Source organism: Brucella sp. NBRC 12953, assembly GCF_040369775.1.
Lineage (GTDB): Bacteria > Pseudomonadota > Alphaproteobacteria > Rhizobiales > Rhizobiaceae > Brucella > Brucella pseudogrignonensis.
This window is the reverse complement of sequence record NZ_BAABSV010000003.1, coordinates 57,672-113,624: the sequence shown is the minus strand read 5'-3', so window position 1 is coordinate 113,624 and position 55,953 is coordinate 57,672. Positions and strand designations below refer to the sequence as shown.

The window sequence follows — 55,953 nt, the reverse complement described above, 5'->3', positions numbered from 1 at the left end:
ATATGGCTGTCGGTGTGCTTGAAGCGATCAAGCAGGCCAACCGTGAAGACATCCAGTATGTCATCGGCGGTGCTGGCTCCAAGGACATGATCAAGAAGGTCATGGATGGCGATAAGCTTATGCCGGTCGATGTGCTTTATCCGCCTGCAATGGTTTCCACCGCTATGCAGTTGGCTGCTGGTCATTTCTACGACCAGATTCCGGTGAGCGGTAACTACATCCTCGACGCTACTTTGGTGACCAAGGATAATGCCGAACAGTTCTACTTCCCGGATTCTCCTTTCTAATATCCTTCTACGCGCCCGCTTTGTCGGGCGCGTATTTGAGTTACCTCAATACAATTTTGAATTTCATTCGGAGGACTTTTGATGAAGACGATCAAGGGGCCTGGGATCTTTCTCGGGCAGTTTGCAGGAGATGAAGCGCCGTTCAATACCTGGGATGGCATCACGAAATGGGCTGCAGAAAAAGGCTATGCCGGTGTGCAGGTTCCCACATGGGCAAGCCAGCTGATCGATCTGAAGAAGGCTTCTGAATCGAAAGATTATTGCGACGAATTTGCAGGCGTTGCGCGCGAAAATGGCGTTGAAGTGACCGAGCTTTCAACCCATTTGCAGGGCCAGCTTGTTGCCGTGCATCCAGCTTATGATGAAGCCTTTGATGGTTTTGCAGCACCGGAAGTGCGTGGCAATCCGAAAGCGCGTCAGGCATGGGCTGTTGAACAGGTGAAGATGGCAATCCGTGCCTCGCGCAATCTTGGTATCGGCGCTCATGCAACGTTCTCTGGCGCTTTGGCCTGGCCGTTTATCTATCCATGGCCGCAGCGTCCTGCCGGTCTTGTCGAAACGGCATTTGATGAACTAGCGCGCCGCTGGCTGCCAATCCTCGATCATGCGGAAGAGCATGGCGTGGATATCTGCTATGAAATCCATCCGGGTGAAGATCTGCATGACGGCGTGACGTTCGAGATGTTCCTTGAACGCGTCAAGAACCACCCGCGTGCGAATATGCTTTATGATCCATCGCATTACGTGCTGCAATGCCTCGATTATCTCGACAATATCGACATCTACAAAGACCGCATCAAGATGTTCCACGTCAAGGATGCCGAGTTTAACCCGACGGGTCGTCAGGGTGTTTATGGCGGCTATCAGGGCTGGGTGAACCGCGCTGGCCGCTTCCGGTCACTGGGCGATGGTCAGGTCGATTTTGGCGCAGTGTTTGCAAAAATGGCGGCCAATGATTTTGATGGCTGGGCTGTGGTTGAATGGGAATGCGCGTTGAAACATCCGGAAGACGGCGCGCGTGAAGGGGCCGAGTTCGTCAAGCACCATATTATCCGCGTGACCGACAAAGCCTTCGATGACTTCGCTGCTGGCGGCACCGATGATGCTGCCAATCGCCGTATGCTGGGATTGTAAGGTAGTCCAATGACCATTGAAGCAAAAACCAAAGAAACAGCCAATCCACGCATTCGACTTGGCATGGTTGGCGGTGGTGCAGGGGCCTTTATCGGTGGTGTGCACCGTATGGCCTCACGCCTCGATAATCGCTTTGAACTGGTGGCGGGGGCTTTGTCCTCGTCGCCAGAAAAAGCGCAAGCCTCGGGGCGCGAGCTGGGGTTGGCGGAAGACCGCATCTATTCGAGCTACAAGGACATGGCGATCCGTGAAGCGCGTCTCAAGAATGGTATCGAAGCGGTCGCAATCGTTACGCCAAATCATGTGCATTATGATGCCGCAAAGGAGTTTCTGCGCCGCGGCATTCATGTGATCTGTGACAAGCCGCTGACCTCGACCTTGGCTGATGCAAAGAAGCTCAAGAAAGTAGCCGACGAAAGCGGTGCGCTGTTTGTGCTGACGCATAATTATACCGGCTACCCGATGGTGCGGCAGGCGCGCGAAATGATTGCCAATGGCACGTTGGGCGATCTGCGCGTGGTGCAGGTTGAATATGCGCAAGACTGGCTCACGGAAGCGGTTGAAGAAACGGGCGCCAAGGGTGCCGTGTGGCGTACCGATCCCGCGCAATCCGGTCTTGGTGGTGCAACGGGTGACATCGGTACTCACGCCTTTAACTTGGCATCCTTTGTCACCGGCCTGACACTGGACAGTCTGGCGGCTGATCTTGATAGCTTCGTTCCGGGTCGTCGTCTGGATGACAATGCGCATGTGATGCTGCGTTTTGCAGGCGGAGCCAAGGGGATGCTGTGGTGCAGTCAGGTGGCACCGGGCAATGAAAATGCGCTGCGTTTGCGTGTTTTTGGCACCAAAGGCGGCATTGAATGGGCGCAGGAAGATCCAAACCGCCTGTGGTTCACACCGTTTGGTGAGCAGAAGCGTTTGATCACCCGTGGTGGAGCAGGTGTTGGGGATGCTGCAACCCGTGTGACCCGTGTGCCGGGCGGCCATCCGGAGGGCTATCTCGAAGCCTTTGCAACGATCTACACTGAAGCCGCAAACGCTATTCAGGCCAAACGCGACAACACCACCCCTGACAGTGCAATCATCTATCCAACAGTCGACGATGGCGTCAAAGGCGTTGCATTCATCGATGCCTGTGTCCGATCGTCAAACAAAAATGGCGGATGGGTAAGTCTCTGAAGCAATAAAATTGGAAAGCGCCGCCATTCTGGGCGGCGTTTTCGTTTGGGCAATCCGGCATCTATAATGCTTCTTTTGTGCCGCCGTAGAAAAGCCATCTTGATTTTATGTTTGAATGAAACGTGCCTGATAAAGCGATCACATAATTGAACGTTTCTATGGGTACGAATTCAAAGCTTTTCGAAAGCGTGTTCCATGCAGAAGTTCCGCCCTGTGATTGCCAGCGGGCCACTGTGCCTTCTAACGGCACTTTACGTTCTTATATTCACAAACACGTCGTTCTGGCGTGCAATCGGCGCCTATTATGCTGATGCTCCATTAAGGCTGGCTGGCATAGCCGTGGCGCTATTGCTTCTGTACGTCGCGCTATTTGTGCTGTTTTCGGCGAAATATATTATCAAGCCGATGCTGATCCTGTTTGTGCTAATCGCGGCGGGCGGCTCTTATTTCACAGATACGTTCGGAACGATCATAGACAAGTATGTCGTTGAAGCCGCACTTACCACTACACAGGCTGAATCGGGTGCGCTCCTGACGCCAAGCTTTCTCTGGCATATGCTAATTTTTGGTGTTGTTCCGTCATTATTGATTGTCTGGGTGCGTATCAAACATCGACCTATTCTCGGCAAGCTGATGGTAAACACAGGCATTATTTTCACCTGTCTGATTGCTTCAGTCGCCATACTTGGTGCGAATTATGCTGCGTATTCATCGATGTTTCGTGAGCATGGTGCCGATATCATGCAGAAGCTGATGCCAAGCACGCCCATTGCCAGTACAATCCAATATGTCTCACATGTTTATAAGAACCGCGCTATTGTTATGGAGCCGCTTGGGCTTGATGCTAAACAGACACTGACGCAATTGCCGGCAGGCAAAAAGCTGGTAACAGTCGTTGTCGTGGGTGAAACCGCGCGTGCGCAAAATTTCAGTCTCAACGGGTATGCGCGTGAAACCAATCCTGAATTGAAAAAACGCGATGTTGTTGCCTTCACCGATACAACGAGTTGCGGAACAGAAACTTCCGTTTCAGTGCCTTGCATGTTTTCGCCTTTCACCCGTGAAGACTATTCCAATACGAAGTTCCGCGGTTCTGAAAACCTGATGGACGTGCTCAAACATGCAGGCGTGCAGACGAGTTGGTATGAGAATAATACCGGCAGCAAGGGTGTTGCCGAACGCATCAAGTTGATCGATTTGCAGGGTGCGCAGGACAAGCGCTATTGCGAAGGCGGCGAGTGTCTCGATCAGATATTAGTGGATAGCCTGTCCAAAGAACTCAGTGAAGTTTCCGGCAATGCAACCATCGTTCTGCACATGACGGGTAGCCATGGTCCGGCCTATTATCGCCGATATCCGGCTGAATTTGCGGGATTTAAACCTGACTGTCGTTCAAATGATTTCGCTAAATGCTCGCAAGAAGAGATCGTCAACGCCTATGACAACTCGATCCTCTACACGGACCATATTCTGTCAGAGGTTGTCGACCTTCTCAAAGCGCATGAGGATAAGTTTGCATCTGCGATGATTTATATGTCCGATCATGGCGAGTCGCTTGGCGAGGACGGTCTTTACCTTCACGCAGCTCCCTATTTCATTGCCCCATCTCAACAGACACACATACCGTTTATCACATGGTTTGCACCGGAATATGCGGCCGATACCGGTCTTGATCTTGATTGCTTGCGCAAGACGACAGCGGAGCCGTCATCGCATGATAATCTGTTTCATACTGTGCTCGGCATGATGGCGGTCAAGACATCTGCTTACGACCAGAAGTTAGACCGTTTTGCCGCCTGTCGAACACCACATAACGTGGCGCTGAACTAAAACAAAAACCCCGCTCGATGAGCGGGGTTTTTGTTTTGCGTAAGATTAAACGTAGCGGTTGACCACGTTTTCCAGATATTCCTGACGACCGGATCGCGGCTGCGGATTGATGTCTTTTGCTTCAACTTCTGATGCAATCTGCTCCAGCGACATGCCGGTTGCAAGCGTCTTGCCGAAATCGCCAGACCAGCCAGCATAACGCTCATCGAGCGGCTTGCTCAGCGCGCCGTCCTGCAACATACCGGCTGCAGCCTTGAGTCCGCGCGCGCAGCAATCCATGCCTCCGATATGGCCGATCAGCAAGTCTTGCGGATCAAGCGACTGACGACGCAGCTTGGCATCGAAATTGGTGCCGCCATTCTTCAGGCCGCCGTTGAGCAGAACCTGGTAATAAGCGAGCGCCATTTCCGGCACATTGTTCGGGAATTGATCTGTATCCCAGCCCGACTGATAGTCATTGCGGTTCATGTCGATGGAACCGAGGATGCCAAGGCTGCGGGCCAATGCCAGCTCATGCTCAAATGAATGGCCTGCGAGAATTGCATGGCCCTGTTCGATATTGACCTTCACCTCGTTTTCGAGGCCATAGCGCTTGAGGAAGCCATAAACCGTTGCGACATCGTAATCATACTGATGCTTGGTTGGTTCCTGTGGCTTTGGCTCAATCAGAATTGTACCCTTAAAGCCGATCTTGTGCTTGTACTCGACCACCAGATTGAGGAAGCGGCCCATATTGTCGAGCTCGCGCGTCAGATCGGTGTTGAGCAGGGTTTCGTAACCCTCACGGCCACCCCAAAGCACATAATTGTCACCGCCAAGACGCTTGGTTGCATCAAGGCATGTTTTCACGGTCGCCGCTGCAAAAGCAAAGACTTCCGGATCGGGATTGGTGGCAGCGCCTGACATATAGCGGCGATGTGAGAAAAGATTGGCTGTGCCCCACAAAAGCTTAATGCCGGTTTCGGCTTGCTTGCGCTCGAAAATATCGACAATGGCTTCGAGGTTCTTCGTGTTTTCAGCAAAATTATTGCCTTCCGGGCGCACGTCGGCGTCGTGGAAGCAATAGAAAGGTGCGCCGAGAAGCGAGAAGAATTCAAAGGCTACATCAGCTTTCAGTTTGGCAGCTTCAAGACCATCCTTATACCAGGGGCGGTCAAACGTGCGTCCGCCGAAAGGGTCGCCACCTTCCCATGCGAAGGTGTGCCAATAGGCGACTGCAAAACGTAGGTGGTCTTCCAGACGCTTGCCGAGGACGATTTCGTCCGGATTATAGTGGCGAAACGCCAGCGGATTATCGCTGTCGGGACCTTCATAACGTATTTTCTGGATGTCGCCGAAAAATCCGGTGCTCATCATGCTCCTCCAATGTTGATGCGGATGACGCTGCGTCTGGGCTTACTGAGCCAGAGGTCGCAGCGCGGGATAAAGTGCGTGGTACCGCTGATAGGCTTCGTCATATGAAGCGGTCAGCGTGTGTTCGGGTTCAATCGTGCGGGCTGTGCGCGGCGGCGTGCAGATTGCAAAAGGATCGGCGCCACTGGCGGCGATCAGACCAAGACGTGCTGCGCCAAATGCGGCACCGAAATCGCCTTCTTCGGGAAGAGAAATTGGAACATTCAATGCTGTGGCAATAGATTTGAGCCAATAGGCAGAGCGCGAACCACCACCAACTGCGATGAGCGATTTGATCTCCGTGCCTGCCGATTGCAGTGCCACAAGGTTATCGCGGATAGCAAAAGCCACACCTTCAAGGACTGCCTGCGTCATCGCTTTGCGGTCTGTTTCGTGCTCAAGGCCGTTGAAGCTGCCACGAATTTTGGCGTCATTGTATGGGGTGCGTTCGCCGGAAAGATATGGCAGGAATGTTGTGCTGCCGGGTGCGTTGAGCGTGTCGCCAAGCTCGGCGTCCAGTGCGTGCGGGCTGGTGCCTGTAATGCGCGAGAACCAATCGAGAGCGCTCGCAGCCGACAGGATAACACCCATCTGGTGCCATGTGCCGGGAAGCGCATGACAGAAAGCGTGGACAGCACTTTCTGGCTTTGGCTGATAAGCGCCATTGGCGGCAAACAGAACACCTGATGTGCCAAGCGAAACGAAGGCATGACCGGGCTGAACGGTTCCCATGCCGCAGGCCGAGGCAGCGTTGTCACCCGCACCACCAGCAACGACAGGAGCGTTGGATATTCCCCAACGCGCGGTGAGTTCAGCACGCAAAGTTCCGGTGGCGTCGCTGCCCTCCGCAAGTTTGGGCATGTGGTTTTCGGTCAGCCCAGTCTTGGAAAGCAGATCGGATGACCATTTGCGTGCGCCGGTATCAAGCCAGCTTGTGCCAGCGGAATCCGACATGTCGGATACATACTCGCCGGTGAGCCAGAGGCGCAGATAATCTTTTGGCAACAGAACCTTGCGGGTGCGCGCGAAAATATCCGGTTCGTTGCGCGCCACCCACACGAGTTTGGGTGCGGTAAAGCCCGGGAAAACGATGTTGCCGGTTATGGCACGAAAGGCCGGATCGGCATCGAGTTCGGCAGCCTCTTTATAGCTGCGTGTGTCATTCCAGAGAATGCAGGGCCGAAGCACCTGATCGTTTTCATCGAGCAGCGTTGCACCATGCATCTGACCAGAAAGGCCAATGCCTGCAACGGCGGCAAACTCTTTTGGATGTGCTGCGCGCAGGCCATCGATGGCTGCTTCACAAGCCTTGATCCATTGTGAAGGGTCCTGTTCGCTCCAGCCTGGATGTGGGCGGGACACATCAAGTTCACCATGCGCTGAGCCAATGAGCTTCTGTTCGCCGTCGATCAGAAGCGCTTTTACGCCGGATGTTCCAAGATCAAGTCCGAGATACATAATTGCTCCAGTCGAATTATCGTGTGTTCCGCGCCTCAGTCGAGCTGCGGCAGGTTGTCTTTGAGAAAGATTTCGATGCGGATATGTTCCTGTCCTTGCACAATAGCGAGGCGGTCCGCTGTTGCTTTGAGAACGCGTATGGCACTGCGAATTTCATGTCCCGCATCCTGTGCCAATACAGCATGAACAAGACCATCTTTCAGAGCCTGCGATGTGACACCATCGCGTTCGTGGGCGATGACCAAGGGTCGACTGTCGTTTCGGGAAGCTGCGAGCGCGCGGACAAGACCGCTATTGCCTGCACCCAGGCTATAAATTCCTGCCACGTCTTTGTGCTTTTCAAGAAGCTCAAGCACGAGCTTTTCAACGCGTGCGCCTTCATCAAAACCTTCGAGAACCGGCAGAATCTCGCGCCCTGAAAAGCCAGATTCCATTGCGCTTTTAAAGCCCTCAAAGCGCGCCAGATGGTCATGCACTTTCAGCGAACCGGCGATAACTGCGATGGCGCCGCCGGTGCCGTTGGCAAACAGGCCCAGCAAATGCGCCGCTGTCCGTCCCGCCGCGCCATTATCAATGCCCACATAATGTGCCCGCGATGAGCGGTCGAGATCGGAAACCAGTGTTACGGTGTGGATGCCCAATTGGGTAAGCCGTGCGCAAGCCTCCCGCACTGGATCAGTATCGACTGCAACAAAGGCGACACCATCAGGTTTGCGCTCTGCGCTTTCATCCAAAGCCTTAACAAGTGCCGCTTCATTGAACGCTGGTACAAGCACGAGATTGATCAGAACACGCTCGGACAGACCCCGCTCTGTCGCTGCTTCAAGTTCTGCGCGCAGGCTCTGCATGAAGGTGTTTTCATTATCCGGCAAAATAAAATCGAACTGGTAGAGTCTACCCCGGGCGAGATTGGCGGCGCCCACATCACGAACATAGCCGAGCGTGTCCATTGCGGCCGTAACGCGGTCGCGAGTCTTTGCTCTGACGCCGGGACGGTCATTCAGCACACGGTCAACCGTGGCGAGACTGACGCCCGCTGTTCTGGCTATGTCATGCACTGTGGGTTTCATTCTCACTCCTTGGGGCGGAACATAGGAGCTAAAATGAGGTACGTAAATCAAAAAATGCTTGCTATTCATTTTTCTTCACGTATCAATTGCATCCGAGGATGGGATCGTGTGCCTGAGCGCGCGGTTCTGCTGGAGTGATCTTGGTGCAAAGCACCGCAGGGAGGATCAACCAGATAAAGAGTGAGCGCCTCTTTGGGGGTGGCTTTGTCGTGCCAGACTCCGGGGGCGGGTTCGTTCGGGGCGAGGTCATTTATCAACCGGCACAAAGCCGGCGGTGATTGGAGGAAACGTGCATGAAACGTCGTAATTTTCTAACAGGCGCGCTGGTGGCAGCAGCTCTCGGTATCGGTTCAATGGGTGCCGTGCCTGCTTTTGCATCGCCGGAAAATCCGGTTATCGGCTTTTCGATTGACGATCTGCGCGTAGAGCGCTGGGCGCGCGACCGCGACTATTTCATCGCGGCAGCAGAAAAGCTGGGTGCCAAGGTCAATGTTCAGTCGGCTGACGGAAACGAAGAGAAGCAGGTCAAGCAGGTCGAAAACCTTATCTCGCAGGGCGTTGATGCCATCGTGATCGTCCCGATGAATTCGAAGGTTTTTGATGCGGTCGTAGCCGACGCTAAGGCTTCGGGCATCAAGGTTCTTTCCTATGATCGCCTGATCCTGAATGCCGATATCGATGCTTACATTTCCTTCGACAATGAGCGCGTTGGTTTCATGCAGGCGGAAGCCGTGCTGAAGGCTAAGCCGGAAGGTAATTATTATCTGCTCGGCGGTTCGCCAACCGACAACAACGCGAAGCTGCTGCGTGCCGGTCAGGAAAAGGCGCTGAAGGAAGCCGTCGATTCCGGTAAGGTCAAGATCGTTGGTTCGCAGTGGGTCAAGGAATGGAGCCCGACTGAAGCGCTCTCCATCATGGAAAATGCTCTGACCGCTGCATCCAATAAGATTGATGCCGTTGTCGCTTCCAATGACGGCACCGCAGGCGGCGCAATTCAGGCGCTCGCAGCACAGGGTCTTGCAGGCAAGACTGCGGTTTCCGGTCAGGACAGCGATCTGGCAGCCGTTAAGCGTCTCGTCGACGGCACGCAGACCGTGACCGTTTACAAGCCGCTCAAGCTTATTGCTGAAGAAGCAGCAAAGCTTACCGTGCAGCTCGTCCGTGATGAAAAGCCGGAGTTCAACGGCAAGATCGACAACGGTTCGAAGGAAGTCGATACGCTTCTGCTGACGCCGACTGCCGTGACCAAGGACAATATCGACGTCTATGTGACCGACGGCTTCTACACCAAGGATCAGATTGAAGGGAAGTAAACCTTCCGTCTCGCGAACCTTAGAACGGGTTGTGGGGCCAGGTGTTGTAAGCTCTGCTTTTGCATCTGGCCTTACATAAATCTGGCAATCTTTTTCTGACAGCGCTGTCGGATGCGGATTTAAACGCCGGATATTTTGAAAAATACTGCAAGGTCGATATTGATGTCCGAATATCTTTTGGAAATGCGAAACATCGGTAAAGAGTTCAACGGCGTGAAGGCGCTGGATGGCATTTACCTGAAAGTGCGCGCGGGAGAATGTGTCGGGCTGTGCGGTGAAAACGGGGCGGGAAAATCCACCCTGATGAAAGTGCTTTCGGGTGTTTATCCCTATGGCACATGGACTGGCGAAATATTCTGGGAAGGCCGTGAACTTAGGGCGAGTGGCATTCGTGATACTGAAGCTGCGGGTATTGTCATCATCCATCAGGAGCTGATGATGGTGCCGCACCTCTCGGTCGCGGAGAATATCTTTCTCGGTTCTGAGCCGACGACTGGCGGTTTCATCGACTACGACCAGATGAATGCACGGGCGACCGAACTGCTCGCCCGTCTCAAGATAAATGATATCAATGTTGCATTGCCGGTTTATCATTACTCAGGCGGTAAGCAGCAGCTGATCGAGATCGCAAAGGCGATCAACAAGAATGCCAAGCTTCTAATCCTTGACGAGCCAACCTCGGCGCTGACTGCTTCAGAAACGCGGGTTCTGCTCGACCTGATCAAGGACTTCAAAGCGCAGGGCATGGCTTGTGTTTATATTTCTCACAAGCTTGATGAAGTGGCAGAGATCTCCGACACGGTCACAGTCATTCGCGATGGCGCGCATATCGCGACACGCCCTATGGCTGAACTCACAACGCCCGATATCATCACGATGATGGTTGGGCGGGAGATGAAAAACCTCTTCCCGCGCGAACCACACGACATTGGCGAGGTGATGTTTGAAGCCCGCAATGTAAGTTGCTGGGATGTGACCAATCCGGATCGTAAAGTAGTTGACAATGTTTCGTTCGCGCTAAGGCGCGGCGAGATACTGGGCATCGCGGGCCTTGTTGGTGCGGGGCGTACGGAACTCGTATCGAGCCTGTTTGGTGTCTGGCCGGGCGCCCATCAGGGGCAGGTTTTCCTCGAAGGCAAGGAAATCAAAATCCGAACGCCGCGCGATGCGGTGCGGCAGGGCATTTGCATGGTGCCTGAGGATCGCAAGCGCGATGGCATTCTGCCTATCATGCCAGTTGGCCATAATATGACGATTTCCGTGCTTGATCGCTTTTCGCTGCGCGGCCTTATCGATAAGGAATCTGAACTCGCGACTATCCAGCGTGAGATTTTGCGACTCAAGGTCAAGACCGCTGATCCGATGTTGGCTATTGCCTCACTATCTGGCGGCAATCAGCAGAAAGCCGTGCTTTCAAAAATGATGCTGCCTGACCCGAAAGTGCTCATTCTGGATGAGCCGACACGCGGCGTTGATGTTGGTGCGAAGTACGAAATTTACAAGCTGATTTTCGCACTCGCCAAACAGGGTGTATCGATTTTGATGGTTTCGTCAGAAATGCCGGAAGTGCTAGGCATCAGCGATCGCGTGCTCGTCATTGGCGAGGGTAAATTGCGCGGTGATTTCCCGAATGAAAACCTCACCCAGGAGAAGGTTCTTGCCGCGGCGATTGGCAAGCCAGCAACCAATGCGGCCTAGTTTTTTAACATTGATCCGCAGCTAATCTAACTGGTGCATGACATGACGTTGACAGGCAAAAGCCTCAGAAAATTTCTCGCAGAATATAAGATCGTGGCGCTGCTGATTGTCGTCGCTTTGATCTGGGCATTCTTCGCCATCATGACTTACGATCCGGAAATGGGTCGGTCGCAGTTTCTGACGGCGCGCAATTTCTCCAATCTTCTGCGCCAGATGGCAATCACCGGCATGTTGGCTTCAGCCATGGTGTTCGTCATCGTGGCGGGTGAAATCGACCTTTCGGTGGGCGCTTTGCTAGGCCTGCTAGGCGGGGTCGCGGCGGTCCTCGATGTGGTGTATGGCTGGCCGCTATGGGCCACGATCAGTACGGTTCTTTTGCTAGGGGTAGTCCTTGGCGGATTTAACGGTTGGCTGACCGCCTATCTCGGTATTCCGTCCTTCATTGTCACTCTAGGCGGACAATTGGTGTTTCGCGGTATCGTGCTGGGCATTATGGGTGGTGTTACCATCGCGCCGATTTCGCCTGGGTTTAAATATATCGGTCAGGGTTATTTGCCCGGCTGGCTCGGCAATGTCTGTGCCATGGTGCTGTTTACAGTGCTGATCCTGATCACGCTCAGAACCCGTTCCAGCAAGCGCAAGCACAATCTGCAAACACTGTCGCCAACGATGGAAACCGCGCGTCTTCTGGGTACGGGTATTCTGATCCTTGGCTTTATTCTAATCCTCAACAGCTATCAGGGTGTGCCGGTTCCGGTTCTGGTGCTGCTGGTCATTCTCGGTGTCTTTACCGTCATTTCCCGTCAGACTGTTTTCGGGCGGCATATTTATGCGGTCGGCTCTAACCTTGAAGCCACGCGTTTTTCCGGCGTGAATGTGAACTTCGTCAAGATGGCCGTATTTGCGCTGATGGGACTGATGGCGGCTGTCGCAGGCCTCACCACGACTGCACGTCTTGCGGCTGGCACACCATCGGCAGGTTTTGGCGGTGAACTCGATGCCATCGCATCGTGCTTTATCGGCGGCACATCCATGCGTGGGGGCGTTGGATCGGTGATTGGTGCGCTGGTCGGAGCACTTATCATGTCGAGCCTCGACAATGGTATGTCGATGCTGGGCGTCGATACGTTCTGGCAGCAAATTATCAAGGGCAGCATTCTGGTGCTTGCCGTCTATCTCGATATCGTATCGTCAGGCACGCGTCGCGCTTGATGAGGGCGGGGGATGTCGCGCAAAACCTTCACTGGTTTTGCGCGACACGTTTTTAGTTTTTCTCGTCACCGCTCGGACGGCCAATGCTCAACAGCTGGTAGATAATCAGAGCGGCAAAAGTGGACGTACCAATTCCACCCAGCGCGAAACTTCCAATGTTTACAGTGAAGTCACCGGCACCAAAGATGAGCGCCACACCAACCGTGAAGAGATTGCGTGGATCGGCAAAGTTTACCTTGTTGACGACCCAGATGCGCGCCATTGCTGAAGCAATAAGACCGAAGACCGATACTGCCAGACCTGCCAGCACAGGGGCGGGGATTGTCTGCAGAATCGCACCAAACTTTGGCGACATGCCGAGCGCGATTGCCACGACAGCAGCGATCACAAAAATCAGCGTCGAATAAACTTTGGTCATTGCCATGACGCCGATGTTTTCAGCATAAGTGGTGACGCCTGTACCACCACCAGAACCGGAAATCATTGTGGCGATCCCGTCACCTAGAAAGCCGCGACCGATATAGCGGTCCATGTTCTGACCAGTGATGGAGCCAAGCGCTTTGATGTGGCCCAGATTTTCAGCAACAAGCACGATGGCGACCGGCGCAATGAGTGTGATTGCAGGCCAGGTAAATACGGGTTTTGCGAAGGTTGGCAGGCCGAACCAAGGCGCCGCACTTACGGCTGCAAAGTTGATGCCCGGCACGAAACCTAGACCGTTGCCGAAAATTAGCACGAGGCAATAGCCGAACAGCAGCGCCAGCAAAACGGCAATGCGTTTGGTCGCAAGCGGACCATAGGCGGAAATCATCGCCATGCAGAGTACGGTCAGCATCGCAATGGTCATATGCGCGCCGGTGCCCTTGAGTTGACCAACGGCTACAGGGGCGAGGTTCAAACCGATTGCCACGCCAATCGCGCCGGTGACAGCCGGTGGCATGAGTTTTTCGACCCAGCCTGTACCCACTGCCATAACAATAAGCCCGATCACCGCATAAAGCGCGCCACAGGCGATGATGCCGCCAAGTGCAAGGCCGATGTTAGGATTGGGGCCGCTGCCGGAATAGCCGGTGACTGCAATCACCACCGCAATGAAAGCAAAGGACGAACCGAGATAGCTCGGCACGCGACCACCGGTCATCAGAAAGAACAGAAGCGTTCCAATGCCAGAGAAGAATACCGCAACATTCGGATCAAAGCCCATGAGCAAGGGAGCGACGATTGTGGAGCCGGACATGGCCAGCAAATGCTGGATGCCCATTGGTACGGCTGCTGGCGTTGGAAGCCGCTCATCGGGCAGCACGGTGCTGTTATTGGTTAGACGCCAATTCGGGAAATAGGACATGAACCCCTCATGATCAGATTTATCCAGAGGGACTTATCCGCAATCTGGTATGATCGCTAGCTTTTATGGGAAGAACAGTCGTTTTAACCAGTCATTTTTGACATAAGAAAAAGCCCTTGCAATTCGCAAGGGCCTTATCTTTTCAACATCAGAACTAAAACTTGTAGGCAATACCCATTCTAATTTCATTGGTGCGGAGGCGATTTGTCTCTTTCGCATTACCAAAATCAAGGCTTTCTGTTCGATTGCCAAAGCCTGTAAAGCGATACTCAACCTTCAATATGACATTGTCAGTAGCGGCATAATCGACGCCAGCACCGAGTGTATAACCTGCTCGCCAACTTTTCTGGCTATATTTGCCGTCGAAGTCTTCTTCCGGTTCTACGAATGTCGCTTTGGTACTCTGGTTGACCAATCCAAAAGCAACGCCACCCGTTACAAAAGGAAGAAAGCGATCAACTGCGTAGCCAGCACGGGCACGAACAGAGCCTGACCAATCGAGCGTTTCACTAAACTTCGCCGTACCGTAATCGTTCGTTACAGTTTGATTGCCTTTCATCCGAGTATAGACTGCGTCTGCTTCAAGACCCAGTATGGCGTTCCCTCCCATATCGAAGTTGTAGCCCCCGTATACGCCTCCCAGAAAACCCTTTGATCTGGGTGTTATCGTTGCCTGTAAGCCCGGTATGCTTTCACCATCTTCGTCCACGAATGGAGAAGAAGACACGCTGTTCTTTGGGTTTGCCCAGCCATAACCAACCTGACCGCCAAGATAACCACCTGCCCAGCTAAACGGAGCTGCAACAGGTGTTGGCTCGAACGCTGAGACGACATCGGCAGCGTAAGCAGAGGAGAATGGAACTGTCGAGAGAAGTGACAATGCAATAATAGTCTTAATTTTCATAGTTACCCCAATAAACTATTCAATGAGGCCTCAATAATGTATTGTATTATAATTAAAAATAGCAAATATTAGCTAGCTAGCTAGCTATCTATTTTATTGCGTATTTTTTAGAATAAAATAATGTATTGAATATTCAGGATGGCAAGTCATTTGCCATCCTGCAGTCGCGATTTTAGTTCACAGTTTGCAATATTGAATTGCTGTCAGATGCGATGCTTCTATTTGTATCAATCGCAGGCGAAATTTTATTGGCGAAATATATGTAGTGAAAAGCGTCAGTCCTTCCGCCGATCAAGCAAATGTCTTGCCTGCTCCAATGCCAACTTAACTTGCTGAGCTTTTTCTCAAACTCGAGCGAAGCATTGGCCGACCAGAAACTCGCGATGCCTGTTGGCGTTAATGCGCGTTTGATAACCGTCAAGCCGCAGCCGTCATAGATCGCATTGTTTTCACTTCTGACCAGAAACTCCGGTCCATTATCAGTATCCATCAAGATTAGATCATATGTGGACTCATGCTGCCGTAATGTCTCCATAACGTCGCCAATGTGAATTTTCACCCGATTATCCTGAAGTGGAAAACATGCTAGAGAACCAATCACGGAACGGTTCCAGTCGACGATTTCAGGTACAAATTCGCAAACCGTCACCTCAGTATCGTTGGGCAAATAGTTGAGGGCAGCACGAAGTGTAAAGCCCATGCCAAGCCCGCCAATGAGAACTTTTTTCGGTGTGCGGCCGAGTAGCCTCAACGACCTTTCAGCGAGTATCGTTTCTGATTGGAAATTAATGTTCGACATCAACTCGATGCCGTTATAGCGAATTTCGTAGATATCGTTTCTTCGGCGCAATAGTATTTCGTCGCCAGCATTATTGCTGGCGCGTGCCAATTCTGTCCAGATTGCCATAATAAATCCCAAACGTTGACGCTGCCGGTCACCCAGCAGGACTTTTCGCATTCATTGTGAAAGGGATTGGGGTCGCTGCGGGATTAAACGCGCAGCAACCCAATGGCATCGTCCGATCTGGCATCCATTATAAGAGGAAAGGCAGACTCATCATTCGACACACCAAGCAAAAGCAGTATTTTTCGAAAGTTGATCGTCATATCCTCAGGCAGAGTTAATTATCGCAATGGATCGGCGAGTTACTGTCTCTAGGAAATGGTGGGGCTTTTTGCAAGCTTATCATGCCGATGACATTAAAGGTTGAGCTGGCTTGCCTGCTGACGCGAGCTGCGTGAAGCTGATGTATCCCAATTTTCTCTAAGTCGTATTATGGACAATGGACGCAGCGGGAAGGCAGTGCTTCTGGACTATTCACGTTATCGGCGGTCAACTTCCTTCGAGTAATGATAAGCTCAATGCCAAAAAATTGTGGCAAGCGAACAGAACGTCAATTGTTTGCGTTCACTAGCCGAATTGGTGCTTTGGTAATGGAGAGCACTCAATAAGTGAGATAACTTCTGGAGAGAAGCTGCTAAGTTAGAGGACCGATAACCAGGGTCCCTATTTCAGCATTACACGCAGCAATGCCTCTATGATCGAATGCTTGTATCGAATGTAGAGCCTTGGTATTCCATACGGATCATCATCTGGCTTGGAGCTCCTGCTTACAGTCGCAACCGCGCTCTTATATCCGGCATCTTGTACCATTTCTCGATGGATCGGTTTGTTCCCACCATACGGATAACAAAAATTGGTTACCTCGCTACCGAGCATATCCTCTAATGCGCGTTTGGATTCTGTAATTTGACGGCGCGCTTCGATGTCAGGCGTTTCCGGTAAAAGCACATGATCGAGTGTATGAGCTCCGACTTCGTGACCTAAGTCTGCCCATTCGCGCAATTGGGATACGCTCATGCAGGCTGTGTTGGGTATGCCTTCTTTGCTGTCCCAAACGTTGCTCCCACCGATCTGATTTGAAACAAAGTAGTTCGTGGCTGTAAAGCCGCAATCGGCGAGAACCGGAGCTGCATTCTCGAGTGTGTTCAAGAATCCGTCGTCGAACGTTATTACGACCACTTTGCCTTGCTTTTCTCCTCGCAAGTAAGGCCAAGCATCGCGAACAGAAAGACCTTTATAGCCAAGAAATTTTAGCGCCAGCATTTGCTTTCGAAAACTATCGGGGTGCACAAAAAGCCCTTGATAAGGTGCTTTTCTTTCGGGCAGCGCTGCTATCTGGTGATAGAGAAGTACGGGAACCGACATAAAACCTCGATTGTACAAAATTTCTTTCCGTGGCAAATGTAGCCACACATTTAATAGGTTCAAACTTTATGAAGAGCTATATTGTCAATCTTGATCGTGCGCCAGAACGTATGACACGCATGGCGCAAATTTTAAGATCCCAAGCTATCGAATTTGAACGATTTTCAGCAATTGATGGGCGAACCTTTACCCCAACCGACATTGAGAATTATAGGAAACAGCGCCAGCAAGGTAAGCCCATGACGACTGGCGAAATTGCTTGCGCTGAGTCTCACTTGGCTATTTTCAGGATGATCGTAGAGCGCGAAGACGATTATGCTGTTGTCATGGAAGATGATTTGCATTTGTCCGCTGATGCTGGACGTTTTCTCAATTCGGCGGATTGGATTCCACATGGAGCGGAACTCATCAAGCTCGAAACTGTCGGTGAACCGACGATTATAAAAACCAAAACTATTAGTCTCGATAGTGATCGAAAACTGGTACAGCTAGCGCATAAACACTGGGGGTCCGGGGCCTATGTAATCAGTAGGGATGCCGCGCGCAGAGTCCTCAGAGATTACGTGGCCGGGCTAACACCGATCGATGACTACCTGTTTGACCCCACTGTAAATGATTTTCAGCTTTGGCAAATGTGTCCCGCAATTGCCGTACAGGATATCATTCTCATGAATGGTGCCACACCAGAGATAAGCTATTTGGCGAGCGAAATTGAAGACGGGCGCAAGGATGCGTTAACTTCCAAAAGTAAAAAAGTTGGTTTTTTTGCGGTCGTAAAACGTGAGACGCGTCGTTTCGTGCGCAAAACACGTCGTCGGATATACACCTTCTGGGGCATCCGCATATCTCGTAAAATTAAGCGCACGGTCATTATGTTCAAGGCTTAGTTTCGCACCTTTTTGGAACGAACTAATTTTAAGCACCTTCCTCCGGCTGGCTTTTTTAAAGATACGACATAACGAGCCGCGGGCACGTTGCGGGACTGGTTGGTCTTAAGGTGTTGAGGATACGATCCCGGTGCGGTACATTTTCCAAACTGTCGACGATATGCCCGGCTCTTCAGGCTTGGGTACCGCTGGCCCGTCTGTTTTCGACTTCACACATCCGCAGAGCGGACCTTCACGGTCTGATAGCTTGGCTATTTCTCTTTCTTACCTTGATCATAATGCCATTTGATGGCGAAGAACATACCCGTGCCTAACACGAGAACCTTGAATGTAACGAAGACTACAATGAACCAATCCATCCGAATATTTCCAGGCTGCTATCTATTGTGAGGGGTATTACCTCAAAATTGCTGATTCAACAGCTTCAAATTTTGTTGAACCTATAATGCAGCCGCAGTCGCGGGACTTTCTTGCCAAAAGAAAAGCCCCGGGGCAGCCGGTGGCCGTTCCGAGGCTACGCCTGATCGATTGTCACACCTCACCGACGCCCAAGCATCATCTCACATTCTGTTTCGACGGCAAGGTTCTTTCCATTCAAAGCTTTGAGATGGTAGCTTTTTGAGAAAGCGGTTATCGCACTTCAAGAACGTCGCCGCTCCGCCTGTCGATGACTACGCGCATATCGTTGTCACGGCGATCAATGCCGCGGATAACATAAACGCCTCGACGACGAGACACGCTTTCTACTTCATCCATTCCTTCGTCGCGAGCAATTCGCGTTGCGCGACGCTCACTTATTTCGTCGCGATCAGAACGGCGATCACGTTCCATTTGGCGGTTCCCATCAGGATTTACTCGGATACCATTTGGACCCAGCTCGATACTTTGCGCATTTGCTGAAACTGTGAAGGCGAAAGCCGAAATAGCCACCGCTGCGATTGCTGCAAACTTGTACATGGCACATATCCAATCTTGGTTTCGCGCCCGCCATTGAACTGAACACATTCAACTGCAGGTGGTTCCGGATATTGCGGTCAACTCAGCTAACACGCAAAATATCTCGTGAACTATGTGCCACCCGTGCCACAAACATTCAAAATGACGGTTCAATGAACTGGATATGTGTCTTTCGAATGCGATGGGTACCAAAGATTCGACCGCCCTTTGAGGTGGCCTTTTTGACGACAGGAAAATCAATGGCGCGGCATATCAAGGCACCAGTGCTTTCACTGCACCAAGCAGCGGGAATGTTTCACGAAGAATTTTTAAGAAAAGGCCATTCATGTTTGGCCATTGCTAGCTAATGCGCCAGTTGCAGGAGTTCCAAAGAATGGTGAAGCTAAATTTGTGACGGTTATGCCTAACTATAAAACCTTAAACGCTTCCTTGTTAAAGCCTTATATTAAAGATTTGCTCATTTACTGAGATCGCTGCAAATTATTGGCGATGCTTCTTATGCATATTACTGAGAGAGATGAGTGTGTTACATTCCATGTCGTATGGATTTGCCGGGTTTTTTGCAACCAGTCGTAATTACAGGGAGCAAAACGTGACATGAAAACGGCTATTCACAGAGCGTTAAATTTATCTAAATCGTTGATCTTATTAAAGAAAGTTTTGGCTGGGGAACCTGGATTCGAACCAGGACTAACGGAGTCAGAGTCCGTGGGTCTACCGTTAACCTATTCCCCAGCAGGGTCACGTATCAGTGTTGTTCCTGAGGCGTGATTTCGACGGAAGCGAGTGCTTCGTTAGTCGGTGGCCACCATCTAGCGAACTCAAACGATGAGTGCAAGCCCTTCTTTTAAAAAATGTGGCAAATTCTGCTATTTCTTTGTTGCGCCCGGAAAGTATTGGCTTTGCATCGCAAATTGCCAAGTGCGTGCATAAAAAAAGCCCGGCAGCAGAGGTGCGGCCGGGCAAGGAGCAGGCTGGCCGAGAGGGGACCCGGCCTGTGAAGGTGGCGCCTGCCAGATGTCAATCAACAGATGTGGCGGGTCGCCTCCACGCGCAAGCGTGCATCTGCCAAGGCAGCCAGAACGCGCGTCGGATCTTCCGCGCTGCGTTTGTGAATAGCCGTGTAGAGGTCTCCACTCTGAAGCCCGATATCCTTGAGCAAGTAACTATCGAGTTCATTGAGATGAAGCACATGGCGCCGGTTTCGGAATAGCGTCCAGCGACGCATAACCGACGTAAACACGGATTTTACCGCTTGCTTGAGCACGGAGGTCAGTGTGCTCGTTGCCGGTAAATGTGTCATGGTGGTCTTGCTTATCGCTGTCATTGCCGCTCTCCTTTAAGCGCGCTTCGTCAAATTGTTTCTATCGTCAGGTCATTCGCTTTCGCGTCTCCATTCTCTGCGACACCGGCTTTATCCAATAATGGAATTGATTGTTCCAACGAATGTTTTTAATGTAACAGTTCAATAATAGTGATGGATGGTTTTGATGAGTGCGCCTTTGGATCTGGACCAGTTGCAGACCTTCATTGCCATTGCCGATACAGGTAGTTTCACCAAAGCGGCGGACGCTGTTTTTAAAACACAATCTGCGGTTTCCATGCAGATGCGCCGCCTTGAGGAACGTATCGGAAAGTCACTCTTTGAACGTGATGGACGCATCAACCGCCTGACCGAAGACGGCGAAAGGCTGCTGCTTTATGCGCGCCGCATGTTGTTGCTGAATGGCGAAACCATCGCGGCCTTTGATGATACGCAACTGGAAGGCCATGTGCGTATCGGCACGCCCGACGATTATGCAGATCGGTTTCTGCCTGAAATCATGGCACGTTTTGCGCGGTCTAACCCGCGTGTCGAACTTTCGGTTGTTTGCGAGCCGACAGTTAATCTCGATGAAATGATCCGTCGTGGAACGCTCGACATCGCTCTTGTGACGCAGTGCGATGATAAGCGCCGGTCTGAAGTTGTGCGCACCGAGCCGCTTTTGTGGGTGACGTCGGCCAATCACGCGGTACATGAAGAAGCGGTGCTTCCGCTCGCTGTCGGACGACCGACTTGCATCTGGCGCCATGCAGCGATCGATGTTCTGGAACAGGTAGAACGCGATTACAGGATTATTATTACGAGCTGGTCTGCGACTGTTTTGGCAGCAGCCGTTCTTTCGGGGCTTGCGGTTTCGGTCTTGCCGGAGTGTGCGCTACGGCCTGGAATGCGTGTTTTGGGTGAAGCGGATGGTTTTGGCACCCTGCCGGAATTTGGCATTGGCATCATGCGTGGACATACCAAGCAGAACGCGATTGTTGACGCGCTGGCGCAGCATATCATTGAAAGTCTTGATAATATTTCATCGCCGGCACCGGCTGCACTTGCTTCGGCTGAAATTTCAGCCTTTCCGTCCATTCGGACGCGGCGCGTGCGCAGCAACGAATTGTTGCCTGGCTGGTGATGGTGCATAAGATACAGGGTGACGTCTTGACCAGTTGACCGGAGGGGGGCGCTGGGTGCCTATGATGGGATGAGCATGGGTTCCGATTCTATTCCAAGCGGTACCGCTTCCAATGTAGCGGAATACAGCGTTTCCGAGATTTCCGGCGCTTTGAAGCGTACGGTCGAGGATACGTTTTCGCATGTGCGCGTGCGCGGCGAAATTTCTGGTTATCGTGGTCCGCATTCGTCGGGACATGCCTATTTTGCATTGAAGGATGACCGGTCGCGGCTTGAGGCCGTGATTTGGCGTGGATCGATGGGGCGTTTACGCTTCCGCCCTGAAGAGGGGATGGAAGTCATTGCCACTGGCAAACTGACGACTTATCCGGGCTCTTCCAAATATCAAATCGTCATCGAACAGATGGAGCCTGCGGGCGCTGGCGCGCTGATGGCGCTGCTTGAAGAGCGCAAGCGCAGGCTGGCCGCCGAAGGCTTGTTTGATCCGGCGGCCAAGCAATTATTGCCTTTCATGCCGCGGGTTATTGGTGTTGTCACATCGCCAACAGGGGCGGTAATCCGCGATATTATTCACCGCATTTCGGATCGCTATCCGCTGCATGTGATTGTCTGGCCGGTGCGTGTGCAGGGCGAGACAAGCGGAGCGGAAGTGGCCGCAGCGGTGGAAGGTTTCAACGCGCTGACTGATGACGGCGCAATTACTCGTCCCGATGTGTTGATTGTGGCGCGTGGCGGGGGCAGTCTTGAAGACCTCTGGGGCTTCAATGATGAGATCGTTGTGCGCGCAGTTGCGGCTTCGCATATTCCGGTGATTTCCGCTGTCGGCCATGAAACGGACTGGACGCTGATTGATCTGGCTTCCGATGTGCGCGCGCCAACGCCGACTGGTGCGGCTGAAATGGCTGTGCCCGTCAAAGCCGATCTGGTTGCAACTGTTGCAACGCAATCGGCGCGTCTGGCGTCTGCCATGTCGCGGTTTATTGACCTGAAGCGTCAGGCGCATCGTGCGGCGAGCCGAGCGTTGCCTTCGGCCGATCAGTTACTGGCATTGCCACGGCGTCGTTTTGATGAAGCCGCTTCGCGGCTAACGCGGGCCTTGTTTGTGAATACACAAAAGAAGCGTGTTCATTTTGAGGGTCGCGCACGTCAGTTGTCGCCGCGCTTGCTGCAACGTGGGTTCGACGAACAGAAGCGTCACATGAAGCTGCTCGGACAGCGCCTGCCGCGTGCGCTTGAAGCATTTTTGCGCGAACGCCGTACGTTGTTTGCAAGACGTTCCGACAGGCTGACGCCAGAGCCTTTATTGCGGCGTACGACACTTGCGAAAAGCGCAATCGAACAGCTTGATCGGCGGCGTGATCAGGCGATTAATATCCTGTTTGAGCGCACAAAAAGGCGTGGTCAGGAATTGGAACGCCTGATGCGGACACTGTCTTATGAAAGTGTTCTTGATCGCGGCTTTGCGGTTGTTTTTGATGCCGATGGAAAGCCGGTCAAACTGGCCGCAAGCGTTTCTGAAGGCGACGCTTTATCGATCCGCTTCCGTGATGGAGATGTTTCGGCAACGGCGGGACATGGTCCCGAGACAGCATCACCGAAAGGCGCGACGCGCAAGGCGTCATCGTCTGGTCCAGGCGGGCAGGGATCGCTATTTTAGCAACACATGCCCTTTGATCGCTTCATCATCACTCAAGATAACGCGTAAGTTGCAGATTACGTTGTTTTCTTAAGGCTCACTTAAGTTTGGTCTCCTCTTTCTCGGCACACATTCGCTGACATGCATTCGTAGTGGGAAGGCATGTGGCTTCAAGTCGTGCAAATGAAAGAGTTTTTGGATGTCGCGTAAATTTTCTGAAGGCAGTGGTGTGCCGCTGCTGCCCAAGGGTGTCACAAGCCGCCGTGCATTTCTGATCGGTGCAAGTGCTGTCGCACTTTCGGGTTGCGTTTCAACGGCCCAGCAGGCCGCGCCTGCTAAAGTTGCTGCCGCGCCAGCCCCGGTGCGTGCCGTGCCGCCAATGTATGAGGCAATGCCCTATGAACAATTTCCGCTCCCCGCGGTGAATGTTGCCAAAGTCGATCCGAAATTCTGGCGGCAGGAAGTTGATTATCCGACCAGTGAGAAGGTCGGCACCGTCATAGTCGATACGCCGAACAAATATCTCTATCATGTGCGCAGCAATGGCCGCGCCATGCGTTACGGCATCGGTGTAGGGCGCGATGGTTTCTCGTGGGCAGGGCGAGCGGTTATTGCTTATAAGCGTCAGTGGCCACGCTGGACGCCGCCGGATGAAATGGTTGCCCGCCAGCCCGCTCTTCAACCGTATAGCATTGCCAATGGCGGTATGCCTCCGGGCCTGAAGAATCCGCTTGGTGCCCGCGCGCTATATATCCACAAGGATGGGCGAGACACGATCTATCGTCTTCACGGCTCGTCGGAAGAATGGAGCATCGGCAAGGCGGTATCGTCGGGCTGTATCCGACTGCTCAATCAGGATGTCATCGACCTTTACAACAACGTGCGCGATGGCAGTACGATTGTCGTTATCCCTGATCCGAGCAAGGGAACGCAGGTTTCTGCTTAATGAACAGAAGGCGCGGATTTCCGCGCCTTTTGCTTATTTGAAGGGAGGCTAGCGCATGTCGCCTATAACCGCTTCGCACTTTTCGGAATGCGCTTTAAATACCTGTTTCCTTGCAGACCACCACACGCCAGCCGTCCGGGTCCTCATAGGTGAAACTGCGGTTGAGCCAATATGGATTTTCTGGCTCCACAGGCGCATAGCCTCCATCCTGCATCCGTTTGTTCAAACGATCATAAGCCGCCTCGTCGGTTATATAAATCACCAGCAGATTATCTTCCGACGGAGCCCGGCAAGGACTGCCTGCTTCATGTTCTGTGAATTCAAGATGTACATTTTTTCCGGGCAGGCCCAGCATGATACCATTATATCCGGCGTGCGCTTCAAAGGCACCAAGTTGCGGCAGCCCAAGACCATCACGATAAAAAGCGACCACTTCATTGAATTTATCCGTCGGTCGGGCAAAGCGGATTTGCACAGGGACAGCCCCTTCGCCAAGAGTGAATGATTGTTGGGTCGATTGAGTATTCATTTTGCGTTCCTTTGGTTTTAGTGCTGTCCGGATGCGGCCAGTGCCTGCATTCCGCGCCATAGGGATGGCCCCTGCATAACGATGACGCCAATGGCGACGAGCAGGACGCCGATCATCCGGGATGGCGTGATTTCTCTTGATACAAATCCCATGATGCCGAAATAATCGATCAGCACAGAGGCGATCAGTTGTCCGGCGATAACCGCGGTCATGAAACCGGCTGCGCCAAGCTTTGGTGCAAGCAGAATGGCGGCGGTGATATAAAGCACGCCCGCAACGCCGCCGATCCATATCCATTTAGGCTGTCCCGAAAGACCGGTGAAAGTGGGTAGGGACACTTTCATGGCCAGCAAAACCGGCAGCACGCAGATAATGCTGACAATCAGCGAAACGATAGTTGCCCAAAGTGGGTGGCCGAGCGCTCGGCCAAGAGCCGCATTGGCACCGGCCTGAAATGGCACCACCGCACCGGCGATGAGGGCCGCGACGAGAAATGTAAGTGATCCCTGAGCCTGCATGGAAGGTCCTTTCGTCTATTCCTTTAGCTCCGATCTAGTTATATGTTTGATGAATGTGAAATTCAGATTGCCGAGATAACTATGCATCAGATGAATAATCTAAGAAGTGTCGATCTAAATTTGCTCGTCATTCTGGATGTGCTTCTGACGGAGCGGCACGTCTCCCGCGCAGCTATACGGCTCAATATGAGCCAGCCAGCAGTCAGCCACGCGCTGGCGCGTCTGCGTGATCTGCTTGATGATCCACTACTTGTCCGTGAAGGCACGGGTCTGGTGCCAACGCTCAAGGCAATGGAAATTGCAAAGCCGCTGACGGAGGTTCTGACGGGTGTTCGCGCGGTACTTGGGCCGCAGGGATTTGACCCGGCAACAACACAGTATCGCTTTCATCTTTCTATGTCGGATTATGGCGGCAGTATCCTGCTGCCGGGGTTGGTGCGCGAATTGCGGAAGGACGCACCGGGGATAGATCTTGCGGTCAGTCAGTTCAGTCGCGAAGGCATGATCGCGCGCATTCTGGATGGCGAGATCGATCTGGGCTTTGGTGTCTTTCCGCATCTGCCAGCGCAAATTGCAGCAGATATCATCATGCAGGACGAATATGTCTGTCTGCTTGATCGCCGAAGTCTTAAAGGTCGCGAATTTGACATTGAGACTTATTTCGCACGCCCTCATGCGTTGGTGGCGGTGCGTGGCGATGCGACAACGGAGATCGATGAAAGTTTGAGGCTTGCAGGGCATACACGGCACATTGCCGTGGTGGTTCCGCATTGGGGCGTGGCACCACAGCTGATTGTCGACACAGACCTCATCTTGACCATCGCGCGGGGCGGGCTCAAGAACCTGCCGCCGGATGATAATCTGGTTGTCCTGCCTGCGCCTGTGGCCCTGCCACCTATACCTTTTGTGCAGATATGGCATAAGCGCCGGGAAAGTGACCCGGCGCATCGCTGGTTACGATCGAAGATTAGCTCGACCGATTTGAAGGCTTAGTAAGCGTATTCAAGGAAGATCGGTTCGACCGAGCCTGCCCAAACGCTGTTATAGGCTTTGAGCATACGTTCGGCATCGGTGATACCTGCTGCGACGATTTCTTCGAGCGGTGCCAAGAAATGAGTTTCGTCAAAGCCGTCGCCATTGAGCTGCTTGCGGTTCAGAAGACCAAGACGGGAAATCTCCAGCGTCTTGCGTGCAATCTGCGCCACCGGCTTGCTGCGGAATGATGCATTCAGAGCTTTTGCAGGCACATCGTTGCGTAGCGCCAGAACCTCTTCATAGGTCCAGTCTTTGGTCAGATCTTCGGCGGCACTGAGTGCTTCGTCGTCATAAAGCAGACCAACCCAGTAAGCGGGCAGAGCGCAGATGCGACGCCATGGACCACCATCAGCACCACGCATTTCCAGGAAGCGCTTGAGACGCACTTCCGGGAATAGCGTCGAGAGATGGTTGGTCCAATCGCCCATATTTGGAACGGGATCGCTGACTTCACCCTTCAATGCGCCATTCATGAACTGGCGGAAGGTGACATGCGTGCAGTCGTGATAACGACCGTCGCGCAGGATAAAGTACATCGGAACGTCGAGCGCCCATTCGACATAATCGATGAAGCCGAAGTTTTCCGAGAAAACGAAAGGCAAAACGCCCGAGCGCTGGTTGTCGGTGTCGCGCCAGATGTTGGAGCGCCAGGACAGAAGATTGTTCGGCTTGCCTTCGGTGAAAGGCGAGCTGGCGAAGAGCGCTGTCGCAATCGACTGGAGCTTCATCGAGACCTGCATCTTGCGGCGCATATCGGTTTCGGAGCTAAAGTCGAGATTAACCTGAACGGTCGAGGTGCGGTACATCATGTCGAGACCTTCATGCCCGACTTTCGGCATGTAGTTGCTCATGATCTTGTAACGCGATTTCGGCATAACGGGCGTCTCAGCCAGCGTCCATTTAGGGCTGCCACCAAGGCCAAGGAAACGAATGCCCAGCGGTTCCGCGATCTCGCGTACCTGCGAGAGATGTGCATTCACTTCGCGGCACGTCTGGTGGATGGACGAAAGCGGCGCGCCAGACAGCTCGAACTGGCCACCCGGTTCAAGCGAAATTGCACCCTGTCCGGTTGGTTCAACGAGGCCAATAATATTGCCTTCATCGATGATCGGCTCCCAGCCAAGCTTGGCCTTCATGCCTTCGAGAATGGCCTTGATTCCGCGCGGGCCATCATAGGGGACAGGGCTGTTATCCGCTACGTAGAAAGGAAATTTCTCGTGTTCGGTGCCGATGCGCCAAGCATCTTTCGGCTTGCTACCTTCGGCAAGATAGGCTGCGAGTTCTTCAACACCGGTCAGTGCTGTTTCATCGGTCGTGTCGCGCGCCATGTATAGTGTCCCTAGTCGAATTTGTCTTTGTCAGCGTGATTGGACAAATTTGTCAAATCACGCAAGTCAATTTCATTGATGATTGGATTTTCTTAAAATCATGCTCATGCTCTCCAGTCGCCCAATATTGCTTGCACGAGGGTAAGCGCAGCAACGGCTGCCGTATCAGCGCGCAGAATGCGCGGGCCAAGCGGTATCGCTGTGACGAAAGGCAGGCTGCGCAATTGCTGGCGCTCGCCTTCCGAAAACCCGCCTTCTGGCCCGATCAGCACCGCATAAGGGCCGGGTTTAAGATTGCTTAAAATGGTCAGTGGATCATCAGTCTCATAGCCTTCATCGCAGAAGATGAGGCGTCGCGACTGATCCCACTGCTCAAGAAAGCGGTCAAAACGTATCGCATCGCGACATTCGGGGATGGCAAGCACACCGCATTGTTCGGCGGCTTCAATCGCATTGGCTTTGATGCGGTCCGTGCCAAGCTTGGGCACTTGCGTATGTTGTGTGACCACGGGCTGCAGAACGCCAGCGCCCATTTCCACGGCTTTTTGCACCATATAATCAAGGCGTCCCTGTTTCAGTGGTGCAAAGCAATAGATCAGACCACAAGGAGCTGGTTGTGCGCGGGTTTGCTCGACGGCTTCCAGAAAGAGCCGCTTCTTGCCTTCGGGGCGCAGTCTGACCTTCCATTCGCCATCCTGTCCGTTAAAGGCGAGAACTTCATCGCCTTCCTTCAAACGAAGCACATGCGTAAGATAATGGGCGGCCTGCGTCGGCGCTTCCACACTTACGCCGTCGCCAAGGTCCGTCTCGATATAAATTCGTTGCATTTTATAATTTGCGCGCATGATCGCATCGATGGCAGAGGCGCAGGCCAATGGTCAAGCTTTTTGGTTGTATTGTACAAACCGCGTATGTGCTCACACGATTTTTTGATGGGATGAAGATACAAGTTGCAATGAACTAGATTGTATCCATATAGATATGAAGCTATCTATTTGAATGGAATTTAAGTGATGAAACAGGCTTGGGTCGAATTTGCACCGCTGCTCTCCGCTAATGCGCGAGGGTGGCGTAAAGCTTTTGATGCAGCAATGGCAGAGCATAGTCTTTCTGATGCTAAAGCCATACCGCTCATGACACTCCTGCGGCACGGTGACTGCATTCCGCAGGGTGTGCTGGCGGAAAGAGTTGGCATTGAAGGCGCAACGATTGTCCGTGTCGTAGACGAGCTGGAGAAGGAAAACCTGATCCGCCGAATCGCCGATGATACGGACCGCCGGGTGAAGCTCATTCAGCTGACGGACGAAGGGCGGACGCTTGCGTCAAAAGTCGACAAGACTGCAGCTCGCCTGCGCGCTGCATTTTTGGGTGATCTCGATCCAGAAGCTGTCGATGTAGCAATCGATGTGCTGCGCCGTCTCAGCGAAAAATTCCAGAACCAGTCTTCCTGATCGGGAAGGCTTTGCATGAAATCTGATTGATATTTGTAACCTGTAACACCGATGATGAAGCCCGTTGAAACATCGCCGCGCTTTTGGGACGTGGTCTTCTCGCTGAAGACCTTTGCGGCAGCAATGCTTGCATTGTGGATCGCCCTTATGGCTAACCTGCCCAATCCTTATTGGTCGGTTGCGGCTGTCTATATTGTGGCGCATCCGCTTTCGGGTGCCACGACTTCCAAAGGCTTTTATCGGCTGATCGGCACGATCATTGGTGGCGCTGTTACGATTTTATTCGTCCCGCATCTGGTCAATTCGCCTGAGATTCTGACATTGGCCATCGGTCTGTGGATGGGCCTTTGTCTGGCGATCAGCCTGCTCGACGGTACACCGCGTAGTTATCTTTTCATGCTGGCTGGTTATACCGTAGCTATTGCGAGCTTTGCCGTGGTTTCAGTTCCTGAAACCACATTTGATTATGCGGTGGGCCGCGTCGAAGAAATTGCAATCGGCATCATCTGTGCGGCGGTGGTCAACCGACTGGTATTCCCACGCCATAGTGGTCCGGTCCTTATGGCTCGTATCGACAATTGGTTGCGCGATGGTTCCAAGCTTGCACTTGAGACATTACGCGGAGAGGGCGATAGCCCGGAATTTCGCCGTGACCGTCAGCGGCTTGCAGCTGACGCGTTGGAGCTGCGCAATCTGACGACGCATGTGGCTTATGATACGTCATCGATCCGCAATGTCGGAACACTTCTGCATGTTCTTCAGCAGCGCATGGTGGCTGTTTTGCCGATCATTTCGAGCCTGCATGACGTCTTGGTTCTCAAGCCCGGTGAAGGGCAAAAGCCATGGCATCCGGCGGTGCAGAAATTGTTGGATGAAGCCTGCGACTGGATTGAAAGCGGAGAGAACCTCACCGAGCAGCGCCGTGCAGTTTTGCTGAGCTATATCGATGAGATCGACCGGTTTGGCAAAGACGCCCACACTTGGGGCGAACTGCTTCCATTCAATGTTGCAGCACGCGTGAGAGATCTGGTGCAGATCTGGAGCGATTGTATTACGCTGCGTCAGGACATCGTTTCCGGCTCCCGTCATTCGCTTCGCTGGCGTCGTTATGATGCCCATCTGAAAAGCCGCCCGCAGCACAGAGATTATGGCATGGCCATTCTTTCGGGCTTTGGCGCATTCGTATCGACCGGTGTTGCAACTGCATTCTGGATTGCTACCGGTTGGTCGCAGGGAAGTGCAGCTGCGATGATGGCTGGTATCTTCTGCTGTATCTTTGCAGCGATGGATGATCCGGTTCCGGTCATGCGCAAGTTCGGCTGGTTGCTGTTGATCGTAATTGTTGCAGCCTTCGTCTTTGAGTTTGCACTTCTGCCGTTGGTTGATGGCTTCTTCCCGCTTGTGCTGGTCTTGGGCCTGTTTCTGGTCCCCGCAGGATTGCTTTTGGCAATCCCATCGCAATTCCTGCTTGGCATGGTGCTTTGCGTGAATTTGCCAAACATGCTGATGCTGCAAGGGCATCTCACGCATGATTTTGTAAGTTTTGCCAATGCCAATCTGGCGACTGTTCTGGGTATTGTGATTGCAGCGGTCGTAACGTCGATTGTTCGTTCGGTGGGTGCTGAATGGACAGTGCAGCGTCTGGTTAAAGCAGGCTGGAATGATCTGGCTCTTGCAACTGAACGCAAGCCGGGTCGCCATCGTCGTCAGCGCATGAACCGCTTGCTGCTCAGAATGATTGATCGCATCGGCATGATGACGCCGCGACTGGCTCTGATCCCGTCAGCGGATATCGCCAAGGTCGATCTGCTGCGTGATCTGCGCAACGGCATGAATACGATCGATCTTCAGCAATATCGGACGAAGCTGCCTGAACCTTGCCGTGAAGCGGTCGATAGGGTGCTCGACGGCATTGGTGCTCACTATCGCGCGCTTCTGCGCAACAAGAAGGCTGAAACGCGTATCGATATTGACGAGCGGCTTCTTGCGGCCATCGATCACGCTATCGCGGTGATCATTGATCATGGATCGCCAGCGATCGCCAAAAGACCACGTCTGGCGCTGGTCGCCCTGCGCTTCAACCTCTTCCCGAAGGCGCCGCCTTTCCAGTTGCCGCCACAGCCGCAACTGGAACTGCCGCAGGCTGCCTGAGACACGTTCAGATAATGGAAATTTTAGAGTCATGAGACCGGAATTCGACATCTATGGAATCTATCTGCCGAGCCTCGCGGTTCTGGCACTGGGCGCCTATTTCGCGAACTCGCTGATGCAGCGATTGCTCGCACGCGCCCGTTTTTACCGTTTTGTATGGCACAGGTCTCTTTTTGATGCCGCCATGTACTTCTGCATTCTCGGCGCAAGCGCCGTCATCGTAAATGGAATACCACTATGAAGAAGCTTTTTGCACATTCGGGCCGGGTCTTCCTAACCCTCGTCATGGTCACAATGGCAGGGCTTCTCGGCTGGCATCTCTGGGATTATTATATGAACGCGCCGTGGACACGCGACGGCAAGATCCGCGCCGATGTGGTGCGTCTTGCTCCTGATGTTTCGGGTCTGGTGAGCGAGGTTCTGGTGCACGACAATCAGGACATCAAACAGGGTGACGTGATTTTCCGCATCGATCAGGCACGCTACAAGCTTGCATTGCAGCAGGCAGAAGCAAAGCTTGCCAGCAGCAAGGCTGCACTCGATATGGCCAATCGTGATCTTACCCGCTATCGCAAGCTGAATGACACCACGGTTACGCAGCAGAAGATGGAGCAGATCGAGACCACGACGATGCAGGCCGAGGCCACCTATCGTCAGGCCGAACTCGACCATGATCTCGCATCGCTCAATCTGGAACGTTCGTCTGTCAAAGCGCCTGTAAATGGTGTCATCACCAATTTCTCGCTTCAGCCTGGCGATTATGTAACTACCGGTTCCGCAGTCACGGCGCTGGTTGATACGGACTCGTTCTACGTCTCGGGCTATTTTGAGGAAAACAAGCTTGAACGCATCAATATCGGCGATCCGGTTGTGATCGACGTGATGGGCAGCAAACTGAAGCTTAAGGGACAGGTCGAGGGCATCGCCGGCGGTATTGAAGATCGTGAACGCAGCGATTCAACAAGCCTTCTGGCCAATGTTTCACCGACATTTAACTGGGTGCGCCTGGCGCAGCGGGTTCCTGTGCGTGTGAAACTCGAAGATGTGCCGCAGGGTGTTCATCTTGTTGCAGGCCGCACCGTCAGCGTGTCTGTGGTCAATTGATCAATCGAACAAACCCAATCAAGTGAAAGCCCGGCTTGTTGTCCGGGCTTTTTTCATGTTAGCTCTTTTTACAGCGGTTCCAGTTCAGAGTGAATCGTTGGAACCGCTGTAACTGTTTGTTTTTGCGCATTATCCGACGCAAAGCCGCTTCGCACTTTTGCTGGAAATGCTATAAGCAAAAGCTTGGGGTCTGAGAAATGAGCGTGTTGGTCGTTCAGAATTATCCCGATTCAGGTCTGGGGCAGATTGAGCCGATCCTGATTGAAGCGGGGCATACAATCGATGTCAGGCACGCCTATAATGGCGATACGCTTCCCGCGGATGACAGTGAGCACGAGGCCCTGATCGTGCTGGGTGGCGAGCAGAACGCGCTTGCCGATGGCGATTATCCTTATTTCCCTGATCTGCTCAATCTTATTCGGGCCTTTGGCGATAAAGACAAGGCTGTGCTTGGCATCTGTCTTGGCAGTCAGCTCGTCGCACGCGCCTATGGTGGCGAAAATATCCTCGACCGCCCAATGGAATTTGGCTGGCATCAGGTACGGCTGACGGAGCAGGGGCAGAGCGATCCTGTCCTGTCTGCGGCAGGTTCAGCTTTCCCTATTTTCCACTGGCACCGGGATACGTTTTCCTTGCCAGAGAGTGCCATTCATATGGCGGTCAGCGACATGACTGCTCATCAGGCCTATCGCATCGGGCGTGCTACTTACGGCACGCAGTTTCATTTTGAGGCCGACACCAAACTGGTCGTTGAATGGAGTGAAACGCTCAGCGATATGATCGCCGAATTTGATTCTAAGTGGGCGATAGAGCTTCCGGTTAATCTCCGGCAATCCGGCGTTGCAGCAGACAGAGCTGGGGCTGCTTTGGCGCGCGCCTGGGCCGGTCTTATCGATAGCAATCGCTAAAAAGTTGCCTGCAAACAACACTCTGAGCTGATAAGGCGTTGCGACTTTGCCACAGGGCAAAACCATTTAGGTTTTTCCCTCGGAAAGCGACAATTGTAGTTCGTTCGTTCAGTTGCGGGTAACTTTTTTCAGGTGTAACTGAAGCCAACTTCCGGGCGGTCAATGATCAGGCAAGGTGCAAGCCTTGGCTATTAGGAAAGCTCGGTTCATCGTTTCTCCCGATAACCTCGAAAGAGTTTTCGACCATGACCGCTAAGCATGCCGCACTCCTCACCGTCCTGATGATTTCTGCGATCGTGTTCATGGCAGTTGGCATTTTCACCGTCGATGCCGGTAACAGCATGACCTCCACCGACGGCTACGGCATTTCCAGCGCGCGTTAAATTACAGATTTAGCGGCGGGACCAGTCGCTTCCAGAAAACGCTTTTCTAGGCCATCGATCACGATGGCTGACAGCTTTCCGCTTTTCCAGGCATAGGTATCGAGGTTGACCCGGTTCGGTTGAACATCGATTGCGCTCTGCGGCGTATGTCCGTGGATGATGACCTTTTCCAGCGGATCAGTCCATTTCAGAAACAGTGTCCTGATCCACATCAGATCGTCACGATCCTGCGTGCCGAGAGAAACTGCCGGGTTCACACCAGCATGGCAGAAGAAGAAATCACCAAAGCTCACTGAAGATGGCATTGAGCGTATGTAGTCGACATGCGCTTGCGGAACGTTGTCAACGAGCTGCCTGTATCCTGCTGTAGCCGACGCCGGGTCCGTATAATCGACGTCAACGCCGTATGATCGGGCGGTGTCGCTGCCGCCATGAAGCGCAAAAATGCCGTTCGTATCGCCGGTCGCCAGATAGCGCAGAAAGCCATCGTCATGATTGCCAATCAGCGAGAGAATGCGGGGATCATGTGTTGATGAGTGGATCAGAAAATCCAGTACACCTTTAGAATCCGGTCCCCGGTCGATATAGTCACCAAGGTGAATGATGCGCCAGTCATGCGTTGGGTTGCGATCAATATCTGCATGGATCAGACCATGCATATCCTGCAAGAGATCAAGGCGACCATGCACATCGCCAATGGCATAAAGCCGAATGCCTTCCGGCCCTTTCGCGTCCTTTAGTGTAACGCCACTCATAGATCACTGCCTTCTTTCACTTCTTTTCCGGCTCGCTGGCGGTAGCGCAGTCGTGATACGCGCTCGCGCTCATCGTTCAACTCACGGTCGTGGGTGGCTTGTTCGACGAAGCGGATATGCTTCTGCACCGCTTCGCGCGCTGCTTGCGGGTTGCCAGCAATAACGGCGTCGTAAATGGCGCGATGCTGTGACAGCAGCATGTCAGCGACACCGGGATAGCTGTAAATAAGACTGCGATTGTAGAAAACGCCATCTTTCAGCAGCTGATAGCAGGAACGCAAAGTGTGCAGCAGCACGATATTGTGGGCTGCTTCACCAATCGCATTGTGAAACTCGACATCGAGCTGCGCACCCTTATCAAGATCGCTAGCGCTGTTAGCGTCTTCCATAGCGGTCATGATTTCCGCGAGGAGTGCCTTGTCAGCGGAGGTTGCACGCAGCGCCGCATATTCGGCAGCCACGCTTTCAATCTCACGGCGATATTCGAGATAGTCGGTCGTCGCCTTTCGATGTTCGCCGAAAAGCTTCACAACAGGGGCGCTGAAAACCTGACCGATGACATCGGCCACAAAGGTTCCGCCGCCGTGACGGGAAGTGAGAAGGCCAGCATTTTCAAGTCGTTTGAGCGCATCGCGCAGGATCGGGCGAGATATATCGAGTTGTCGCGCAAGCTCGCGTTCGCCGGGCAGACGGTCGCCGCCGCGCAACACACCTTCAAGAATCAAACTCTCAATCTGGTGCACAACATCATCCGCCGTGCGGCTTGCATGAATGCGGGAAAAAATTGTCTCGGCCATGCCGTCTGCTGCCTCCGTCATGGCTGCAAATTATCCCTAAGCCGTCGGGCGGGCAACGGGTCTCTACAGTTGATAAATAAAAACCCCGGAAACGTTGCTTCCGGGGTTTATAAAGAGTTAGGCCTGTTATCAGGCCTTCTTGCGCTTGCGGCCAGAAACGAAAACAACAATACCAGCAACGAGGCCATACATCGCCCATTTGAAGGGCAGGACGTCTGCGGTTTCGCTGCGGATTGGAAGAACAGTGACGGTGCCGGGGCGGCTTTCAAATCCAGTTTTGCCTTCGGACTTTGCCTGTTCGATCTGCTGCGGGGAAACAACCCATTCAGCGCCGCGCGACTTGTCATAATACATGAAGCCGCAACCGACGATAACGGCCACGACGAGTGCGAAAATCAGGCGGGGTACTGTGTTCATTGTCATTCCTTAATATTGTTTGGCGAACGGCAAACGCTGTCGCGATCACGCGACGGGCGCTTTATTACGCAATCGTGCCGTCCCCGTCTATTATTTAGACATGCCTTGTGGAGAACTGCCGCTCTCCCAGTAAGGCACTGGTCCATAAAGATCTGCCAGATAGTCTATGAAAAGTCGCACTTTAGCGGGCAGGAACTGTTTGGAGGGGTAAACCGCGTGGATGGCGACATTTCGCGATGCAGCGTATTCCGGCAGAACCTGCACCAGCCTGCCTTCTGCGAGCTCAGGGCCGATGTCCCAGGTTGAACGCTGTGCAATTCCAAGACCGGCCAGCACTGCCTCGCGCACCATTTCGCTTGAATTGGTCTGGAGCGGACCGACGGGGCGGATTGTTATTGGTCCCTTTGGACCTTCAAGCCGCCATGGATCGTTGTTGTGCGGTGCGAGACAGATATGATCGGCGAGATCTTCGATCGTCTGCGGTGTGCCACGTTCTGCAATATAATGCGGGGATGCCGCGAGAATTCTGCGCACAGGTGCGAGACGGCGGGCCACAAGCGTTGAGTCGGATAATTCGCCAATCCGGATGGCGAGATCATAGCCGTCACCAACGATATCGACCATCTCGTCCGAAAGCTGCATATTGACGGTGAGGTCGGAATTGGCGCGCATGAATGGCACCAGATAAGGCGCGATATGCATACGTCCGAAAGTGGTGGGAGCGGAGATTTTCAGCGTCCCGCGCGCATCCGCTGACCGGCGAGCGACAAAGGCTTCCGCCTCTTCGATATTGCCGAGAATGCCAAGAACGCGCTCATGATAGCCTTGGCCTGCTTCGGTGAGTGCAATCTGACGCGTCGTGCGCTGGAGCAAGCGGGTGCCAAGCCGCTCTTCAAGCCGACCGAGCCGCTTGGAAACCACAGCAGGCGACAGGCCGAGATCACGCGCTGCTGCAGACATGCTGCCGGTTGCGACAACGCGTGCGAAAATCTCCATATCGGCCAGACTGCTCATCATGATAGTTTCAAATCCTCCCCGACAGCTTTATGTGCTGACCCCATCTAGCCGAGGCTTCGTCGGGATCGCAAGGCGATTATGCCGCAGTGTCAAAACTGTTTCGCCATAGGCATGATTGGTAAAATTAGTTTACCAGTTATGTGAAGTCGCTGGGAGGCGGAGGAATATATGAGCGGATTGGTCATGCCGGAGCCGGATGCAGCCGTCTTGCAAAGACGGGCCGGCATCGTTGCCGACTTGCGCAATATCGTGCCGGGTGAGGGCGTTGTCGATACTGTTAATGCGATGCGTGTGTTTGAAAGCGATGGGCTGACAGCACATCGTTCTCTGCCGCTGGTCGTTGTCCTGCCCGAAACCGTCGATCAAGTCTCAGATGTTCTGCGCTATTGTCATGACAATGGTATTCGCGTGGTGCCGCGCGGAGCTGGCACATCGCTGTCCGGCGGTTCGATGCCGCTGGCTGATGCTGTGCTGCTTGGCATGTCGCGCTTCAATCGTATTCTCGAAATCGATTATCCCAATCGCGTTGCAGTCGTACAGCCGGGGGTAACGAATCTCGGCATTACAAAAGCTGTTGAGCATGAAGGTTTTTACTATGCGCCTGATCCATCCTCGCAGATTGCCTGCTCGATAGGCGGAAATGTTGCGGAGAATGCTGGGGGCGTGCATTGCCTGAAATATGGTCTCACCGCCAACAACGTGCTTGGCATTGAAATGGTGCTGATAACTGGCGAAGTCTTGCGCCTTGGCGGCAAGCATCTTGATAGCGAAGGTTATGATCTTCTGGGGCTGATGACCGGCTCGGAAGGTCTGCTTGGGGTTGTGACGGAAATCACCGTTCGTATTCTGCAGAAGCCTGAAACCGCGCGTGCTGTCATGGTCGGCTTTCCATCAAGTGAGCAGGCGGGCCAGTGCGTGGCCGATATTATCGGCGCAGGGATCATTCCGGGTGGCATGGAAATGATGGACCGGCCTGCCATTCGCGCAGCCGAAGACTTTGTTCGTGTTGGCTATCCGCTTGATGTCGAGGCACTGCTGATCGTCGAACTCGATGGGCCGCCGATTGAAGTTGACCATTTGATCGGAGCGGTCGAGAGCATTGCGCTTAAAAATGGCTCGACCACCTGCATCCTGTCGCAGTCGGAAGAACAGCGACTGGCTTTCTGGGCGGGCCGTAAAGCTGCTTTCCCGGCGGTGGGGCGTATTTCGCCGGACTATCTCTGTATGGATGGGACCATTCCACGCAAAGAACTGCCGCGCGTTTTGTCCGGAATGCGCGAGCTATCCGAAAAATATGGGCTTCGGGTCGCCAATGTGTTTCATGCGGGTGATGGCAATCTGCATCCGCTTATCCTCTATGATGCAAATATTCCCGGCGAGCTGGAGGCTGCTGAAGATTTCGGCGCCGACATCTTACGTCTCTGCGTGAAGGTTGGCGGCGTGCTGACAGGTGAGCACGGCGTGGGGATCGAAAAGCGCGATCTCATGCCGGAGATGTTCAACGAAATAGATCTCGACCAGCAGATGCGTGTGAAATGTGCGTTTGATGCCAAGCACCTGCTCAATCCCGGTAAGGTCTTTCCGCAATTGCGCCGCTGTGCCGAGCTTGGTCGTATGCATGTGCATCGCGGCGAGCTGGCTTTCCCTGACCTTCCGCGTTTCTGATCTGTGGTTATGAAAATGACTGATGCAAATACCTTGATACCGCAGGATGAATCGGGTGTCGTCGAGGCGGTCCAGTGGGCACTCGGCACGTCAACGCCGCTGGAGATTATCGGCAACGGCTCAAAGCGTGGAATAGGTCGCCCGGTGCAGGCTGGGCATGTTCTGGATGTGTCGCAGCTTTCAGGCATAACACTTTATGAGCCGGATGAACTGGTGCTGTCAGCAAAGGCGGGCACACCCGTTTCCGAGATCGAAAAGCTGTTGGCAGTAAGCCACCAATGCTTTCATTTTGAACCGATGGATTATGGTCCGCTGCTTGGCGGTGAAGCACGTCGCGGCACAATTGGCGGTGTGCTGGCTGCCAATCTGTCGGGGCCACGTCGGCTGAAGGCGGGCGCTGCGCGCGATCATATCCTGGGCGTGCGGGTGGTTTCGGGCCGAGGTGAATTGTTTAAATCCGGCGGGCGTGTCGTCAAGAATGTCACCGGTTACGATCTTTCCAAAGGTATGGCCAACTCCTGGGGTACGCTGGGCGTGGCAACCGAAGTTACATTTAAGGTTCTGCCCAAGCCTGAGACTTCTGTGACGCTTGCTGTTCGCGGGCTGGATGACGAGCAGGCTGCTCGCGTCATGGCTATGGCGATGGGATCGCGCGAGGAAGTGGCATCAAGCGCTCATTTGCCGCCCACTGTCGCCAATCGCTTTCTCGACGGCAAGCTTGGTTGGGAAGCCGCAACCATTCTGAGGCTGGAAGGCTTTGCGCCGTCTGTCGCACATCGGAGCAGGCAATTACAGGCTCTACTTGGCCGGGCAGGGACAATCGACGTGATTGACGAGCCTCAATCGACACAGCTTTGGACAGAAGTTCGCGATGTGCTGCCCTATGCGCAGGCTGGTGATACTCGTGTGGTCTGGCGTGTTTCAATGGCACCCTTGCAAGGCTGGCGTATGATTGATGAGTTTCGCCGCCATGCAGGCGTCGATGCCTATTATGACTGGCAAGGTGGTTTGATCTGGATGCGGATGGAAGCCGAGCCGGAAGCAGGCACGCTGCGGAAGCTGATCGCCAAATATGGCGGTGGCCATGCAACGCTGATACGCGCACCGGAATTTGTGCGAGCCAATACGAACGTATTTGAGCCACAACCGGCAGCGCTTGCAGCACTTTCAAAGAGGCTGAAACATCAGTTTGATCCGGAGAACATTCTTAATCCGGGACGTATGTATCCTGAGCAGGCGGGAGCGTGAGCCATGCAGACCCATTTCAGCCCCGAACAATTGCGCGATCCAGGTGTTAACGAAGCAGATAAAATCCTGCGTAAATGCGTGCATTGCGGTTTCTGCACGGCGACCTGCCCGACCTATGTGACGCTTGGCAATGAACTCGATAGTCCGCGCGGACGCATTTATCTTATCAAGGATATGCTCGAAAACGGACGTCCGGCGGATGAAGAAGTCGTGCGCCACGTCGATCGCTGTCTATCGTGCCTTTCCTGCATGACAACCTGTCCGTCGGGCGTCAATTATATGCATTTGGTCGATCATGCGCGTGCGCATATCGAAAAGACCTATAAGCGTCCATTTATGAACCGCTTTTTGCGCGGGGTGCTGGCGCAGGTTCTGCCCTATCCGGGCCGGTTTCGGATGGCACTCAAGCTCGCCAAACTCGGGCGACCATTTGCTCCGCTTATGCGGAAAAAAGCGAGCCTGAAGCCTATCGCAGCCATGCTGGAACTCGCACCGCAAAATCTTCCCGCCAAAGCCGATCCTCTACCAATAAGCGTGGCCAAGGGCGAAAAGCGCGGGCGTGTTGCGATCCTGAATGGCTGCGCGCAACCTGTGCTTAATCCCGGCATCAATGCCGCGACACTGAGATTGCTCAATCGGTTTGGCATTGAAGTGGTGGCGCCAAAGGATGAAGGCTGCTGTGGTTCACTCGTTCACCACATGGGGCGCGAAGAGCAGGCGCTCGATCAGGCCCGGCACAATGTCGATGTCTGGATGCGGGAGATTGAGACAGGCGGTCTCGATGCGATTATCGTGACAGCTTCGGGCTGCGGAACGACGATCAAGGATTATGGTTTCATGCTGCGGCTCGACCCGGCCTATAAGGATAAAGCTGCGCTTGTATCATCGCTTGCCAAGGATATTACCGAATATCTGACGACCATCGAACTGCCGCAACCAGAAGAGCCGAAGGTGCTGACGGTTGCCTATCATTCGGCCTGCTCCATGCAGCATGGCCAGAAGATTCTACGTCAACCGAAAGACCTGCTTTCCAAAGCGGGTTTCACGGTGAAAGAGCCACTGGAAGGACATCTCTGCTGCGGTTCGGCGGGCACGTATAATATTATGCAGCCGGAGATCGCGACCAAACTTCGCGATCGCAAGGTCAGGAATATTGAAGCGACCGGAGCCGATCTGATTGCGACTGGCAATATTGGTTGTATGACGCAGATCGCAACTGGCAGTAAGCTGCCGATTGTTCACACGATTGAATTGCTGGACTGGGCCTATGGCGGGCCAAAGCCTATTGTGCTTTCAGGCTCCAGTCTTCACTGACCGTGCATGTTTGAGCGGAAAGCCCGTGAAGCTTTTCGTTTCCTTCAGCACGAAAGTCGTCTGCATTTCCTTGATGCGGGGCAGGCGGCGTAGCGTGGACATTGCAAAATCCGCATAGGTATCGAGATCGTGCGATACGACTTGCAGCAGAAAGTCGGCGTCACCGGCGATGCTGTAACAGGTGATGACTTCATCAAGGCTCATCAGTTCAGCCGCAAATTGCTCGGCTTCCGCTTCACTGTGACTATCGATTTTGATGCGAACAAATGCCAGCACGCCAAGTCCAATTGCCTTGCGATCCAGCGTGGCGCGATAACCCTGTATCACACCGTCTTCCTCAAGTTTGCGAACTTTGCGCCAGCTTGGAGAAGTGGACATGCCGACCTGATCCGCGAGAGCCTGATTTGTGAGGCGACCGTCATCCTGCAAGGCTTCGAGAATCCTGATGTCAGATGTATCGAGTGTACTCATGGAGATTTACCTCAGAATCGACTATTTCTGGTAAAGTATACCATAAATCTATCTAAGGCGGGACAGATAGGCAGGATTGACCTCGTGATGCGGTGTATTTCTCGGTGAGAGATTTCTGTTTCAGGAGCCGTCATGCACGAAGATTTACGCCTCGCCATTACTGTTAATCCAGAACTGCCGCTGGGACTGCTCGCCAACACAGTTGGCGCGATTTCGATTGGGCTGGGTGCGAAGCTGCCCTTCATTGCCGCCCGACAGCTGGTTGATAAAACGGGCGTCGTAATCGACATCAGCTCGGATCGTCCGGTGCCAATCCTTCAGGCTGATGCGGAAACTATTCGGGCCATCGCGCTAAAAGCAGCAGGTTTTGAAGAAAGGCAGGCTATTGTGGCCTTCCCTGCCTTTGCGCGTTCGCTGCATGTTTATGCAGAATATGAAGCGGCGTTTCCTGAAAAGGAACTTGCGACCGAGGTAATTGACGGGCTGGGAATTGCAGGCCCATCGAAATGGGTGCGCTCGCTGACAGGAAGCTTGAAACTGCTGCGATAGAGCATTTCGAACGTTTCAGCTTTAATGCGAAATGCTCTATCTTTTGTTTGTGCGCATGTCTTTGCCCCAAAACCGGTTCCCACTTTTGGGAGACATGCTGTAAAAAAAGCCCGGAGAAAACTCCGGGCTTTTCATTTCCACTAAACCACCGAGAACGTCGCTGGATTCGGTCCGATACGACCGTCTGTCTTGTCCAGCTTGGTAATTGCATCATGGTCAGTGCCATTGAGGCTAAAGTCGAAAACTTCGAAGTTTTCCTTGATGCGTGCTGGCGTAACCGACTTTGGAATAACGATATTGCCGGTTTCGATATGCCAGCGCAGGATAACCTGAGCGACTGACTTGCCGTGCTTTTCAGCAATCGTTTTCAGCGTCGGGTTTTCAAGAATAGTGCCCTGTCCAAGCGGGCTCCAGGCCTCGGTTGCGATGTTGTGCTTGCTGTGGAACAGGCGCAGCTCATCTTGCTGGAATTGCGGGTGCAATTCGATCTGGTTGAGAACCGGAACAACGTCGCTTTCCTTGAGAATGCGTTCAAGATCAGCGGTGCGGAAGTTCGACACGCCGATTGATTTCGCACGGCCTTCTTCCTTGATCTTGATGAAAGCGCGCCATGTTTCCATGAAAAGGTCTTTGGAAGGGAGCGGCCAATGGATCAGATAAAGATCAACATAGTCCGTGCCGAGCTTCTTGAGGCTTTCGTCAAAAGCTTTGAGAGTTGACTCATAACCCTGTTCTTTGTTCCAGAGCTTGGTCGTCAGGTAAATATCGCCACGCGCGATGCCGGACTCGTTGATTGCCTTGCCGGTGCCTTCTTCGTTGCCATAAATGGCAGCCGTATCAATGTGCCGGTAGCCCACCTTCAGCGCTTCGCTGACGGCTGAGATGGCTTCATCATTGCCCACCTGCCAGACACCATAACCGAGCTGCGGAATGTGATTGCCGTCGTTCAGTTTTACCGCCGGTACGGTCATGTTAAGTCCTTCCCTCTTACATATATTCTCGTCATTTTGCTTCCACAGCATATGGGTGTTCGCATGAAAAGTGAAAGACCTTTCGTCTGCCTTTGTGCGTTAAGGCGGACGCTTTTCCTATAAAAACGTCAAAAGTTTCAATTCGATGACAAAAAGCCGCCGTCGCTTGTTTGCAACGGCGGCCTGAACTGACCTCGAATGAAGGGTTTGCGGTGGCTCCCGTCAGCGAACGACGACGTGGGTGCCCACAGGAACGCGACCATAGAGGTCGGTCACATCTTCGTTACGCATACGGAAACAGCCGGAAGACATGGCTTTACCGATGGTCCAAGGCTGATTGGTGCCGTGAATGCGGTACAGCGTGGAACCGAGATAAAGTGCGCGAGCGCCAAGAGGATTGTTGATGCCACCCTTCATCTGCGCTGGCAGGATGCGGCCCTTTTTGCGTTCGCGCGCGATCATTTCCTTTGGCGGTGTCCAGGTCGGCCATTCCGCTTTGCGGCTCACGCGCTGTGTGCCCTTCCAGCCAAACCCCTGCTTGCCGACGCCAATGCCATAGCGGCGAGCCTGACCGTTGCCTTCAACGAGATAAAGAAAGCGCTTGTTTGTATCGATGACCAGAGTTCCCGGCTTTTCGCCGCCGGAATACGATACGACTTGCGGCAGGAACATTGGGTCGAGCTGCTGCTTCTTGCGGACCACTTTTGCCGGATTGTCAGCAGGGCGCTGCTGGCTTACGCTCTGATAACGTGCCTTCGGTGGTTGCTTTTGCCGGACAACGGCGCGCTTTTGCGGTTGCGCTGCATCAAGTGTTGGCAAGACACGAACCGCTGGTCCATTGAGCTGGGCGATCCAGCGCTGCGATGTTTGATTGTCGACGCGAACCGGTGGTTGAGTCGCGTAACGATCATTGGCAAAAGCCATGCTGGTGGTCACAATGGAAACGGCGATTGCCGCAAGTGAACCGATCAAAAGCAGATGACGTGGTTGCATAAGCCAAATCCGTCTGTTTTGCGTCCCGCATTCACGCTGACGCTGTTACCCGTCGCACTCCTGACAGCTCCTGTCAGGAGAACGGCCCCGAATTTCATGGGCCCATTGTGCCGGGCAATGGAATCATAAAGGTAAATTTTGCTGCGTGTCGGGCTCTGACTCATCGCAAATTAAAGTTGTGGTTAGCAGCAAGTTGCGCGACATGATTAAAAATCGATAAAAGTCTGGAGACCAGAAATGAGCGATACGGTGCAGGAAAAGACTGGCTTGATCGTCAATGCAGACGGCAAAATGCGCTGTTTCTGGCCGGGCGAACTCCCGGATTATATTGCCTATCACGACAATGAATGGGGCGTTCCGGTTACAAACGATGATCGCCTGTTTGAGAAAATTTGCCTTGAAGGTTTCCAGTCTGGTCTGTCCTGGCTGACGATTTTGCGCAAGCGTGAAAATTTCCGTGCGGCTTTTGACGGTTTCGATTTTCATCGTGTCGCGCTTTATGACGACAGGGATATTGAACGTCTGCTTGGCGATAAGGGCATCGTCCGTCACCGGGGCAAAATCGTTTCCACCATCAACAATGCCAAACGTGCCATCGAGCTTGTGAAAGAAAAAGGCTCTCTCGCTGCTTATTTCTGGTCTTTTGAACCGGGTGCAGAGGATCGTCCGCAGGTTGTGGATTATCCGACCCTGTCCGCTAATCCGACCACAGCGACTTCAACGCGTATTTCCAAAGATCTCAAAAAACGCGGCTGGTCTTTTGTTGGGCCAACGACTGTTTATGCCTTCATGCAGGCCATGGGGCTGGTCAACGATCATATTGAAGGCTGTCATTGCCGCCCGAACATTGAAAAACTGCGTCAGGATTTGAAGCGGCCGCAATAAACAGTGCATCCCGAAAAGTGTGAATCGGTTTTCGGATAAGATGCGCGATAAAACTAAGAATTATCGCGCTGATTGCGCCGGATTCGGTTTTCTGTCACAACCACCGGATTTCGTTCTGAGCCTTGTTTCAGGAGTGAGGAAGATGGATCTGACGTCGCTTGCAGTCTTTGCCGGAATTTTGATGGTTGCAGCTGGCACGCCGGGTCCAAACATTGGCGCGCTGGTGGCCCGTGTGATCAGCCGCGGCCATAAGGGCGTTTTTCCATTCATGCTCGGTCTCTGGATTGGCGATGCCGTCTGGTTGTCGCTCGCTGTCTGGGGGCTTTCAACGCTGGCGCAGAATTTCCACACGGTCTTTCTCGTGCTCAAATATGGTGGCCTCGTCTATCTGGCCTATCTCGCCTGGAAAATGTGGTTTGCGCCTGTCAGCGATCTTATCAATGAAGAAATCATCCCGCGCCGCAATGAGGCTGGTGGTCTTTTCCTGAGCGCGCTGGCAATCACGCTCGGCAATCCGAAGATCATGGTTTTCTATGTTGCCATCCTGCCGACCGTGATTGATCTGACCGGCGTTTCGATCCTTGGCTGGGGCGAACTGCTGCTGGTTATGTTCATGGTTCTGGCCGTTGTCTATAATGCTTGGGTGCTGCTGGCCGTGCAGGCGCGTCGTTTTTTGCGCACCCCGCGCATGGTCAAGATTGCCAATCGCACATGCGCCGGAATGATGGCTGGCGTGACCGTTGCCATCGCCACGCGCTGATCGCGCTTTTTAAAGCTCTTCCTGCACTTGCCGCACCCGGTTTGATGCGTTAGGAAACCGGCAACGGATTTGCCGGATTTTCCGGCGTAACATGAACAAAATCAGCGATCAGGCAGGAAAAATGGCCGATAAAGCGGACAAGATGAAGGCGCGGTTGCCGCGCGGATTTGTCGATCGGGTGCCGGATGATCTGCGCGCCACCGAAAAGATGACGGCGACCATCCGCGAAGTCTACGACCTCTATGGTTTTGAGCCGGTGGAGACACCACTCATCGAATATACCGATGCGCTCGGAAAGTTCCTGCCGGATCAGGATCGCCCGAATGAAGGTGTATTCTCGTTTCAGGATGACGACGAGCAGTGGCTGTCGCTTCGCTACGATCTGACTGCGCCGCTGGCGCGGTTCGTGGCTGAAAACTACGAAAGCCTGCCGAAGCCTTATCGCAGCTATCGCAACGGTTGGGTTTTCCGTAACGAAAAGCCGGGTCCGGGTCGTTTCCGCCAGTTCATGCAGTTCGATGCCGATACGGTTGGCGCACCCAACGTCTCGGCTGATGCTGAAATGTGCATGATGATGGCCGACACGGTTGAACGCCTTGGCATTGCGCGCGGCGATTATGTGATCCGCGTCAACAACCGCAAGGTTCTCGACGGCGTGCTCGAAGCCATTGGCCTTGAAGGCGATGCGAATGCTGGCAAGCGCCTCAATGTTCTGCGTGCCATCGACAAGCTCGACAAGTTTGGCGCTGACGGCGTTCGTCTTCTGCTGGGCAAAGGCCGTCTTGACGAAAGCGGCGATTTCACCAAGGGCGCTGAACTGCCCGATGCGGCCGTGGAAAAGGTTCTGGCCTTCACCGCTGCAGGTGGTGCAACCGGTGCTGAAACCATTGCCAATCTGCAGGCCGTTGTTGCTGGCAACGCCAAGGGCGAAGAAGGCGTGAAAGAGCTTGCCGATATGGAAGCTCTGTTTGACGCTGGCGGCTATGAAGGTCGCGTGAAGATCGATCCTTCGGTCGTGCGTGGTCTTGAATATTACACCGGTCCGGTATTTGAAGCCGAGCTTCTGTTTGATGTCACCAACGAAGATGGCCAGAAGGTTGTGTTCGGTTCGGTTGGCGGTGGCGGTCGTTATGACGGTCTGGTTTCGCGCTTCCGTGGCGAGCCGGTTCCGGCAACGGGCTTCTCCATCGGTGTTTCGCGCCTGATGACAGCGCTAAAAAACCTCGGCAAGCTTGATGTGTCCGATGTGGTTGGCCCGGTCGTCGTGCTGGTCATGGACAAGGATGCGCAGAGCCTTGGTGGCTATCAGAAGATGGTTTCTCAGCTGCGTCAGGCAGGCATCCGCGCTGAAATGTATGTCGGTGGTTCCGGCATGAAAGCGCAGATGAAATATGCAGACCGTCGTGATGCGCCATGCGTGATCATTCAGGGTTCGCAAGAGCGTGAAGCTGGCGAAGTTCAGATCAAGGATCTGATTGAAGGCAAGCGTATTTCTGCCGAGATCGAAGACAATGCAACCTGGCGCGAAAGCCGCCCGGCGCAGGTCACGGTCAAGGAAGAGGGTATCGTTGCGGCAGTGCGCGAAATCCTCGAAGCGCAAGCTCGCGATCGCGCACAGCAGGCGAAGTGACGGATAATATGGCAGGTCAACGCACATCTTTAGTCTTCACGACGCTTCGCGGGCAGCTTGGTGCCAGCGAGGCTGAGCTTGTCGATATTCCGCTGATCCAACCTGCCGATCCGTTTCTGGATATGGCGGGCGAAGATTTGCGCCGCCGTATCTTTCTCACAGAAAATGAAAATGGTGACAGCCTTTGCTTGCGTCCGGAATTTACCATTCCGGTCTGCCGCAATCATATTGCGCTGAATGCTGCAACGCCGAAGCGTTATGCCTATCTCGGTGAAGTGTTCCGCCAGCGTCGCGATGGCGCGGCTGAGTTTCTTCAGGCAGGCATCGAGGATTTGGGTGCAACCGACGAAGCGGCATCGGACGCGCGTTCGATTGCCGATGCGCTGGCCTGTGTTCATGCCGCGGCTCCCAATGCCAAGCTTGAAATCGTGCTGGGCGATCAGTCTGTTTTTGCAGGTATGTTGAAGGCCCTGGGTCTTCCGCAAGGATGGCGTAAGAAGCTGCTGCGTGCCTTTGGCGATGCACATACGATGGAAGCAGCTTTTGCCGAGCTGACTGGCGAGCAGCGCACTGACCCGTTGCCGGAACATCTGGCTGGATTGGTTGCCGAAGGTGACGAGGCAGGGCTGGCACGTATGCTGGAAGCAGAAATGCTCGAAGCGGGTATGTCGCCGGGCGCGGGACGCACGCCTGCGGAAATCGCCCGTCGCCTCATTGAAAAAGAAGATCTGGCTGCGGCCCGGTTCCCTTCATCTGCACTTGAGGTGTTAAAGCGTTTCCTTTCTACCCGCGTTTCGCTTGAAGCTGCCACCATTACGCTGCGCGCTTTTGCGGCTGACAATGCGCTTGATCTGAGTGCTGTCTTGCAAAAGTTTGAATCGCGCACGGATGCGATTATCGCCGCCGGTATTCATGCCGAAGATATTGTCTACGACGCGTCTTTCGGACGCCCGCTCGATTACTATACGGGCCTCGTTTATGAAATCCGGCAGGCAGGCGGCGACAAGGATATGGTGCTGGCCGGTGGCGGTCGTTACGACCGGCTGTTGACGATGCTCGGTGCTTCCGAAAACATTCCGGGCGTTGGCTTTTCAATCTGGCTCGACCGGCTTGAGGCGCTGAGCGGAGAACAATCATGACTGTAACGCTGGCACTTCCGTCCAAAGGACGGCTGAAAGAGCAGACGCTCGCCGTGCTGGAAAAGGCCGGATACAAGGTTATTCTGCCTGATGACTCACGCAATTACCGTGCGCGGGTTGAAGGCGAGAACGATCTCGACATTCTGTTTTTGTCGGCGTCCGAAATCGCGCGCGAACTTGGCTATGGCAGCGTTGATCTGGGCGTCACCGGAGAAGACCTGATCCGTGAAACGCTTGCTCATGCCGATGAGCGCGTGGCGATTGAAGCAGAGCTTGGCTTTGGCCATGCTGACGTTGTGGTTGCTGTGCCTGAAGTCTGGCGCGATGTGACGACCATGGCCGACCTTGATGATGTCGCTGCCGATTTTCGCCAGCGTCATGGTCGCCGTCTGCGCATCGCCACGAAATACTGGCGTCTGACGCAGCAGTTCTTCTCGCAGAAGCACGGCATTCAGGTCTATCGCATCGTTGAAAGTCTGGGCGCGACCGAAGGCGCGCCTGCGGCGGGTTCGGCTGATATGATTGTTGATATTACATCCACCGGTTCGACGCTCAAAGCCAATCAGCTCAAAGTGCTTGAAGATGGCGTGATCTTGCGTTCGCAGGCTTGTCTCGTTTCAGCTCGTCGCAGCGATCAGAATAACCGCGTTCAGGATGTGATTGCCCGTATCCGCGAGGGTCTGGCTGGCTAACAATATAATATTGAATTTAAAAAAGCCGGCCTGAATTTCAGACCGGCTTTTTTGTATTCAGAGCGTTTCAGTTTTGATTGAATCGAAGAAAACGCCCTAAATATTTGTTTTACGCGCATCTTGTCCCGAAAACCGCTTCGCAATTTTCGGGATGCGCTCTAGATTTTAGGCTTGCTGCCAATCAAGCCGTAATAGGCGATGTAGATGTAGCAGATGATCGGCATCAGGAATGCCAGATGAATGCCCACTTTATCTGCGAGAGCACCCTGAATAAGCGGGATGATCGCGCCACCCACAATGGCCAGACACAGAATGCCCGAACCCTGACTGGTATGCTTGCCAAGACCATGCAGAGCCAGACTGAAGATCGTCGGGAACATGATCGAGTTGAACAGGCCGATTGCCAGAACCGACCACATGGCAACATGACCTGTGGTGGCAACGGTGATGAGCAGCAGAATAATGGCCATGAGCGCATTGAAAGCCAGCGCCTTGCCGTCATCGATATAACGCATGGCAGCTGCACCGATGAAGCGCCCGAGCATGGCGCCGCCCCAGAAGTAGGAAACGTAGTGCGCGGCCTCAGATTCAGCTAAGCCTGCAACATTTGGATCGTTGAGGAAGTTGACGAGGAAGCTGCCAACACTGACCTCAGCGCCGACATAAACGAACAGGCCGATCGAGCCCAAGACCAGATGGCGATACTGCCAGGCTGAACCATCTTCCTTTGTGAGAACCGCTGTTTCTTCTTCCTGAACATCCGGGAGTTTCAGGATTGCAAAAACGATTGCGAGAACCGCGAAAGCCAGCGCCAGAAGAAGATAAGGAAACTGAACCGCATCCGCTTGCGCAGAGCTTGCAGCATCACTGGTTGCTGCGGACAGGATCAGGAGTGCACCAAATGACGGCGCGACGGTTGTGCCGAGCGAGTTGAAAGCCTGTGTCAGTGTCAAACGGCTGGCTGCTGTTTCAGGCGCACCCAGAATGGTGACATAGGGATTTGCCGCCACCTGAAGAATGGTGACGCCAGAAGCCAGCACGAAAAGTGCACCGAGAAACAGTTCGTAAACGCGATAGGATGCAGCCGGAATGAACAGCGCACAGCCGATGGCTGCAATCACCAGACCGGTTACGATGCCCCATTTATAGGAGATGCGTTTGACAAGTGCGCCAGCAGGTAGCGAGACGATGAAGTAAGCACCAAAGAAGCAGAACTGGATCAGCATCGACTGGAAGTAGTTGAGCTGAAAGACGCCTTTAAGATGCGGGATCAGGATGTCGTTGAGACAAGTGATGAAGCCCCACATGAAGAAGAGCATGGTGAGGCTGGCAAGTGCAAAGCTGTAATTGTTGCCCGTATGGGCATCAGCTCGAGGCTGACTGTTCGTTGCGGGTGAAACGGCCATTTTTTCTCTACAAGCTAAGTTATGAGACACGTCTGGGAGGACGATATGTCTTTCCAAAATTAAAATAGGCGGTTGCAATATCTTACAAGATCGTGCGGTGCAATCTTTGCGAGCTCTAAGTAACAGTTCTGTGTCTGGATAAAGCGGATAGTAAAAAAAGCCGTGCTGATAAAGCACGGCTTTTCAAAGTCAGGCATTAGAGCGGGAATTAGCCGCGCTTTGCGTCGATTGAGATCGAACCTGCACCCTGCAGGGCGAGAAGGATCAGACCGCCAGCGATAGCGAGGTTCTTCTGTGCCATCAGTGCGTTCATGCCTTCAGCAAAGTTCATGTGCGCGACAAGCGTTGCGCCGATGGTGAACAGAGCCACGATTGCAGCAGCAATACGGGTCTGGAAACCAACGAGAATGGCGAGGCCGCCGACGAACTCAACCAGACCAACCAGAACGGCGGTTACAGTTGGAACCGGAAGGCCGAGGCCTGCAAAGTAACCGGCTGTGCCGGAAATTGCAGTCAGCTTGCTGAAGCCAGCGAGAATGAACAGGATCGAAAGAAAGACGCGTGCGACGAGCGTGGCCAGGCCGTTGCTCTGAGGAGTGATAGACGACATCAGGGGAATCTCCAATTAAACTGAGCAACCCAATACCTACTCTACACTGTCAAGAAAAGATAGATATTGCTCGACAGTTTGTTCACTAATTGCGCACAATCAATCTGGAGCGATCATTTTTTCTGCACGCACAAGCCGGTCATAATCTTCCTCAGAGACATGGCCGCTCTTCAATGCTTCTTCGCGCAAGGTCGTGCCGTTCTTATGTGCGGTCTTTGCGATCTTGGCAGCATTGTCGTAGCCGATAGCGGGCGCCAAAGCGGTTACGAGCATCAGTGAGCGCTCGAGAAGATCCTTGATGCGGTCTTCGTTGGCTTCAATGCCTTCCACGCAATTGTCTGCAAATGAGACCATGGCATCGCTTAAGATGCGGATTGACTGCAGTACATTATAGGCAATGACCGGCTTGAAGACATTAAGCTCAAAATGTCCCTGGCTTGCAGCAACGGTTACCGTGGTCTGATTGCCGAAGACCTGTGTTGCCACCATGGTCAGAGCTTCAGCCTGCGTCGGATTAACCTTGCCCGGCATGATCGACGAGCCGGGTTCATTTTCCGGCAGCGACAACTCGCCAAGACCAGAACGTGGACCCGAGCCAAGGAAGCGAATGTCGTTGGCGATTTTGAAAAGATCAGCGGCGAGCGCGTTGAGGCTGCCATGGAAGTTTGCAAGCGCACCGTGACTTGCAAGCGCCTCAAACTTGTTTGGCGCGGTTTTGAAGCTGAGGCCAGTGATTTCGCTCACGGCATCGGCAAAGCCGGTATCGAAGCCTTTTGGCGCGTTGAGACCCGTACCAACCGCCGTGCCGCCCTGTGCCAGCAGGAACACGTCAGCAAGCGACTGTTCAATGCGATGGCGCGCATATTCCAGCGCTGCGCGATAGCCGGAGAATTCCTGCCCAAGCGTAACCGGCGTCGCATCCTGCGTATGCGTGCGGCCAATCTTGATAATGTGCTCGAACGCTACTTCCTTATCCTTGAGCGCTTTGGTGAGGTGTGCCAGAGCAGGATAGAGGCGTTGAACAGTTTCAACTGCCGTTGCGATATGGATTGCAGTCGGGAAAGTGTCATTCGACGACTGGGCCATATTGACGTGGTCATTCGGATGCACCGGCTTTTTCGAGCCAAGTTCGCCGCCCAGAAGCTCAATCGCGCGGTTGGAAATAACCTCATTGGCATTCATATTTGACTGCGTGCCAGAGCCCGTCTGCCAGACAACAAGCGGGAAATGATCGTCGAGCTTGCCTTCAATCACCTCGGATGCAGCAACGGCGATGACCTGTCCCAGAACCGGATCAAGCTTGCCGAGAGCAATATTGGTTTCAGCTGCTGCGCGCTTGACGACGCCCAATGCATGAACCAGAGGCAAGGGCATACGCTCCCCGCCGATCTTGAAGTTTTGCAAAGAACGCTGTGTTTGCGCGCCCCAGTAACGGTCGGCGGCAACATCAATCGGTCCGAAAGTATCTGTTTCGGTACGCGTGGCAGTCATCTTCAGTCTCCGGCTTGTTTCAGGCGGGAGAAATGCCCGCCCGTAGAATCGAGAATAACAGCATTGCTGGATTATTGGCTATGGAATGCTTGCACAGCAAAGCCCTAGCTCTCAATCATTTGATAAAATATGAATATAAAAGTCAAATTTTATCGAGCGCAATAAGCGTTCCAGGTTTAGTTATCCTCGTTGTCGTCATCGCCGTCGTCGGTTTCTGAAATCCATCCGGTCGGCTCAACCTTTTGCTGGGTTTTGCTATCGGTGAATATCCACCAGCCGGTGTCAGTTTCATCCCAATCACCACCACCGGCTTTCAGCTTATCGAGCGAACGATATTGGCCAACCGATTCATTGCGCTGATCGTCATCATCGATCCAGACCACAGTGACTTTGCGTCCGTCTTTCGGTGCAGTGGCTATCGGCAGTTCTTTGCGCATATGATTATCCATCCCATTATCAGTTCAAATAATCATAGGGCGGAAAAGCGGTGCGACAAGCCGCGGTTCCCCAGCGTTTGCGAAGTTCCGCGGCTCGTCGCGAACGATTAGCCGAGGCGTGCGGCTTTCAAGGCATGGCCCCACCATACCAGCTGGTCCAGCATGTTCTTGGCAGCTTCCGCCAGATGTGGGAAATCATCTAGCGTGTTCTCTTTCTTGACGACTGCAAGGTAGTCCGGGAACAGAATATGGACGCCAGTCTTGACCGACATGGATGACATCTCAACTGCGATCATCCGCAGCTGTTCGACAGCGCGTGCACCGCCAACGCCGCCATGGCCGACAAAGCCGATTGGCTTCTGAATCCAGTCACCATAGTCGATAGCGTTTTTCAGAACCGCTGTTGGCGCATGGTTATATTCGGCAGCAGTCAGGATATAGGCGTCAAACTCGCGAAGCTTGGTTTTCCACTTGTCGGCGGTCTCCGCCTGTGCGGTGGTGGTTGCTGTGTCGCCATAAAAGCCCATTGGATAATCGGCCAGATCGAGGATTTCGACAGTGAATTCAGGGCGTGCGGCTGCGACCTTCGCAATCCATTCCGCCGATACTGGTGAGAAACGCTGTTCACGGGTGCTGCCGACGATCACTGCAACTTTTAGCTTGCTCATAGATATATCCTTTTTCGTGGTAACCAATGGAGACTAACGCTATACCGGTGACTGGATAAGGCGCAAGGAGGCACTTTTATGAAACCCGGTGACTTCAAGGAAACCAGTGCTTGCAGGGCTGTGACCGATATTTTGTCGCGCGTTGGCGATAAGTGGACGGTTTTGGTTGTGAGTTATCTTGGCAATGGTCCAATGCGATTTAATGAGATCCGCCGCACAGTTGATGGTATTTCACAGAAAATGCTGACGACGACGCTGCGCAATCTCGAGCGCGACGGGTTTGTATCCAGAACTGTTTTCCCGACAATTCCGCCGAAAGTGGAATATGAACTGACGGAAATGGGGCGCGATCTTCTCAAGCCGGTCCGAGGTTTGGGGGAGTGGGCAATTGCCAATGAGGCGCAGGTTATGATGGCGCGGGCGCGTTATGACGCGCGTGCGTCGGGCCGCGACTATAGTAAGGCTGAAGCTGCGGAATGAGCGGTCGATAAGCCTATAGTGCAAAAGTGGAAAGGCAGGCTCGCGCCTGCCTTTCCTGTTGCCTGAGACAGGACTTCCAAAGTGCGGGGGCAAACAGGAAGTCCATCTCGTATCGATAGCGATTGACCATGAAAACTGCAGAATGTAAATCAGAAAATGCTAAAATAACCGCAGCTTCCTTAGTAAAGCCCGCGATAGGTAAATTTTCTATAAATCACAAAGAGTTACACAATGTAAGAAAAGCAATCCAATATTGCTTTTCTCCCAATTTTATACCTTAAATCTTGCTCATCACTTACTGTGTGAAGAAGTGCTGAGTTTTAAAACAGGCATAAAAAAACCTCCGGACAAGACCGAAGGTTTTTCTTTTACAAGCCGTATTGTCGCGGTCGCACAGGCGAAGTCGCCTGTGCTGCGCAATACTCGGATGGATTTCTTAGAAATCCATGCCGCCCATGCCGCCCATGCCGCCAGGCATGCCAGCAGGAGCTGCATCCTTCTTAGGCAGTTCAGCGATCATGGCTTCGGTGGTGATCAGGAGACCAGCAACCGATGCTGCGTTCTGCAGAGCGGTACGAACAACCTTAACCGGGTCAACAACGCCAGCCTTGATCAGGTCGCCGAATTCTCCATTGGCAGTGTTGTAGCCATAGGTGTCCGAGCCGTTTTCAAGGATCTTGCCAACGATAACCGAAGCTTCTTCACCAGCATTGGTCGTGATCTGGCGAGCAGGAGCCTGCAGAGCGCGACGAACGATGTTGATGCCAGCTTCCTGGTCAGGGTTTGCACCCTTTGCAACGATCTGCGACGAAGCGCGGAGCAGAGCGGTACCACCACCAGCAACGATACCTTCTTCAACCGCAGCGCGGGTTGCGTTCAGGGCGTCGTCAACGCGGTCCTTCTTTTCCTTAACTTCGATTTCCGTTGCACCGCCAACGCGGATTACGGCAACGCCACCAGCGAGCTTGGCAAGGCGTTCCTGAAGCTTTTCGCGGTCGTAGTCAGAAGTGGTTTCTTCAACCTGCTGCTTGATCTGCGAAACGCGCGCGTCGATTTCAGCCTTCTGGCCTGCACCGTCAACGATCGTGGTGTTTTCCTTGGTGATCGAAACTTTCTTCGCACGGCCGAGCATGTCGAGCGTAACGGTTTCAAGCTTGATGCCGAGGTCTTCGGAGATAACCTGACCGCCGGTGAGGATCGCGATGTCTTCGAGCATTGCCTTGCGGCGATCGCCGAAGCCAGGAGCCTTAACAGCAGCAATCTTCAGACCGCCACGCAGCTTGTTGACAACGAGCGTTGCGAGAGCTTCGCCTTCAACGTCTTCAGCGATGATGACGAGTGGCTTTGAGGTCTGAACAACAGCTTCGAGCACTGGCAGAAGAGCCTGGAGGTTCGAAAGCTTCTTTTCGTGCAGAAGGATGTATGCGTCTTCGAGATCAGCAACCATCTTGTCTGGGTTGGTGACGAAGTATGGCGACAGGTAGCCGCGGTCGAACTGCATGCCTTCAACGACTTCGAGTTCGGTTTCAGCGGTCTTGGCTTCTTCAACCGTGATCACGCCTTCGTTGCCGACTTTCTGCATCGCTTCAGCGATCATCTTGCCGATTTCGGCTTCGCCGTTAGCGGAAATGGTGCCAACCTGAGCAACTTCTTCCGAAGTGTTGATCTTCTTGGCCTTGCCGAGAAGGTTTGCAACAACTTCAGTCACAGCCAAGTCGATACCGCGCTTCAGGTCCATCGGGTTCATGCCGGCAGCAACAGCTTTTGCGCCTTCCTGAACGATAGCCTGACCGAGAACGGTCGCAGTGGTCGTGCCGTCACCAGCAGTGTCGTTGGTCTTCGAAGCAACTTCGCGCAACATCTGTGCGCCCATGTTTTCGAACTTGTCTTCGAGTTCGATTTCCTTGGCGACCGATACGCCGTCCTTGGTGATGCGCGGAGCGCCGAAGGACTTGTCGATAACAACGTTACGACCCTTTGGGCCGAGCGTTACCTTAACAGCGTCAGCGAGGATATCGACGCCGCGCAGCATCTTTTCGCGCGCAGTGCGACCGAACTTTACGTCTTTTGCAGCCATTTTACTCTCCTGGGAAATGTCCCGGTCAGATTATGGTGAATTGAAATTCAGGCGGAAACTAATCTCTGGCTTCGCCGATACCGGCGCGAGCCGGAAAAATTAGCCAACGATGCCCAAAATGTCGGATTCTTTCATGATCAGCAGGTCTTCGCCGCCGATCTTGACTTC

55 protein-coding genes and 1 tRNA gene (2 of these 56 running past the window's edge) are annotated in these 55,953 nt (G+C 53.4%); 28 read left to right on the top strand and 28 right to left on the bottom strand.

The features are described from left to right. The 4 genes from ABWV94_RS08045 to ABWV94_RS08030 form a co-directional block, all read left to right on the top strand. Nucleotides 1–287: the end of a substrate-binding domain-containing protein gene (locus tag ABWV94_RS08045; protein ID WP_007877819.1), read on the top strand. Its footprint begins 676 nt before the window's first position; only the last 287 of its 963 coding nucleotides appear in the window; its start codon lies beyond the left edge, outside the window; the stop codon is at nucleotides 285–287. 81 nt (nucleotides 288–368) lie between these two features. After that, nucleotides 369–1,421, top strand: coding sequence for a sugar phosphate isomerase/epimerase family protein (locus ABWV94_RS08040; protein WP_194780047.1), 1,053 nt, complete (start codon nucleotides 369–371; stop codon nucleotides 1,419–1,421). Nucleotides 1,422–1,430: 9 nt separating this feature from the next. Continuing rightward, nucleotides 1,431–2,603 (top strand): Gfo/Idh/MocA family protein, encoded by a 1,173-nt coding sequence (locus tag ABWV94_RS08035; protein ID WP_353413050.1) that lies wholly within the window; start codon nucleotides 1,431–1,433, stop codon nucleotides 2,601–2,603. 195 nt (nucleotides 2,604–2,798) lie between these two features. Then, complete coding sequence (locus ABWV94_RS08030; RefSeq protein WP_353413048.1) at nucleotides 2,799–4,433, top strand: phosphoethanolamine transferase; 1,635 nt, start codon at nucleotides 2,799–2,801, stop codon at nucleotides 4,431–4,433. 45 nt (nucleotides 4,434–4,478) lie between these two features. Here the strand turns inward: ABWV94_RS08030 and xylA are convergent, their stop codons facing one another. From xylA to ABWV94_RS08015, 3 genes are read right to left on the bottom strand one after another with little or no spacing between them, the layout of a single operon-like run. After that, nucleotides 4,479–5,786 carry a xylose isomerase gene (gene xylA, locus ABWV94_RS08025; RefSeq protein WP_007877823.1) on the bottom strand — a complete coding sequence of 436 codons (1,308 nt, stop codon included), beginning with the start codon at nucleotides 5,784–5,786 and terminating at the stop codon, nucleotides 4,479–4,481. Nucleotides 5,787–5,828: 42 nt separating this feature from the next. After that, nucleotides 5,829–7,283 carry a xylulokinase gene (xylB, locus tag ABWV94_RS08020; RefSeq protein WP_353413046.1) on the bottom strand — a complete coding sequence of 485 codons (1,455 nt, stop codon included), beginning with the start codon at nucleotides 7,281–7,283 and terminating at the stop codon, nucleotides 5,829–5,831. A gap of 35 nt (nucleotides 7,284–7,318) precedes the next feature. Next, nucleotides 7,319–8,353 (bottom strand): LacI family DNA-binding transcriptional regulator, encoded by a 1,035-nt coding sequence (locus ABWV94_RS08015; RefSeq protein WP_112807524.1) that lies wholly within the window; start codon nucleotides 8,351–8,353, stop codon nucleotides 7,319–7,321. A 293-nt stretch (nucleotides 8,354–8,646) separates the two neighbouring features. Between ABWV94_RS08015 and xylF the strand changes: the two genes are divergently transcribed. From xylF to ABWV94_RS08000, 3 genes are all read left to right on the top strand, one after another. Next, on the top strand, nucleotides 8,647–9,666 hold the full coding sequence (xylF, locus tag ABWV94_RS08010) for a D-xylose ABC transporter substrate-binding protein (protein WP_353413043.1): 1,020 nt from the start codon (nucleotides 8,647–8,649) through the stop codon (nucleotides 9,664–9,666). 162 nt (nucleotides 9,667–9,828) lie between these two features. Beyond that, nucleotides 9,829–11,364: a xylose ABC transporter ATP-binding protein gene (locus ABWV94_RS08005; protein ID WP_105519983.1), complete on the top strand. Its 1,536-nt coding sequence runs from the start codon at nucleotides 9,829–9,831 to the stop codon at nucleotides 11,362–11,364. Nucleotides 11,365–11,406: 42 nt separating this feature from the next. Further along, a complete protein-coding gene (locus ABWV94_RS08000; protein WP_353413041.1) occupies nucleotides 11,407–12,576 on the top strand; it encodes a sugar ABC transporter permease in 1,170 nt (389 codons plus the stop codon). A 52-nt stretch (nucleotides 12,577–12,628) separates the two neighbouring features. On the opposite strand, the gene ABWV94_RS07995 is transcribed toward ABWV94_RS08000, so the two are convergent. The 4 genes from ABWV94_RS07995 to ABWV94_RS07980 form a co-directional block, all read right to left on the bottom strand. Then, a complete protein-coding gene (locus tag ABWV94_RS07995; RefSeq protein WP_353413039.1) occupies nucleotides 12,629–13,921 on the bottom strand; it encodes a solute carrier family 23 protein in 1,293 nt (430 codons plus the stop codon). Between the two features lie 154 nt (nucleotides 13,922–14,075). Continuing rightward, nucleotides 14,076–14,825 carry an outer membrane protein gene (locus tag ABWV94_RS07990; protein ID WP_353413037.1) on the bottom strand — a complete coding sequence of 250 codons (750 nt, stop codon included), beginning with the start codon at nucleotides 14,823–14,825 and terminating at the stop codon, nucleotides 14,076–14,078. Between the two features lie 172 nt (nucleotides 14,826–14,997). Then, a complete protein-coding gene (locus ABWV94_RS07985; protein ID WP_353413035.1) occupies nucleotides 14,998–15,732 on the bottom strand; it encodes a spermidine synthase in 735 nt (244 codons plus the stop codon). 600 nt (nucleotides 15,733–16,332) lie between these two features. Continuing rightward, a complete protein-coding gene (locus ABWV94_RS07980; RefSeq protein WP_105519979.1) occupies nucleotides 16,333–17,034 on the bottom strand; it encodes a polysaccharide deacetylase family protein in 702 nt (233 codons plus the stop codon). Between the two features lie 68 nt (nucleotides 17,035–17,102). Here ABWV94_RS07980 and ABWV94_RS07975 point away from each other — a divergent pair, with 68 nt between their 5' ends. Then, complete coding sequence (locus tag ABWV94_RS07975; RefSeq protein ID WP_353413033.1) at nucleotides 17,103–17,921, top strand: glycosyltransferase family 25 protein; 819 nt, start codon at nucleotides 17,103–17,105, stop codon at nucleotides 17,919–17,921. Between the two features lie 630 nt (nucleotides 17,922–18,551). Here the strand turns inward: ABWV94_RS07975 and ABWV94_RS07970 are convergent. The 3 genes from ABWV94_RS07970 to ABWV94_RS07960 all read right to left on the bottom strand — a co-directional run bounded on the left by ABWV94_RS07970 (nucleotide 18,552) and on the right by ABWV94_RS07960 (nucleotide 20,205). Next, nucleotides 18,552–18,878 (bottom strand): PepSY domain-containing protein, encoded by a 327-nt coding sequence (locus ABWV94_RS07970; RefSeq protein WP_353413032.1) that lies wholly within the window; start codon nucleotides 18,876–18,878, stop codon nucleotides 18,552–18,554. Between the two features lie 661 nt (nucleotides 18,879–19,539). Further along, nucleotides 19,540–19,613 (bottom strand) — tRNA-Gln (locus ABWV94_RS07965). 289 nt (nucleotides 19,614–19,902) lie between these two features. Beyond that, nucleotides 19,903–20,205, bottom strand: a complete 303-nt coding sequence (locus ABWV94_RS07960) for a DUF1127 domain-containing protein (RefSeq protein WP_353413030.1) — start codon at nucleotides 20,203–20,205, stop codon at nucleotides 19,903–19,905. A gap of 163 nt (nucleotides 20,206–20,368) precedes the next feature. Here ABWV94_RS07960 and ABWV94_RS07955 point away from each other — a divergent pair, with 163 nt between their 5' ends. The 3 genes from ABWV94_RS07955 to ABWV94_RS07945 all read left to right on the top strand — a co-directional run bounded on the left by ABWV94_RS07955 (nucleotide 20,369) and on the right by ABWV94_RS07945 (nucleotide 23,906). After that, nucleotides 20,369–21,325, top strand: coding sequence for a LysR substrate-binding domain-containing protein (locus ABWV94_RS07955; RefSeq protein WP_064321175.1), 957 nt, complete (start codon nucleotides 20,369–20,371; stop codon nucleotides 21,323–21,325). A 75-nt stretch (nucleotides 21,326–21,400) separates the two neighbouring features. Further along, the gene (gene xseA / locus ABWV94_RS07950; protein WP_353413027.1) at nucleotides 21,401–22,981 is read left to right on the top strand and encodes an exodeoxyribonuclease VII large subunit; all 1,581 of its coding nucleotides are present in this window, start codon (nucleotides 21,401–21,403) and stop codon (nucleotides 22,979–22,981) included. 178 nt (nucleotides 22,982–23,159) lie between these two features. Next, nucleotides 23,160–23,906 carry a L,D-transpeptidase gene (locus tag ABWV94_RS07945; protein ID WP_353413025.1) on the top strand — a complete coding sequence of 249 codons (747 nt, stop codon included), beginning with the start codon at nucleotides 23,160–23,162 and terminating at the stop codon, nucleotides 23,904–23,906. A gap of 94 nt (nucleotides 23,907–24,000) precedes the next feature. Here the strand turns inward: ABWV94_RS07945 and ABWV94_RS07940 are convergent, their stop codons facing one another. Next, the gene (locus ABWV94_RS07940) at nucleotides 24,001–24,495 is read right to left on the bottom strand and encodes a VOC family protein (RefSeq protein ID WP_353413023.1); all 495 of its coding nucleotides are present in this window, start codon (nucleotides 24,493–24,495) and stop codon (nucleotides 24,001–24,003) included. Next, nucleotides 24,453–24,953, bottom strand: a complete 501-nt coding sequence (locus ABWV94_RS07935; protein ID WP_105519971.1) for a DMT family transporter — start codon at nucleotides 24,951–24,953, stop codon at nucleotides 24,453–24,455. The genes ABWV94_RS07940 and ABWV94_RS07935 overlap by 43 nt, the downstream gene beginning before the upstream one ends. An 81-nt stretch (nucleotides 24,954–25,034) precedes the next feature. On the opposite strand from ABWV94_RS07935, the gene ABWV94_RS07930 reads away from it, so the two are divergent. Continuing rightward, entirely contained in the window at nucleotides 25,035–25,946 is a 912-nt protein-coding gene (locus ABWV94_RS07930) for a LysR family transcriptional regulator (protein WP_353413021.1), read from the top strand. On the opposite strand, the gene ABWV94_RS07925 is transcribed toward ABWV94_RS07930, so the two are convergent. Further along, nucleotides 25,943–27,316: a glutamate--cysteine ligase gene (locus ABWV94_RS07925; RefSeq protein ID WP_353413019.1), complete on the bottom strand. Its 1,374-nt coding sequence runs from the start codon at nucleotides 27,314–27,316 to the stop codon at nucleotides 25,943–25,945. The two genes, ABWV94_RS07930 and ABWV94_RS07925, sit on opposite strands and share 4 nt — an antisense overlap. Nucleotides 27,317–27,420: 104 nt before the next feature. Beyond that, complete coding sequence (locus ABWV94_RS07920; RefSeq protein WP_353413017.1) at nucleotides 27,421–28,161, bottom strand: 16S rRNA (uracil(1498)-N(3))-methyltransferase; 741 nt, start codon at nucleotides 28,159–28,161, stop codon at nucleotides 27,421–27,423. A 168-nt stretch (nucleotides 28,162–28,329) separates the two neighbouring features. On the opposite strand from ABWV94_RS07920, the gene ABWV94_RS07915 reads away from it, so the two are divergent. From ABWV94_RS07915 to ABWV94_RS07890, 6 genes are all read left to right on the top strand, one after another. Next, the gene (locus tag ABWV94_RS07915) at nucleotides 28,330–28,767 is read left to right on the top strand and encodes a MarR family winged helix-turn-helix transcriptional regulator (RefSeq protein WP_007877992.1); all 438 of its coding nucleotides are present in this window, start codon (nucleotides 28,330–28,332) and stop codon (nucleotides 28,765–28,767) included. A gap of 51 nt (nucleotides 28,768–28,818) precedes the next feature. Next, complete coding sequence (locus tag ABWV94_RS07910) at nucleotides 28,819–30,918, top strand: FUSC family protein (protein ID WP_113159571.1); 2,100 nt, start codon at nucleotides 28,819–28,821, stop codon at nucleotides 30,916–30,918. A gap of 31 nt (nucleotides 30,919–30,949) precedes the next feature. Continuing rightward, nucleotides 30,950–31,159: a DUF1656 domain-containing protein gene (locus ABWV94_RS07905; RefSeq protein WP_353413014.1), complete on the top strand. Its 210-nt coding sequence runs from the start codon at nucleotides 30,950–30,952 to the stop codon at nucleotides 31,157–31,159. Beyond that, nucleotides 31,156–32,022, top strand: a complete 867-nt coding sequence (locus tag ABWV94_RS07900; RefSeq protein ID WP_007877995.1) for an efflux RND transporter periplasmic adaptor subunit — start codon at nucleotides 31,156–31,158, stop codon at nucleotides 32,020–32,022. The genes ABWV94_RS07905 and ABWV94_RS07900 overlap by 4 nt, the downstream gene beginning before the upstream one ends. 197 nt (nucleotides 32,023–32,219) lie before the next feature. Then, entirely contained in the window at nucleotides 32,220–32,930 is a 711-nt protein-coding gene (locus tag ABWV94_RS07895) for a type 1 glutamine amidotransferase (RefSeq protein ID WP_353413012.1), read from the top strand. A 245-nt stretch (nucleotides 32,931–33,175) separates the two neighbouring features. Beyond that, nucleotides 33,176–33,313, top strand: coding sequence for a hypothetical protein (locus ABWV94_RS07890; RefSeq protein ID WP_007877997.1), 138 nt, complete (start codon nucleotides 33,176–33,178; stop codon nucleotides 33,311–33,313). Here ABWV94_RS07890 and ABWV94_RS07885 read toward each other — a convergent pair. The 4 genes from ABWV94_RS07885 to ABWV94_RS07870 form a co-directional block, all read right to left on the bottom strand. Beyond that, a complete protein-coding gene (locus ABWV94_RS07885) occupies nucleotides 33,310–34,068 on the bottom strand; it encodes a metallophosphoesterase (RefSeq protein WP_353413010.1) in 759 nt (252 codons plus the stop codon). The genes ABWV94_RS07890 and ABWV94_RS07885 overlap by 4 nt on opposite strands. Next, nucleotides 34,065–34,865 (bottom strand): FCD domain-containing protein, encoded by an 801-nt coding sequence (locus ABWV94_RS07880; RefSeq protein WP_105520157.1) that lies wholly within the window; start codon nucleotides 34,863–34,865, stop codon nucleotides 34,065–34,067. The genes ABWV94_RS07885 and ABWV94_RS07880 overlap by 4 nt, the downstream gene beginning before the upstream one ends. A gap of 129 nt (nucleotides 34,866–34,994) precedes the next feature. Then, nucleotides 34,995–35,282 (bottom strand): hypothetical protein, encoded by a 288-nt coding sequence (locus ABWV94_RS07875; RefSeq protein WP_064321168.1) that lies wholly within the window; start codon nucleotides 35,280–35,282, stop codon nucleotides 34,995–34,997. Between the two features lie 90 nt (nucleotides 35,283–35,372). Continuing rightward, on the bottom strand, nucleotides 35,373–36,299 hold the full coding sequence (locus ABWV94_RS07870) for a LysR family transcriptional regulator (protein WP_007878004.1): 927 nt from the start codon (nucleotides 36,297–36,299) through the stop codon (nucleotides 35,373–35,375). A gap of 168 nt (nucleotides 36,300–36,467) precedes the next feature. Between ABWV94_RS07870 and ABWV94_RS07865 the strand changes: the two genes are divergently transcribed. Genes ABWV94_RS07865 through glcF form a run of 3 tightly spaced genes read left to right on the top strand, consistent with a single transcriptional unit; the run spans nucleotide 36,468 to nucleotide 40,526 of the window. Next, nucleotides 36,468–37,964, top strand: coding sequence for an FAD-linked oxidase C-terminal domain-containing protein (locus ABWV94_RS07865; protein WP_079213487.1), 1,497 nt, complete (start codon nucleotides 36,468–36,470; stop codon nucleotides 37,962–37,964). Nucleotides 37,965–37,979: 15 nt separating this feature from the next. Then, nucleotides 37,980–39,212, top strand: coding sequence for a glycolate oxidase subunit GlcE (glcE, locus tag ABWV94_RS07860; protein ID WP_113496982.1), 1,233 nt, complete (start codon nucleotides 37,980–37,982; stop codon nucleotides 39,210–39,212). A gap of 3 nt (nucleotides 39,213–39,215) precedes the next feature. Further along, nucleotides 39,216–40,526 carry a glycolate oxidase subunit GlcF gene (gene glcF, locus ABWV94_RS07855; RefSeq protein WP_113496839.1) on the top strand — a complete coding sequence of 437 codons (1,311 nt, stop codon included), beginning with the start codon at nucleotides 39,216–39,218 and terminating at the stop codon, nucleotides 40,524–40,526. Here the strand turns inward: glcF and ABWV94_RS07850 are convergent. Continuing rightward, on the bottom strand, nucleotides 40,506–40,997 hold the full coding sequence (locus ABWV94_RS07850) for an Lrp/AsnC family transcriptional regulator (protein WP_353413007.1): 492 nt from the start codon (nucleotides 40,995–40,997) through the stop codon (nucleotides 40,506–40,508). The genes glcF and ABWV94_RS07850 overlap by 21 nt on opposite strands. A 132-nt stretch (nucleotides 40,998–41,129) precedes the next feature. On the opposite strand from ABWV94_RS07850, the gene ABWV94_RS07845 reads away from it, so the two are divergent. Next, nucleotides 41,130–41,546 (top strand): DUF2000 domain-containing protein, encoded by a 417-nt coding sequence (locus ABWV94_RS07845; RefSeq protein WP_113496835.1) that lies wholly within the window; start codon nucleotides 41,130–41,132, stop codon nucleotides 41,544–41,546. Nucleotides 41,547–41,686: 140 nt separating this feature from the next. On the opposite strand, the gene ABWV94_RS07840 is transcribed toward ABWV94_RS07845, so the two are convergent. Then, nucleotides 41,687–42,517, bottom strand: coding sequence for an aldo/keto reductase (locus tag ABWV94_RS07840; protein WP_007878026.1), 831 nt, complete (start codon nucleotides 42,515–42,517; stop codon nucleotides 41,687–41,689). 222 nt (nucleotides 42,518–42,739) lie between these two features. After that, nucleotides 42,740–43,510, bottom strand: coding sequence for a L,D-transpeptidase (locus ABWV94_RS07835; RefSeq protein WP_112807486.1), 771 nt, complete (start codon nucleotides 43,508–43,510; stop codon nucleotides 42,740–42,742). A 237-nt stretch (nucleotides 43,511–43,747) separates the two neighbouring features. On the opposite strand from ABWV94_RS07835, the gene ABWV94_RS07830 reads away from it, so the two are divergent. The 5 genes from ABWV94_RS07830 (at nucleotide 43,748) to hisG (ending at nucleotide 48,616) form a co-directional block, all read left to right on the top strand. Beyond that, nucleotides 43,748–44,395, top strand: coding sequence for a DNA-3-methyladenine glycosylase I (locus ABWV94_RS07830; protein ID WP_353413004.1), 648 nt, complete (start codon nucleotides 43,748–43,750; stop codon nucleotides 44,393–44,395). Nucleotides 44,396–44,537: 142 nt separating this feature from the next. Further along, nucleotides 44,538–45,155 (top strand): LysE family translocator, encoded by a 618-nt coding sequence (locus ABWV94_RS07825; protein WP_353413002.1) that lies wholly within the window; start codon nucleotides 44,538–44,540, stop codon nucleotides 45,153–45,155. A gap of 121 nt (nucleotides 45,156–45,276) precedes the next feature. Then, entirely contained in the window at nucleotides 45,277–46,785 is a 1,509-nt protein-coding gene (hisS, locus tag ABWV94_RS07820) for a histidine--tRNA ligase (RefSeq protein WP_113159580.1), read from the top strand. Nucleotides 46,786–46,793: 8 nt separating this feature from the next. Further along, nucleotides 46,794–47,924, top strand: coding sequence for an ATP phosphoribosyltransferase regulatory subunit (locus tag ABWV94_RS07815; RefSeq protein WP_113496829.1), 1,131 nt, complete (start codon nucleotides 46,794–46,796; stop codon nucleotides 47,922–47,924). Beyond that, nucleotides 47,921–48,616 carry an ATP phosphoribosyltransferase gene (gene hisG, locus ABWV94_RS07810; RefSeq protein ID WP_113496827.1) on the top strand — a complete coding sequence of 232 codons (696 nt, stop codon included), beginning with the start codon at nucleotides 47,921–47,923 and terminating at the stop codon, nucleotides 48,614–48,616. Before ABWV94_RS07815 ends, hisG begins: the two co-directional genes overlap by 4 nt. Before the next feature lie 158 nt (nucleotides 48,617–48,774). On the opposite strand, the gene ABWV94_RS07805 is transcribed toward hisG, so the two are convergent. From ABWV94_RS07805 to ABWV94_RS07785, 5 genes are all read right to left on the bottom strand, one after another. Next, nucleotides 48,775–50,022 carry a sugar MFS transporter gene (locus ABWV94_RS07805; protein WP_064321158.1) on the bottom strand — a complete coding sequence of 416 codons (1,248 nt, stop codon included), beginning with the start codon at nucleotides 50,020–50,022 and terminating at the stop codon, nucleotides 48,775–48,777. A 208-nt stretch (nucleotides 50,023–50,230) separates the two neighbouring features. Further along, a complete protein-coding gene (locus ABWV94_RS07800; RefSeq protein WP_064321157.1) occupies nucleotides 50,231–50,632 on the bottom strand; it encodes a DoxX family protein in 402 nt (133 codons plus the stop codon). Between the two features lie 99 nt (nucleotides 50,633–50,731). Then, a complete protein-coding gene (gene fumC / locus ABWV94_RS07795; protein ID WP_007878044.1) occupies nucleotides 50,732–52,123 on the bottom strand; it encodes a class II fumarate hydratase in 1,392 nt (463 codons plus the stop codon). Between the two features lie 176 nt (nucleotides 52,124–52,299). Then, nucleotides 52,300–52,560, bottom strand: coding sequence for a hypothetical protein (locus ABWV94_RS07790; protein ID WP_007878045.1), 261 nt, complete (start codon nucleotides 52,558–52,560; stop codon nucleotides 52,300–52,302). Between the two features lie 107 nt (nucleotides 52,561–52,667). After that, the gene (locus ABWV94_RS07785; RefSeq protein ID WP_007878049.1) at nucleotides 52,668–53,228 is read right to left on the bottom strand and encodes an NADPH-dependent FMN reductase; all 561 of its coding nucleotides are present in this window, start codon (nucleotides 53,226–53,228) and stop codon (nucleotides 52,668–52,670) included. Between the two features lie 78 nt (nucleotides 53,229–53,306). Here ABWV94_RS07785 and ABWV94_RS07780 point away from each other — a divergent pair, with 78 nt between their 5' ends. Then, entirely contained in the window at nucleotides 53,307–53,708 is a 402-nt protein-coding gene (locus ABWV94_RS07780) for a winged helix-turn-helix transcriptional regulator (RefSeq protein WP_079213498.1), read from the top strand. A 436-nt stretch (nucleotides 53,709–54,144) separates the two neighbouring features. On the opposite strand, the gene groL is transcribed toward ABWV94_RS07780, so the two are convergent. Continuing rightward, nucleotides 54,145–55,785, bottom strand: a complete 1,641-nt coding sequence (groL, locus tag ABWV94_RS07775) for a chaperonin GroEL (RefSeq protein ID WP_007878053.1) — start codon at nucleotides 55,783–55,785, stop codon at nucleotides 54,145–54,147. A gap of 99 nt (nucleotides 55,786–55,884) precedes the next feature. Further along, a protein-coding gene (groES, locus tag ABWV94_RS07770; protein ID WP_006472506.1) for a co-chaperone GroES crosses the window boundary here: on the bottom strand, nucleotides 55,885–55,953 show its 3' end. The gene runs 228 nt beyond the window's last position; only the last 69 of its 297 coding nucleotides appear in the window; its start codon lies off the right edge, out of view — the gene reads right to left on this strand; the stop codon is at nucleotides 55,885–55,887.

Bases quoted from the DNA above. Each gene is read 5' to 3' on its own strand.
- ABWV94_RS07990 (WP_353413037.1), bottom strand. From the start codon at position 14,825: ATGAAAATTAAGACTATTATTGCATTGTCACTTCTCTCGACAGTTCCA.
- ABWV94_RS07800 (WP_064321157.1), bottom strand. From the start codon at position 50,632: ATGTCGTCTATCACTCCTCAGAGCAACGGCCTGGCCACGCTCGTCGCA.
- ABWV94_RS07885 (WP_353413010.1), bottom strand. From the start codon at position 34,068: ATGAGTGGCGTTACACTAAAGGACGCGAAAGGGCCGGAAGGCATTCGG.
- fumC (WP_007878044.1), bottom strand. From the start codon at position 52,123: ATGACTGCCACGCGTACCGAAACAGATACTTTCGGACCGATTGATGTT.
- glcF (WP_113496839.1), top strand. From the start codon at position 39,216: ATGCAGACCCATTTCAGCCCCGAACAATTGCGCGATCCAGGTGTTAAC.
- ABWV94_RS07835 (WP_112807486.1), bottom strand. From the start codon at position 43,510: ATGCAACCACGTCATCTGCTTTTGATCGGTTCACTTGCGGCAATCGCC.
- ABWV94_RS07805 (WP_064321158.1), bottom strand. From the start codon at position 50,022: ATGGCCGTTTCACCCGCAACGAACAGTCAGCCTCGAGCTGATGCCCAT.
- ABWV94_RS07780 (WP_079213498.1), top strand. From the start codon at position 53,307: ATGAAACCCGGTGACTTCAAGGAAACCAGTGCTTGCAGGGCTGTGACC.
- xylB (WP_353413046.1), bottom strand. From the start codon at position 7,283: ATGTATCTCGGACTTGATCTTGGAACATCCGGCGTAAAAGCGCTTCTG.
- ABWV94_RS07930 (WP_353413021.1), top strand. From the start codon at position 25,035: ATGCATCAGATGAATAATCTAAGAAGTGTCGATCTAAATTTGCTCGTC.
- hisG (WP_113496827.1), top strand. From the start codon at position 47,921: ATGACTGTAACGCTGGCACTTCCGTCCAAAGGACGGCTGAAAGAGCAG.
- ABWV94_RS07900 (WP_007877995.1), top strand. From the start codon at position 31,156: ATGAAGAAGCTTTTTGCACATTCGGGCCGGGTCTTCCTAACCCTCGTC.
- xylF (WP_353413043.1), top strand. From the start codon at position 8,647: ATGAAACGTCGTAATTTTCTAACAGGCGCGCTGGTGGCAGCAGCTCTC.
- ABWV94_RS07880 (WP_105520157.1), bottom strand. From the start codon at position 34,865: ATGGCCGAGACAATTTTTTCCCGCATTCATGCAAGCCGCACGGCGGAT.
- ABWV94_RS07790 (WP_007878045.1), bottom strand. From the start codon at position 52,560: ATGCGCAAAGAACTGCCGATAGCCACTGCACCGAAAGACGGACGCAAA.
- ABWV94_RS07970 (WP_353413032.1), bottom strand. From the start codon at position 18,878: ATGTACAAGTTTGCAGCAATCGCAGCGGTGGCTATTTCGGCTTTCGCC.
- ABWV94_RS07940 (WP_353413023.1), bottom strand. From the start codon at position 24,495: ATGGCGCGGAATGCAGGCACTGGCCGCATCCGGACAGCACTAAAACCA.
- ABWV94_RS07945 (WP_353413025.1), top strand. From the start codon at position 23,160: ATGTCGCGTAAATTTTCTGAAGGCAGTGGTGTGCCGCTGCTGCCCAAG.
- xseA (WP_353413027.1), top strand. From the start codon at position 21,401: ATGGGTTCCGATTCTATTCCAAGCGGTACCGCTTCCAATGTAGCGGAA.
- hisS (WP_113159580.1), top strand. From the start codon at position 45,277: ATGGCCGATAAAGCGGACAAGATGAAGGCGCGGTTGCCGCGCGGATTT.
- ABWV94_RS07865 (WP_079213487.1), top strand. From the start codon at position 36,468: ATGAGCGGATTGGTCATGCCGGAGCCGGATGCAGCCGTCTTGCAAAGA.
- ABWV94_RS08030 (WP_353413048.1), top strand. From the start codon at position 2,799: ATGCAGAAGTTCCGCCCTGTGATTGCCAGCGGGCCACTGTGCCTTCTA.
- ABWV94_RS07920 (WP_353413017.1), bottom strand. From the start codon at position 28,161: ATGCGCGCAAATTATAAAATGCAACGAATTTATATCGAGACGGACCTT.
- ABWV94_RS07815 (WP_113496829.1), top strand. From the start codon at position 46,794: ATGGCAGGTCAACGCACATCTTTAGTCTTCACGACGCTTCGCGGGCAG.
- ABWV94_RS07935 (WP_105519971.1), bottom strand. From the start codon at position 24,953: ATGCAGGCTCAGGGATCACTTACATTTCTCGTCGCGGCCCTCATCGCC.
- ABWV94_RS07980 (WP_105519979.1), bottom strand. From the start codon at position 17,034: ATGTCGGTTCCCGTACTTCTCTATCACCAGATAGCAGCGCTGCCCGAA.
- ABWV94_RS07830 (WP_353413004.1), top strand. From the start codon at position 43,748: ATGAGCGATACGGTGCAGGAAAAGACTGGCTTGATCGTCAATGCAGAC.
- ABWV94_RS07785 (WP_007878049.1), bottom strand. From the start codon at position 53,228: ATGAGCAAGCTAAAAGTTGCAGTGATCGTCGGCAGCACCCGTGAACAG.
- ABWV94_RS08000 (WP_353413041.1), top strand. From the start codon at position 11,407: ATGACGTTGACAGGCAAAAGCCTCAGAAAATTTCTCGCAGAATATAAG.
- glcE (WP_113496982.1), top strand. From the start codon at position 37,980: ATGACTGATGCAAATACCTTGATACCGCAGGATGAATCGGGTGTCGTC.
- ABWV94_RS07995 (WP_353413039.1), bottom strand. From the start codon at position 13,921: ATGTCCTATTTCCCGAATTGGCGTCTAACCAATAACAGCACCGTGCTG.
- groL (WP_007878053.1), bottom strand. From the start codon at position 55,785: ATGGCTGCAAAAGACGTAAAGTTCGGTCGCACTGCGCGCGAAAAGATG.
- ABWV94_RS08040 (WP_194780047.1), top strand. From the start codon at position 369: ATGAAGACGATCAAGGGGCCTGGGATCTTTCTCGGGCAGTTTGCAGGA.
- ABWV94_RS07960 (WP_353413030.1), bottom strand. From the start codon at position 20,205: ATGACAGCGATAAGCAAGACCACCATGACACATTTACCGGCAACGAGC.
- ABWV94_RS08015 (WP_112807524.1), bottom strand. From the start codon at position 8,353: ATGAAACCCACAGTGCATGACATAGCCAGAACAGCGGGCGTCAGTCTC.
- ABWV94_RS07925 (WP_353413019.1), bottom strand. From the start codon at position 27,316: ATGGCGCGCGACACGACCGATGAAACAGCACTGACCGGTGTTGAAGAA.
- xylA (WP_007877823.1), bottom strand. From the start codon at position 5,786: ATGAGCACCGGATTTTTCGGCGACATCCAGAAAATACGTTATGAAGGT.
- ABWV94_RS07870 (WP_007878004.1), bottom strand. From the start codon at position 36,299: ATGATGAGCAGTCTGGCCGATATGGAGATTTTCGCACGCGTTGTCGCA.
- ABWV94_RS07850 (WP_353413007.1), bottom strand. From the start codon at position 40,997: ATGAGTACACTCGATACATCTGACATCAGGATTCTCGAAGCCTTGCAG.
- ABWV94_RS07895 (WP_353413012.1), top strand. From the start codon at position 32,220: ATGAGCGTGTTGGTCGTTCAGAATTATCCCGATTCAGGTCTGGGGCAG.
- ABWV94_RS07875 (WP_064321168.1), bottom strand. From the start codon at position 35,282: ATGAACACAGTACCCCGCCTGATTTTCGCACTCGTCGTGGCCGTTATC.
- ABWV94_RS07910 (WP_113159571.1), top strand. From the start codon at position 28,819: ATGATGAAGCCCGTTGAAACATCGCCGCGCTTTTGGGACGTGGTCTTC.
- ABWV94_RS07840 (WP_007878026.1), bottom strand. From the start codon at position 42,517: ATGACCGTACCGGCGGTAAAACTGAACGACGGCAATCACATTCCGCAG.
- ABWV94_RS08005 (WP_105519983.1), top strand. From the start codon at position 9,829: ATGTCCGAATATCTTTTGGAAATGCGAAACATCGGTAAAGAGTTCAAC.
- ABWV94_RS07955 (WP_064321175.1), top strand. From the start codon at position 20,369: ATGAGTGCGCCTTTGGATCTGGACCAGTTGCAGACCTTCATTGCCATT.
- ABWV94_RS07890 (WP_007877997.1), top strand. From the start codon at position 33,176: ATGACCGCTAAGCATGCCGCACTCCTCACCGTCCTGATGATTTCTGCG.
- ABWV94_RS07905 (WP_353413014.1), top strand. From the start codon at position 30,950: ATGAGACCGGAATTCGACATCTATGGAATCTATCTGCCGAGCCTCGCG.
- ABWV94_RS07825 (WP_353413002.1), top strand. From the start codon at position 44,538: ATGGATCTGACGTCGCTTGCAGTCTTTGCCGGAATTTTGATGGTTGCA.
- ABWV94_RS07975 (WP_353413033.1), top strand. From the start codon at position 17,103: ATGAAGAGCTATATTGTCAATCTTGATCGTGCGCCAGAACGTATGACA.
- ABWV94_RS07915 (WP_007877992.1), top strand. From the start codon at position 28,330: ATGAAACAGGCTTGGGTCGAATTTGCACCGCTGCTCTCCGCTAATGCG.
- ABWV94_RS07985 (WP_353413035.1), bottom strand. From the start codon at position 15,732: ATGGCAATCTGGACAGAATTGGCACGCGCCAGCAATAATGCTGGCGAC.
- ABWV94_RS08035 (WP_353413050.1), top strand. From the start codon at position 1,431: ATGACCATTGAAGCAAAAACCAAAGAAACAGCCAATCCACGCATTCGA.
- ABWV94_RS07845 (WP_113496835.1), top strand. From the start codon at position 41,130: ATGCACGAAGATTTACGCCTCGCCATTACTGTTAATCCAGAACTGCCG.